Source organism: Deinococcus sp. AJ005, from assembly GCF_009017495.1.
GTDB lineage: Bacteria > Deinococcota > Deinococci > Deinococcales > Deinococcaceae > Deinococcus.
Genome location: NZ_CP044990.1, coordinates 370,140 through 427,295 on the forward strand (window position 1 = coordinate 370,140; position 57,156 = coordinate 427,295).

At 63.9% G+C, this 57,156-nt stretch carries 52 protein-coding genes and 3 tRNA genes (2 of these 55 running past the window's edge); 36 read left to right on the forward strand and 19 right to left on the reverse strand.

Annotated elements, in window-relative coordinates; translation table 11 throughout:
• Positions 1-579: the 5' portion of a glycoside hydrolase family 38 C-terminal domain-containing protein gene (locus tag DAAJ005_RS03865; protein ID WP_151845961.1), read on the reverse strand. It extends 2,559 nt beyond the left edge of the window; the window shows 579 of its 3,138 coding nt (coding positions 1-579); its start codon is at positions 577-579; its stop codon lies beyond the left edge, outside the window.
• A 577-nt stretch (positions 580-1,156) separates the two neighbouring features.
• Between DAAJ005_RS03865 and DAAJ005_RS03870 the strand changes: the two genes are divergently transcribed.
• The 5 genes from DAAJ005_RS03870 to nagZ all read left to right on the forward strand — a co-directional run bounded on the left by DAAJ005_RS03870 (position 1,157) and on the right by nagZ (position 6,966).
• On the forward strand, positions 1,157-2,062 hold the full coding sequence (locus DAAJ005_RS03870) for a MurR/RpiR family transcriptional regulator (RefSeq protein WP_226342558.1): 906 nt from the start codon (positions 1,157-1,159) through the stop codon (positions 2,060-2,062).
• Positions 2,063-2,104: 42 nt separating this feature from the next.
• Entirely contained in the window at positions 2,105-3,376 is a 1,272-nt protein-coding gene (locus tag DAAJ005_RS03875; RefSeq protein ID WP_151845962.1) for a sugar ABC transporter substrate-binding protein, read from the forward strand.
• A gap of 224 nt (positions 3,377-3,600) precedes the next feature.
• On the forward strand, positions 3,601-4,560 hold the full coding sequence (locus tag DAAJ005_RS03880; protein WP_151845963.1) for a carbohydrate ABC transporter permease: 960 nt from the start codon (positions 3,601-3,603) through the stop codon (positions 4,558-4,560).
• Complete coding sequence (locus DAAJ005_RS03885; protein WP_151845964.1) at positions 4,557-5,435, forward strand: carbohydrate ABC transporter permease; 879 nt, start codon at positions 4,557-4,559, stop codon at positions 5,433-5,435. The genes DAAJ005_RS03880 and DAAJ005_RS03885 overlap by 4 nt, the downstream gene beginning before the upstream one ends.
• A gap of 67 nt (positions 5,436-5,502) precedes the next feature.
• On the forward strand, positions 5,503-6,966 hold the full coding sequence (gene nagZ / locus DAAJ005_RS03890; RefSeq protein ID WP_151845965.1) for a beta-N-acetylhexosaminidase: 1,464 nt from the start codon (positions 5,503-5,505) through the stop codon (positions 6,964-6,966).
• A 222-nt stretch (positions 6,967-7,188) separates the two neighbouring features.
• On the opposite strand, the gene DAAJ005_RS03895 is transcribed toward nagZ, so the two are convergent.
• Positions 7,189-7,485, reverse strand: coding sequence for a hypothetical protein (locus tag DAAJ005_RS03895; protein WP_151845966.1), 297 nt, complete (start codon positions 7,483-7,485; stop codon positions 7,189-7,191).
• Between the two features lie 444 nt (positions 7,486-7,929).
• On the opposite strand from DAAJ005_RS03895, the gene DAAJ005_RS03900 reads away from it, so the two are divergent.
• Positions 7,930-8,766 carry a DUF1206 domain-containing protein gene (locus tag DAAJ005_RS03900; RefSeq protein WP_151845967.1) on the forward strand — a complete coding sequence of 279 codons (837 nt, stop codon included), beginning with the start codon at positions 7,930-7,932 and terminating at the stop codon, positions 8,764-8,766.
• Positions 8,767-8,825: 59 nt separating this feature from the next.
• On the opposite strand, the gene DAAJ005_RS03905 is transcribed toward DAAJ005_RS03900, so the two are convergent.
• Positions 8,826-10,334 carry an ATP-dependent helicase gene (locus tag DAAJ005_RS03905; protein ID WP_226342673.1) on the reverse strand — a complete coding sequence of 503 codons (1,509 nt, stop codon included), beginning with the start codon at positions 10,332-10,334 and terminating at the stop codon, positions 8,826-8,828.
• Positions 10,335-10,397: 63 nt separating this feature from the next.
• Here DAAJ005_RS03905 and DAAJ005_RS19415 point away from each other — a divergent pair, with 63 nt between their 5' ends.
• The 13 genes from DAAJ005_RS19415 to DAAJ005_RS03970 all read left to right on the forward strand — a co-directional run bounded on the left by DAAJ005_RS19415 (position 10,398) and on the right by DAAJ005_RS03970 (position 25,713).
• Complete coding sequence (locus tag DAAJ005_RS19415; RefSeq protein ID WP_370519760.1) at positions 10,398-10,553, forward strand: transposase; 156 nt, start codon at positions 10,398-10,400, stop codon at positions 10,551-10,553.
• A gap of 166 nt (positions 10,554-10,719) precedes the next feature.
• Positions 10,720-13,170, forward strand: coding sequence for a bifunctional diguanylate cyclase/phosphodiesterase (locus DAAJ005_RS03915; RefSeq protein ID WP_192930853.1), 2,451 nt, complete (start codon positions 10,720-10,722; stop codon positions 13,168-13,170).
• Positions 13,171-13,703: 533 nt separating this feature from the next.
• A complete protein-coding gene (locus DAAJ005_RS03920) occupies positions 13,704-14,480 on the forward strand; it encodes a DeoR/GlpR family DNA-binding transcription regulator (protein ID WP_151845970.1) in 777 nt (258 codons plus the stop codon).
• Positions 14,480-15,970, forward strand: coding sequence for an endo alpha-1,4 polygalactosaminidase (locus DAAJ005_RS03925; RefSeq protein WP_192930854.1), 1,491 nt, complete (start codon positions 14,480-14,482; stop codon positions 15,968-15,970). Before DAAJ005_RS03920 ends, DAAJ005_RS03925 begins: the two co-directional genes overlap by 1 nt.
• 70 nt (positions 15,971-16,040) lie before the next feature.
• The gene (locus DAAJ005_RS03930) at positions 16,041-16,976 is read left to right on the forward strand and encodes a carbohydrate ABC transporter permease (RefSeq protein ID WP_151845972.1); all 936 of its coding nucleotides are present in this window, start codon (positions 16,041-16,043) and stop codon (positions 16,974-16,976) included.
• Positions 16,963-17,841: a carbohydrate ABC transporter permease gene (locus DAAJ005_RS03935; RefSeq protein ID WP_151845973.1), complete on the forward strand. Its 879-nt coding sequence runs from the start codon at positions 16,963-16,965 to the stop codon at positions 17,839-17,841. The genes DAAJ005_RS03930 and DAAJ005_RS03935 overlap by 14 nt, the downstream gene beginning before the upstream one ends.
• 88 nt (positions 17,842-17,929) lie before the next feature.
• On the forward strand, positions 17,930-19,174 hold the full coding sequence (locus tag DAAJ005_RS03940) for a sugar ABC transporter substrate-binding protein (protein ID WP_192930855.1): 1,245 nt from the start codon (positions 17,930-17,932) through the stop codon (positions 19,172-19,174).
• Complete coding sequence (locus tag DAAJ005_RS03945; protein ID WP_151845975.1) at positions 19,174-20,199, forward strand: N-acetylglucosamine kinase; 1,026 nt, start codon at positions 19,174-19,176, stop codon at positions 20,197-20,199. Before DAAJ005_RS03940 ends, DAAJ005_RS03945 begins: the two co-directional genes overlap by 1 nt.
• Complete coding sequence (locus DAAJ005_RS03950; protein ID WP_151845976.1) at positions 20,196-21,152, forward strand: SIS domain-containing protein; 957 nt, start codon at positions 20,196-20,198, stop codon at positions 21,150-21,152. The genes DAAJ005_RS03945 and DAAJ005_RS03950 overlap by 4 nt, the downstream gene beginning before the upstream one ends.
• Positions 21,149-21,970: a class II fructose-bisphosphate aldolase gene (locus DAAJ005_RS03955; protein ID WP_192930856.1), complete on the forward strand. Its 822-nt coding sequence runs from the start codon at positions 21,149-21,151 to the stop codon at positions 21,968-21,970. The genes DAAJ005_RS03950 and DAAJ005_RS03955 overlap by 4 nt, the downstream gene beginning before the upstream one ends.
• A 13-nt stretch (positions 21,971-21,983) precedes the next feature.
• Positions 21,984-22,898: a 1-phosphofructokinase family hexose kinase gene (locus tag DAAJ005_RS03960; RefSeq protein WP_151845978.1), complete on the forward strand. Its 915-nt coding sequence runs from the start codon at positions 21,984-21,986 to the stop codon at positions 22,896-22,898.
• Positions 22,899-23,005: 107 nt separating this feature from the next.
• A complete protein-coding gene (locus tag DAAJ005_RS03965; RefSeq protein WP_151845979.1) occupies positions 23,006-24,382 on the forward strand; it encodes an alpha-glucosidase/alpha-galactosidase in 1,377 nt (458 codons plus the stop codon).
• Entirely contained in the window at positions 24,379-25,713 is a 1,335-nt protein-coding gene (locus DAAJ005_RS03970; protein WP_226342559.1) for a Gfo/Idh/MocA family protein, read from the forward strand. The genes DAAJ005_RS03965 and DAAJ005_RS03970 overlap by 4 nt, the downstream gene beginning before the upstream one ends.
• Before the next feature lie 194 nt (positions 25,714-25,907).
• Here the strand turns inward: DAAJ005_RS03970 and DAAJ005_RS03975 are convergent, their stop codons facing one another.
• The gene (locus tag DAAJ005_RS03975; protein ID WP_192930857.1) at positions 25,908-26,984 is read right to left on the reverse strand and encodes a PD-(D/E)XK motif protein; all 1,077 of its coding nucleotides are present in this window, start codon (positions 26,982-26,984) and stop codon (positions 25,908-25,910) included.
• Between the two features lie 203 nt (positions 26,985-27,187).
• Between DAAJ005_RS03975 and DAAJ005_RS03980 the strand changes: the two genes are divergently transcribed.
• From DAAJ005_RS03980 to DAAJ005_RS03995, 4 genes are all read left to right on the forward strand, one after another.
• The gene (locus DAAJ005_RS03980) at positions 27,188-27,382 is read left to right on the forward strand and encodes a hypothetical protein (RefSeq protein ID WP_151845981.1); all 195 of its coding nucleotides are present in this window, start codon (positions 27,188-27,190) and stop codon (positions 27,380-27,382) included.
• Positions 27,383-27,504: 122 nt separating this feature from the next.
• Positions 27,505-27,807: a hypothetical protein gene (locus tag DAAJ005_RS03985; RefSeq protein ID WP_151845982.1), complete on the forward strand. Its 303-nt coding sequence runs from the start codon at positions 27,505-27,507 to the stop codon at positions 27,805-27,807.
• A 482-nt stretch (positions 27,808-28,289) separates the two neighbouring features.
• Positions 28,290-30,254, forward strand: coding sequence for an HD domain-containing phosphohydrolase (locus tag DAAJ005_RS03990; RefSeq protein WP_192930858.1), 1,965 nt, complete (start codon positions 28,290-28,292; stop codon positions 30,252-30,254).
• Positions 30,255-30,947: 693 nt separating this feature from the next.
• Entirely contained in the window at positions 30,948-32,186 is a 1,239-nt protein-coding gene (locus DAAJ005_RS03995; protein WP_151845984.1) for a hypothetical protein, read from the forward strand.
• Positions 32,187-32,349: 163 nt separating this feature from the next.
• Here DAAJ005_RS03995 and DAAJ005_RS18860 read toward each other — a convergent pair whose 3' ends face one another.
• Positions 32,350-32,520: a hypothetical protein gene (locus DAAJ005_RS18860; RefSeq protein ID WP_192930859.1), complete on the reverse strand. Its 171-nt coding sequence runs from the start codon at positions 32,518-32,520 to the stop codon at positions 32,350-32,352.
• The gene (locus DAAJ005_RS04000) at positions 32,517-32,786 is read right to left on the reverse strand and encodes a hypothetical protein (RefSeq protein ID WP_151845985.1); all 270 of its coding nucleotides are present in this window, start codon (positions 32,784-32,786) and stop codon (positions 32,517-32,519) included. The genes DAAJ005_RS18860 and DAAJ005_RS04000 overlap by 4 nt, the downstream gene beginning before the upstream one ends.
• 376 nt (positions 32,787-33,162) lie before the next feature.
• Between DAAJ005_RS04000 and solA the strand changes: the two genes are divergently transcribed.
• From solA to DAAJ005_RS04020, 4 genes are all read left to right on the forward strand, one after another.
• Positions 33,163-34,308: an N-methyl-L-tryptophan oxidase gene (solA, locus tag DAAJ005_RS04005; RefSeq protein ID WP_151845986.1), complete on the forward strand. Its 1,146-nt coding sequence runs from the start codon at positions 33,163-33,165 to the stop codon at positions 34,306-34,308.
• A gap of 258 nt (positions 34,309-34,566) precedes the next feature.
• Positions 34,567-35,058 (forward strand): hypothetical protein, encoded by a 492-nt coding sequence (locus DAAJ005_RS04010; protein ID WP_151845987.1) that lies wholly within the window; start codon positions 34,567-34,569, stop codon positions 35,056-35,058.
• A gap of 453 nt (positions 35,059-35,511) precedes the next feature.
• Positions 35,512-35,889: a hypothetical protein gene (locus DAAJ005_RS04015; RefSeq protein ID WP_151845988.1), complete on the forward strand. Its 378-nt coding sequence runs from the start codon at positions 35,512-35,514 to the stop codon at positions 35,887-35,889.
• A 27-nt stretch (positions 35,890-35,916) separates the two neighbouring features.
• On the forward strand, positions 35,917-36,450 hold the full coding sequence (locus DAAJ005_RS04020; RefSeq protein ID WP_151845989.1) for a hypothetical protein: 534 nt from the start codon (positions 35,917-35,919) through the stop codon (positions 36,448-36,450).
• A 343-nt stretch (positions 36,451-36,793) separates the two neighbouring features.
• Here DAAJ005_RS04020 and DAAJ005_RS04025 read toward each other — a convergent pair.
• The 13 genes from DAAJ005_RS04025 to DAAJ005_RS04080 form a co-directional block, all read right to left on the reverse strand.
• Positions 36,794-36,870 (reverse strand) — tRNA-Arg (locus DAAJ005_RS04025).
• Between the two features lie 24 nt (positions 36,871-36,894).
• Positions 36,895-36,982: transfer RNA gene (locus DAAJ005_RS04030), tRNA-Ser, on the reverse strand.
• 25 nt (positions 36,983-37,007) lie between these two features.
• A tRNA-Ser gene (locus tag DAAJ005_RS04035) sits at positions 37,008-37,095 on the reverse strand.
• Positions 37,096-37,753: 658 nt separating this feature from the next.
• Positions 37,754-38,257, reverse strand: a complete 504-nt coding sequence (locus DAAJ005_RS04040; RefSeq protein ID WP_151845990.1) for a heme-binding protein — start codon at positions 38,255-38,257, stop codon at positions 37,754-37,756.
• Positions 38,258-38,342: 85 nt separating this feature from the next.
• The gene (locus tag DAAJ005_RS04045) at positions 38,343-39,158 is read right to left on the reverse strand and encodes an aminoglycoside N(3)-acetyltransferase (RefSeq protein ID WP_151845991.1); all 816 of its coding nucleotides are present in this window, start codon (positions 39,156-39,158) and stop codon (positions 38,343-38,345) included.
• 118 nt (positions 39,159-39,276) lie between these two features.
• Positions 39,277-39,855: a dihydrofolate reductase family protein gene (locus DAAJ005_RS04050; RefSeq protein ID WP_226342560.1), complete on the reverse strand. Its 579-nt coding sequence runs from the start codon at positions 39,853-39,855 to the stop codon at positions 39,277-39,279.
• A complete protein-coding gene (locus DAAJ005_RS04055) occupies positions 39,848-40,495 on the reverse strand; it encodes a response regulator transcription factor (RefSeq protein WP_226342561.1) in 648 nt (215 codons plus the stop codon). Before DAAJ005_RS04055 ends, DAAJ005_RS04050 begins: the two co-directional genes overlap by 8 nt.
• Positions 40,488-42,359: an ATP-binding protein gene (locus DAAJ005_RS04060; RefSeq protein WP_151845992.1), complete on the reverse strand. Its 1,872-nt coding sequence runs from the start codon at positions 42,357-42,359 to the stop codon at positions 40,488-40,490. Before DAAJ005_RS04060 ends, DAAJ005_RS04055 begins: the two co-directional genes overlap by 8 nt.
• 18 nt (positions 42,360-42,377) lie before the next feature.
• Positions 42,378-42,539, reverse strand: coding sequence for a hypothetical protein (locus DAAJ005_RS18865; protein ID WP_192930860.1), 162 nt, complete (start codon positions 42,537-42,539; stop codon positions 42,378-42,380).
• A gap of 161 nt (positions 42,540-42,700) precedes the next feature.
• Positions 42,701-43,678 (reverse strand): Gfo/Idh/MocA family protein, encoded by a 978-nt coding sequence (locus tag DAAJ005_RS04065; RefSeq protein WP_151845993.1) that lies wholly within the window; start codon positions 43,676-43,678, stop codon positions 42,701-42,703.
• Positions 43,675-44,901: a Xaa-Pro peptidase family protein gene (locus DAAJ005_RS04070; protein ID WP_151845994.1), complete on the reverse strand. Its 1,227-nt coding sequence runs from the start codon at positions 44,899-44,901 to the stop codon at positions 43,675-43,677. Before DAAJ005_RS04070 ends, DAAJ005_RS04065 begins: the two co-directional genes overlap by 4 nt.
• 38 nt (positions 44,902-44,939) lie before the next feature.
• Positions 44,940-45,722, reverse strand: coding sequence for an IclR family transcriptional regulator (locus tag DAAJ005_RS04075; protein ID WP_151845995.1), 783 nt, complete (start codon positions 45,720-45,722; stop codon positions 44,940-44,942).
• Between the two features lie 8 nt (positions 45,723-45,730).
• Entirely contained in the window at positions 45,731-46,933 is a 1,203-nt protein-coding gene (locus DAAJ005_RS04080) for a hypothetical protein (RefSeq protein ID WP_151845996.1), read from the reverse strand.
• A 212-nt stretch (positions 46,934-47,145) separates the two neighbouring features.
• On the opposite strand from DAAJ005_RS04080, the gene DAAJ005_RS04085 reads away from it, so the two are divergent.
• The 9 genes from DAAJ005_RS04085 to DAAJ005_RS04125 all read left to right on the forward strand — a co-directional run.
• Complete coding sequence (locus DAAJ005_RS04085; protein WP_226342562.1) at positions 47,146-48,765, forward strand: peptide ABC transporter substrate-binding protein; 1,620 nt, start codon at positions 47,146-47,148, stop codon at positions 48,763-48,765.
• 136 nt (positions 48,766-48,901) lie between these two features.
• Positions 48,902-49,855: an ABC transporter permease gene (locus DAAJ005_RS04090; RefSeq protein ID WP_151845997.1), complete on the forward strand. Its 954-nt coding sequence runs from the start codon at positions 48,902-48,904 to the stop codon at positions 49,853-49,855.
• On the forward strand, positions 49,848-50,738 hold the full coding sequence (gene opp4C, locus DAAJ005_RS04095) for an oligopeptide ABC transporter permease (RefSeq protein WP_151845998.1): 891 nt from the start codon (positions 49,848-49,850) through the stop codon (positions 50,736-50,738). Before DAAJ005_RS04090 ends, opp4C begins: the two co-directional genes overlap by 8 nt.
• Before the next feature lie 28 nt (positions 50,739-50,766).
• Positions 50,767-51,846 (forward strand): ketopantoate reductase family protein, encoded by a 1,080-nt coding sequence (locus DAAJ005_RS04100; protein ID WP_151845999.1) that lies wholly within the window; start codon positions 50,767-50,769, stop codon positions 51,844-51,846.
• The gene (locus DAAJ005_RS04105) at positions 51,843-52,967 is read left to right on the forward strand and encodes a Gfo/Idh/MocA family protein (RefSeq protein WP_151846000.1); all 1,125 of its coding nucleotides are present in this window, start codon (positions 51,843-51,845) and stop codon (positions 52,965-52,967) included. The genes DAAJ005_RS04100 and DAAJ005_RS04105 overlap by 4 nt, the downstream gene beginning before the upstream one ends.
• Positions 52,964-54,580, forward strand: a complete 1,617-nt coding sequence (locus DAAJ005_RS04110; RefSeq protein ID WP_226342563.1) for a DUF885 family protein — start codon at positions 52,964-52,966, stop codon at positions 54,578-54,580. Before DAAJ005_RS04105 ends, DAAJ005_RS04110 begins: the two co-directional genes overlap by 4 nt.
• The gene (locus tag DAAJ005_RS04115; RefSeq protein WP_151846001.1) at positions 54,577-55,275 is read left to right on the forward strand and encodes an RraA family protein; all 699 of its coding nucleotides are present in this window, start codon (positions 54,577-54,579) and stop codon (positions 55,273-55,275) included. The genes DAAJ005_RS04110 and DAAJ005_RS04115 overlap by 4 nt, the downstream gene beginning before the upstream one ends.
• A gap of 32 nt (positions 55,276-55,307) precedes the next feature.
• On the forward strand, positions 55,308-56,063 hold the full coding sequence (locus tag DAAJ005_RS04120; protein WP_255448050.1) for an SDR family oxidoreductase: 756 nt from the start codon (positions 55,308-55,310) through the stop codon (positions 56,061-56,063).
• Positions 56,060-57,156 carry the 5' portion of an aminopeptidase gene (locus DAAJ005_RS04125; protein WP_151846003.1) on the forward strand. The gene runs 4 nt beyond the window's last position, so 1,097 of the gene's 1,101 nt are visible here — the first part of the coding sequence; its start codon is at positions 56,060-56,062; its stop codon lies off the right edge, out of view. Before DAAJ005_RS04120 ends, DAAJ005_RS04125 begins: the two co-directional genes overlap by 4 nt.

Consider the following 57,156-nt stretch of genomic DNA (forward strand, 5'->3'; position numbering starts at 1 on the left):
CTGGATGGGAAGCTGTGTAAACAGCTCACTGAGGGCGTCGGCGAGCTGGGCGGCCAGGTCAGGCTGGCCGTGTGCCAGGAGTTGCCGGGCCGCTTCATGTGCCGTACTCAGGTCATCGTGCAGGGCGCGGACCTCCAGGTCAGGCTCTACCAGACAGGCCACCTTCAGTTGAGGATGCAGGTTTGGGCGTCCAAACAGATCCTTGGGACTGGCCTGAATCTCTATGCTGAGGCTCTGCCCGCCACAGACCCCAGCGAGCCGATACTCGTGGTGGTACGGATTGAGACCGCCTATTTGCTGACCGTTCACACTCAGCAGGCCCTCGCCGCCGACATCAAAACGCAGGAAGACAGGTCCTGTCCAATCTGTCGGCACCGTGGTTTCAAAGCGCAGCGTGACCGGGAAATCGCGGCCCGGCCAGCCCTCGCCCACCGCGATGGACTGAGCCTGATCAGAGCTGTGGGCGAAGAACTCACCGCCCATCAGCGTCTGCCGCCGGGCGTCGCGCCAGGCTCCCAGCTCGTTGAGGCGATTGTGCAGGCGAATGAGGATCTGGGCCGTCGTCAGGGCGTGTGTCATGGAAAAACCTCTCCTCGCTGCTCGACTGCATGATGGACGCCCAGACACAGCGAGGCCACCGACAGTATCAGGTCGGTTCCCAGAATCTGTGGGCCAGCCAATCGGTTTCCAGGCATGGTGCGGCCTCCTCTTCAAGTCAGAATTTGTGCCACGCGTCCACAGGGGTCCTGGAAATTATTTTACATCTGCCGCCATATTGAAACTTGTCTGGGGAACGACCTCGTCGTCAGACAGTTGAGGTCTAGAGCAGGTCTCTGAGTGAGTTGCTGGAAGCCCTTTTTTCTGGCGACTCCATTCTCTTCTTCGCAGCCTTGCAAGTTCATCCTACCCGTCAAAAATCTCTTGTGCCATGCAGTCTTGAAAATGGCCGCTCTCTGCCCACTGACCCGGGTGCAAAAGCCCACCCTGCTCTTTCTAAGGCTCTTTCCGAGGGAGCTTTTCCCAGAGTCCTTTCTGAATCATCCTGAAAATTATTCTCAACATTTTTAAAAAGTTGACAAAAATAATTTTCAAGTGTACTGTGACCACACAGCCAAATCCAAACGTTCGAGCTGAACCAGTTGCATCACACGTCGGCATGACCCGGTCAGAGGGGGCCAGCACCATGACCCAGCTTCAGTCTCCATTGCCCAGTCCCCCGTCCAGTGGGGCCATCGGGCGCATTCGCCTCCAGGCCCATAGCCTCTCGCCCAGCCTGCGCCGCGTGGCGGAACACGTCGTTCAACACGCCGACAGCGCCGTTCATCAGACCATCACCGAGGTGGCCGCCAGCGTGGGCGTGTCCGAGGCGACGATCACCCGGCTGTGCCGCAAGCTGGATTACGCTGGATTTCACGCCTTCAAGATTGCCCTGGCTGCCGATCTGGGCGGACGTGAACAGCGTGGGCGCATGGCGCAGGAACAGGTGGGCGCAGACATGCCCACGGCCACCCAGCGGTTGTTTCAGCAGGCGGCACGCACGCTGGACGACACCGCTCGCCTGCTCGATCCCGTGACGCTGGAGGACGTGGCCCGGCTGCTGGCCCGCGCCCCCAGGGTGGACCTGACGGGGCAGGGCAACAGCGGCCTGATCGCGCAGTTCTTCGCCCACCGCCTGATGCGGATCGGCATTACCGCCAGCGCGTACACCGACCCACATCTGGCTGCCGTGAGCATCAGCACGCTGCCGCATGGGGGGGTGGTGATCGGCCTGAGCAGTTCAGGCAGCACCATCGACACCGTTCAGCACCTGAAACTGGCGCAGTCGTGCGGGGTGTCCACCGTGGCGATCACCCACCGTGCCAGCAGCCCGATCACGCGCCACGCCAGCATGGTGCTGTTCACTGCCGCCCAGGAAGATCCCCTCACCGACGCCGTGCTGGACACCCTGACCAGTCAGGTGATGTTGCTGGAAGTGCTGTACGCCGCTGTGCTGGGCCACCGTCCCGAATCCAACGCCATGCTGCGCGTCACTGCCGAAAGTGTCGTGGAAAAAAAGTACTGAACCCCGTCCATTCGCCCCCTCACTTTCCCAGGAGGAATGCCCATGAAACAGTTCCACAAAAATGCACTGCTCGCCCTGACCCTCGGCCTTGGCCTGACCGCCGTTTCCGCCCCTGCCGCCGCGCAGGCCTCCACTGAGATCACCTTCTGGACGTGGTACCTCAGCCCCAAGTTTGACCCGTACATCAAAGACACCATCGCCGCCTTCGAGAAGGCCAACCCCACCATTAAAGTCAAGTGGTTCGACAAGCAGGACAGCATGGTGCAGGACTTTATCGCCAGCGTGAACCTGGGAAGCGCCCCGGACGTGGTGAACCTCAACATTGACGAGACCGGCAAGGCTGCCCAGAACGGCTTCCTGCGCAACGTGGACGCGCTGACGCCGCTGGCCAACCTGAAATCCACCTTCTATCCGCAGACTCTGGCCAACTTCACCATCGGCGGCAAGGTCTACGGCTACCCGTGGTACGGCTCGCTGAACGAGGGCGTGCTGCTCTACAACCCGGAGCTGATGGCAAAAGCGGGCGTCAAGGCCCCCAAGAACATGACCGAACTGCTGAACATGGTCAAGACCGTCAAGGACAAGACCGGGGCCTATGCCTGGGTCCCGGCCCTGAAAGATCCGGGTGGCGCGTCGTTCCTGGGGTACTTCTCCTCCGACGGTCTGCCCATCTATGACGCCAAGGGCAACGCGGCGTTCAACAGCCCGGCGCATGTGGCAATTCTTCAGAAGTACGTTGATCTGTTCAAGGGCGGCTATTTCCCCGAGGACGCACTGCGTAAGGAAGCCTTCCAGCTCGCCACCGAACTGTACGCCCAGAACCGGGTCGCCATGATCGTCGGCGGACCGCAGGCCCTGAACCGCATCAAGGACACCAACCCCGGTCTGTACGCCAAGACGGTGGTGACATCCGCGCCACTGGGCAAAGCGAATACCCAGACTGGCACCAGCATGGGTATGGTTATTCCGCAGGCCAGCAAGCACCCCGCCGAGGCCGCCAAACTGGCTGCATACTTCACCAACAACACCAATCAGATTGCCTTCGCCAAGATCGTGCCAATCGTCCCCACGACGGCAGCCGCGCAGAACGATCCCCTCTTTAAGGGCACGTCCAGCGATCCGATTGCCAAGGCCACTGCCCTGGTGGGCGCGTCGGGCCGCTTTATCAACCCAGGCTTCAAGGCTCCGGGCAACAGCGATGACCTGTACAAGAACTTCAGCGACAACATCGAGGCCGCGCTGCTGGGCAAGAAGACCCCCAAGGCCGCGCTGGACGACTCCGTGAAGTTCTGGAACGCCAACATGAAGAAGTGAGTTTGGGGGGAGCTGGGGCTGAGGCAGGCCCTGGAGACCCCTGACTTGCTCAGTCCCCGCCCTGAAATCGACGGGCGGGTTCTTGCTTTTCTGGACAGGACCTTGTGCGGTCCTCGTTGCTGAATTTGCCGCCAACCCCGGCCCCGGCTCCGCAGCTCTGCGGGTGACCCACGATGGGAGAGGGAGCGAAGCCCTCGATACTTTTCACCGAAGGAGGTGATGACATGGCCCGTTCACAGCCACTTGGCATCAAGCCGCTGAAGCCCAATGCCCCGCGTGCCAGATACTCGCTGCGGGACACGCTGTTGTCCTACGGCTTTCTGGCCCCGGCGCTGATTCTGCTGACCCTGTTCACCTTTTATCCGCTGGCCTACGGCTCGTATCTGGGCTTTACCGAGTACGGCGGGGCGCGCTTTGCCCAGGGGCTGGCCCCCAGATGGATCGGGCTGGAGAATTTCCGCACGCTGGCCGCCGACCCACTGTTCCTGACCGCGCTGGGCAACAGCGTCAAATATCTGGTGATCGTGCCCGTGCTGCAACTGGCCTCGCTGTCGGTGGCCGTGCTGGTCAACAAGAACCTGCCCGGCATGGCCTTTTTCCGGGCCGCGTATTACATCCCGGTGGTCACCAGCATCTCGCTGGCTGCCGTGATGTGGGACTGGGTCTACAACAAGGAAGGCACGCTGAACTGGGCGCTGGGGGCGGTGCATCTGATCCCGGAAGGCGGCGCGTTCGGCTGGCTGAACAACGAGCAGACCGCCTTCTGGGCCGTCATGTTGGTGACCTTCTGGCGTGGCTTCGGCTACTACATGGTGCTGTATCTGGCCGGGTTGCAGGGCATTCCCGCTGAGCTGGAGGAAGCGGCAGTGCTGGACGGTGCGAATTCCTGGAAACGTTTCTGGAGCATCACAGTGCCGCTGATGAAACCCACCATCCTGCTGTGCAGCCTGCTGTCCACCATCGCTGCGCTGAGGGTGCTGGAGGAAGTGCTGGTGCTGACCAACGGTGGACCGCTGAACAGCACGTACACAGCGCTGATGTACGTGTATTCCAAGGCGTTCCAGGGCTTCAACTTCGATTATGGTTTGGCGAGCGCCGCTGGACTGGTGGTGGCTGTGGTGGCCCTGCTGCTCTCCGTGGTGAACTTCCGCCTGTTCCGCGAGAGCGACGGGGGGGAATCATGAGCCTCGTCGCCCGCGCCCCTGCCCAGACTGCCGCGCCGCGTCGCCGCAACCTCAAGCTGGGCCGCATCATCCTGCGCTACGTCTTTCTGATCGCGGTGCTGATCTTCGCGGTCTTTCCCTTTCTGTGGACTCTTGCCATTGCCCTGACCGATAAGACGGCGGGCGGCAGCATCTACAACTTCCCGGCCAGCCTGTTCCCGAAGGCCATCACGTTTCACAACTTCGCAGACGTGTACCGCACCTTCAGCCTGGGCAAATACATCTGGAACAGCGTCTCCATCACGGGCATGACCATCATCGGCACGCTGCTGGTGTCGGCGCTGGCGGCCTACCCGCTGGCCCGCTTCCGCTTTCCGGGCAAGGGCATCATCTTCGCCGTGATCATCGCCACCCTCGTGCTGCCCGGCGAGACCACCTTTATCGTCAATACGCTGACCCTCAAGAAGATGGGGCTGCTGGGCACGCACCTGGGTGTGGTGTTGCCCACCGTGGCGGCGGCCTTTGGCATCTTTTTAATGCGCCAGGCGTTCCTGAGCATTCCCCAGGCGCTGCTGGAAGCGGCCCGGCTGGACGGTGCAGGCGAGTTGACCATCCTGACCCGCATCATGCTGCCGCTGAGCGTGCCGTCGCTGGCGGCGCTGGGCATCTTCACGCTGGTGGGGACCTGGAACGCCTATTTCTGGCCCATGCTGGCGCTCTCAGGTGCACCGGACGCTGTGCCGCTGAGCGTGGCGGTGCTGAAGCTCAAGGGGCAATTCAACTACGATCCGTTCAACATCGCTGCGGGTTCGATCATCATGATGATTCCCGTACTCCTGGTCTTTCTGGCCGCACAGAAGCTGTTTATGCGTGGGATGGAGGGAGCAGTCAAATGAGGAGATCTGAGGTTTTCAAGGTCCGGGAGTCCAGGATTGGGGGGCTGTCCTCCATCAGCCAACCCCAGTGAAGCCTGCCCGCACCCTGATCGTGGACCTGCCCGGGCCAGACCTGACGCCAGAGCAGGGGCGTTTCCTCGCCCAACACAGTTTCGGCGGCGTGTGCCTGTTTGCACGCAACATCACGACTCCAGCGCGCACGGCCCGTCTGGTCGCCGATATCCGTGACGCACTGGGCCACGACGCCCTTATTGCCACCGATCAGGAGGGTGGAGCGGTGCTGCGGCGATTGGACGTGCCACATGCGCCCACCCCGCAGGCGCTGGGGCGACTGAATGACGTCGAGGCGGCGCGTGAAGCTGGACGGGTTGCCGCCCGGGGACTGATCGAACTGGGCATCAACTGGAATTACGCGCCGAGCCTGGACGTGAACGTGGACCCGCTCAACCCGGTGATCGGTGAGCGGTCCTTCGGCGCAGATCCGCGAGTGGTGGCCGAACTGGGCGTCGCCTGGGCGCAGGGCAGCGAGGAGATGGGTGTCCTGAGCGCCGTCAAACATTTCCCCGGCCACGGCGATACGCGCACCGACAGCCATCTGGCGCTGCCTGTGGTGGACAAGTCTGCCGCCGAGCTGGAGGCCGTGGAATGGCTCCCCTTCCGCGCGGCAGTCCAGGCGAATCTGGGCAGCATCATGACCGCCCATATTCTCTACCCGCAAATCGACGCCAAATATCCCGCCACCCTTTCTAAGAAGCTGCTGCATGGGCTGTTGCGCGAACGGTGGGGGTACGGCGGCGTGATCGTCACCGACGCGATGGACATGCGGGCGGTGGCAGACCGTTACCCGGACGGACACGGCGCAGCGCTCGCTTTGGGTGCTGGGGCGGACGCCGTGCTGGTTTGCGGTCACGGCGATCTGGACATTCATGTCCGGCACCTGGAAGCGGTCCAGCGTGCCGTTCAGTCGAGCGAGCTCTCATCAGCGCGGGTGGGGGAAGCGGTGGGACGGCTGGAGGGGGCCGCGCGGCGCTTTCCCGGACGCTCCAGGCCGTACACGGCGGGTCAGCAGAAAACGGATGACGCCTGGGCCGATATGATTGCCCGGCGTAGCCTGGAAAGTCTGGGCCGCCTGCCCAGGCTTGATCCTCAGGGGACGGTGGTGCTGATTGCCCACCAGCAACCTGGACTGGGCGGACCATACGGCGACAGCCTGGGTGGCGAGGAGCTGGCACAGGCTCTGCGGGCCACTTTTCCGGGGTTACGGCTGGCGATGCACGATGGGCAGGACCTGTCTACCGTGACCGCTCTGCTCTCCGACTTGCCGGACGCTGCCGTTCTTCTGGCCACCACCGAACGCTGGGATGTGGGCGAGGCCGTCCGGCAACTGGCACGGACCCTGGGGGGACGCCGGGTTGTGCATGTGGCGCTGTGGAACTCCAGCGCAGCGGTGGAACTGGAATTACCTGCACTGGTGACATACGGCTTTCGTCCGGCACAGTTGCGGGCACTGGCATCTCGTCTGGGTGAGTGACAGAGGGGAATGGGAGTGCTGGGCAGCTACCATATTCATCTGACCCACCACCATGTCAAGCAGCGAACAGTCCATCTGCTGCTTCAAGACGTACTGCTAGACGCCTACAGATACATCAACTTCTGCAAACTGTGGTGGATGTAGGCTGCTGCACTGCTTTCATGTGCCACATGGGGTCTGTCTTGTCAGGCTCTTGAGCTTCCTGGGTATCCTGATGCGGCGTCACACGACGATGCGCTTGAAGTCGCCCTGATCGTCGCGTGCGGCGAGTTGGCCGTACATCAGTTCACGCTGGACCACCTCGGCCACCTCCTGCCCCAGTTGCTCGGCGCTGCGGTGTTCGCTGGGCAGGGGTTCGGCCACCACGTCGAAGCCGCGCTGGGTGTCCACATCCTGAAAGCGGACGCGGACCTGAAACGCGCCACCGTTCACTTCCGGCCTGACGTCCAGTCCCTTCCTGCCCTCCTGATGGGCGTTGTAGGCAGATTCAAATGCGGTCTGTGCTGCTTGAAGGTCCATGTCCGCAGTCTCGCGTAATCAGCCCGTCCCGGTCTGCTCGGCAGCCTTCACATCGGGTTGAGCTTCGAGACTGGTTCTCAGCGGCGTAAGGCAGGACTCGTCGGCCCGGCCCGGCAGCTTCGGGGCTGTTGCTCCACCGCCTTCCCAAAGCGTTACGCCCGCTGGCTCTGCCGCCTGACCGCCGGGAATAAACTCTGTCTGTTCCTTGAGAGCCGACAGCAACGGAAACAGCCTGACTCACTGAAGGGTCCGTATGGCACCTACCCTTGGCGACGACGGCAGGCCATTCCAAACCTCTCGCGTCTCCAGCAGTTTCAGTTTCTTTGGTGACTTACCTGCCGAGACATCCCCCGAATACTGTTTGCAATGCTCCTCCAGACACCTTAAGAAACGCAGGCAGGCCCCGCGCATCCGGTGTGATGGTCGCAGCGGCATAGTGGACTGATGTCTACTGCCAGATCACAGGTCGAGCGGGCCAGCCGCCGGGTTGCTCCGGGCCTGGAGGCCCTGGCCCGGTTCGGCTATGCCAGCAAGGGCGTGGTGTACGGGACCATAGGTGTACTCGCCCTCAGTCTTGCGCTGGGGGGCGGAGGTGCCACCACCGACACCAAGGGGGCGCTCCTGCGGCTGCAAGATCTCCCGGCGGGCAGCGCCTTGCTCTGGCTGCTGGTGGTGGGTCTGGGCGGATATGCATTGTGGCAGTTGCTGCGGGCGGTCCTGGATCCAGAACATCAGGGCACCGAGGCCAAGGGGCTGGTGAAACGCGCGGGCTACCTGATCAGCGGCGTCGTTTACCTGACCCTGGCCGTGTTCAGCGCCCGCGTCGCGGCTCCGGGCAGCGCTTCCCGTGCCCAGAACAGCGAGGCCCAGACCGCCTCGCAAGTTCTGGAACTTCCCGGCGGTCAAGTGCTCCTGGGTCTCGCGGGCGTGGTTTTGTTGGCCGTCGCGTTCAGGCAGTTTTACAACGCCTACGGAGCCAGATTCATGAAGCACATGGCCTTTACCGATGTGGGGGCACAGTACCAGGGCACTCTGAAACGCGTCGGACAGGTGGGAGTTTCCGCGCGCGGCCTGCTGCTGGCCATTGTGGGCGTCTTCTTGCTGGCAGCGGCCTGGCGGAATCAAGCCAGCATTGTGATCGGTACCTCCGAGGCGCTGGCCTGGCTACGCGAACAGCCTGCAGGCCAGTTTCTGCTGGGCGCGGTGGCGCTGGGGACGCTGTGCTACGGGCTGTGGTGCGTGATCCAGGCGCTGTACCGCCGCATCAAGGTGATGGACTGAAAGAAACTGGGCAGGACCCGGATCAGCCCGCGCTGCTCGAATTTCGTCAGAAGGAGATTTCACTCACGGAGCGGTTCTTCGATGTCGAAGGTGGGCAGGACGTGGTGGTGGTGCGTTGCGGTGCCCACGTACCCGGCGCGGTCATACCATTCGTCGTCACGCTCACAGCGGAGGATGGTGGCTCCCTGGGCGCGGACGGTGCCCTGGGCCTGCACGCGGCCCAGGCGGGCGGCAAGGGTGCCCTTGCTGCCGAGACGGCTGACACCCTGGGAGGTGCTCAGGCGCAGGTGATTGCGGGTCAGGTCCGGCCAATGGTGCGCGTAGCGGTTCACAGCGGCGCGGCCCTGCTCGCCAAGAAGTTCCGGGGCGCTGATGTACAGGTCCGCCGGGTCACCGTCGATGCGGTAGCGGATGCGCGGCGGGAGGGGTTCGTCGGTGGGCAGCGCGAAAGCCTGGATGCCGATGGCCTGCAGCGCCGTCTGGTAGGGGCGGCTCAGCAGGCCGTGGCGGCACATCCCCTCGTTGAGGACGAAGACGTGATCGAACTCGCTGCCCTTGGCGCTGTGATACGTGCTGAGAACCACGCCGTCCTGCGCCAAGGGCCGCGCCGCGTCGATGCGCAGCGCCAGCGCCCCCCAGGTTGTGTTGTGGAGGTCCTGTGTGGCGTGCAGTATGGCGGCCCACGCGCGGTCCCGCTCACTCAGTCCCAAGCCCTCGCGCAGGCTGTTCAAGGTGGCGTGGGCGTCTGCGGCGGGCATGTCGGGCTGGGCGGTCAGGGCTTCCCGCAGGGCCGAGCCGATCAGGCTGGCAGCAGGCCGCAGTTGCTCGCGGACGTTCAGCAGCTGATAGGGGACCCCCTGTTCCCGCAGAGCGTGCTGCACCTCGTGCAGATGCGTCCACTCCCGCGCCAGAACCGCGAGCTGGTGTGCCGGGGCGCCGCCGTGAATCAGAGTCGCGGCTCGGCAGGCCACGCCGAGCGCGGCGTGATAGCGGTGACGGTAGCGGCCGATCTGGACCTCGCCCCCCTCGGTGGTTTCAGCCGTGCGGACACTGACCACCCGGTCCGAGTCGCCTTTCAGACGGGCCTGTGCGGGCAGGGCCGCCTCGATAAAGGCGTTGGCGGCCTCCACCAGACGCGGCAGACTGCGGTAGTTCGAGAGCAGCGGCACCACCCCGTCCCCCGGGATGTCGTAGTCCTGCTGAAAGCGGCGGATGAACTCGATGTCCGCGCCCTGGAAGGAATACAGGTTCTGATCGTCGTCCCCGACAGCGACGAGGTAGCCGGGCTGCTCGCGGTCATCCTCGTCTGCGCCGGGTGTGGGCTTGCTGGGAGTGCGGTCAAAGGCGGCCAGCCGCGTGATCAGCTCGTACTGGGCGGGATTGACGTCCTGGTACTCGTCCACCAGCACGTACTGGTAGGGGGCAGGCTGCTCACGCAGTTGCTCGCTGGCCAGCCGGATCAGCCAGTCGAAGCGGTCCTCGGGGTTCACCTCGCGCGGGGCGTCGCGCTCGCTCTGGCCTGTCAGCGAGCGGGCCAGGCCGTGGAAGGTCAGGACCGGGACGTGCAGCGCCGCTGATAGCGGCGCGCAGGCATTGAGGGCACCCTTTCACAGGGGGTTCGGGCCTTTGGGTTGAGAAATTGCCGATATCGAGGGCTGCAAAAAGCGCGTCTCCAGCATGTGTTCACTGCCCTGGCGATCAATGTTATTCGTCTCTGCACCTGGCTGGATGGTGGTCGCCCCAAAGGAACCAGGGTCTCGCGCTTTGCCCAACTGCGTGCTGCCTGAATTCGCCAGCAGAATCAGACCGTTTGTAAAAACGGGGGAAATCCAAGTGAAGTGAGCAGGAAAGAATACGGATTGCGCTTAAGTCATAGTTGTAAGGACAGTGCCAGTAGGGTCCCCGTACCCTGGATTCAGCAAGTGACGCCCATGGTCACGCTGCATGGAGGTCATGATGGTCAAGCTCAACCGCGTTGTCCCCTTCGGACTGCTGACGCTGCTTGGCCTGATACACATCTCATGGATGGTGTTCAGGTGGGGCCCGCCGAATCTCCAACCGTTTCTGGCGGGCCTGCTGTATGTGCCAGCTTTTCTGATCGCGGCCGGATACGCAGCGCGTACAGCCCGTCAGGTCCAGTCCACCCGTGAGTCGGTCGCCTGGGTGTGTATTAGCGTCGGGCTGCTCGCCTTCGGACTGGCCCAGGTGATCTTCACCTACCTTCAGGTGGTTCGCCAGGTGGACCCATTCCCCAGTCTGGCCGACGCCCTGTTCCTGCTGTTCCCACCGCTAGTCGGCGCGGCTCTGCTGCTTTTTCCCCGCCCTCACCTGAGTCGGGCAGGCTGGCTGCGCCTGGGACTGGATGTGGGCATCATGACGGCGGCCGCCGGAGTGTTCTCGTGGCGGTTTTTGCTGGCCGATCTCGTCGTGGCTTACCGTGCACAGGCGCTGGCGGGAAGCATCGCGCTGGCGTATCCCACATCTGACCTGCTGCTGCTGTGCCTGGTGCTGTTGCTGTTGGCACGCCACCAGCACCTCCCGCGTCAGGTCACCGTGCTGATGGCCCTGGCATTGACCTCGTTCATTGTGGCCGACACGGGCTTCGCTGCTCTGACGGCCAGACAAGCGTACGTCCCCGGAAGCATCATTGATCTGTTTTGGGGCTTCGGGGGCCTGATGTTCGGCATGGCAGCGGTCCTCCGGGGCAGTAACACACGGATCACCATCACTGCGCCCGCACTGAACTGGACGGTGCTGACGGCCAGCCCCTACCTGGCTGTGGCGGCAACCGCGATCCTCTTGCTCAATACCTTGATGGGTGGGACCGTGGACTTCACAGGGCGTGGCGTCCTGTGGAGCACGATGCTGGTCGCCACCCTGGTGCTGGTCAGGCAGGCCGTGGTATTTGCAGAAAACGCCGCATTAACCCGTGACCTGTATCGGGCAACCCAGCACCTGGAAAGCCGCGTGGCCGCCCGCACCGCCGAACTGCATACTGCCAACACGCAGCTGCACGCCTTTTCTCTGGACCTTGAAGAGAAGGTACAGGCCCGCACGGCGGAACTGGAGCTTAGCCGCGCCCACCTCGCCCATCAGGCCCACCACGACGCCCTGACCAGCCTCCCCAACCGGGTGCTGTTCAGCGATCGGCTCAGCCAGGCCGTGACGGCTGCGGCGCGTTATAACCGCAAGCTGGCCGTGCTGTACCTAGACCTGGACGGGTTTAAACAGATCAACGATACCTGTGGGCATGAGGCAGGAGATGAGGTGCTGCGGGTCACGGCCCGCCGTTTGCAGGAGGCGACACGGCCGAGCGACACCGTCGCCCGTCTCGGCGGCGATGAGTTCATCGTGCTGCTGACCGAGGTGGGGGAAGTCTTTGACGTGGCCAGCGTCGCCCGCCAAATCCTGGACAGCGTCAGTAGAGACATCGTGTTGGACGCTCAGACCACGCGGGTGACCACGTCCATCGGCATCGCCCTGTACCCAGATACCGCGCTGGATGCTGCCCCCCTCCACAAGCAGGCCGACGCGGCCATGTACCGGGCCAAACACGGAGGCAAGAACACCATCTGCTACTTCGCGCCTGAGATGAACAGCGTCATCCAGATGCGCGCCGACCTGGTGGCAGGCCTGCGCTGCGCCCTGACCAATCAGGAAATGTACATGGTATATCAACCGCTTTTCGCGCCCAGCACGCGCGCGTTCGCGTCTCTCGAGGCGTTATTGCGGTGGGCGTCGCCCTCACTGGGTGAGATCTCGCCCGGAGAGTTTATTCCGATCGCGGAGGACAACGGCCAGATCATAGAGCTTGGTGCCTGGGTCCTCAACGAAGTCTGCCGTCAGCAGGCCCTGTGGCAGCGTCAGGGGCTCGCACCCACACGAGTTGCCGTCAATGTCTCGCCGCTGCAGTTCGCCCGCCCGGGATTTGTGGAGGACTTGCGTCATCTTCTTGGTCGCCATGGCCTGGACGGGCGCTGGCTGGAATTAGAATTGACAGAGCGAATCATGCTGCATGACTTGGCGTCGATCGCCCATAAGATGCGGGAATTGCGCGCCCTGGGCGTGGGTATTTCAATTGATGACTTCGGGGCCGGAAACACCGCGCTCAGTTACTTCTTCCAACTGCCCATTACCACCGTCAAGATCGACCGATCCCTGATCCAGGGGCTGGGGCAGGCCCACGGATCAGACCGGGTGGTGCAGGCTATCGTGGCCCTGGCACATTCGCTGGATCTGAATGTTGTCGCCGAGGGCATCGAAACCTGGGCACAGATGACCAGTGTGACCGATCTGGGCTGTGAACGGGTACAGGGGTATCTGCTGGCAAGGCCAGAACGGGCCGATGTGGTGCAGGCTCGACTGTTCCTTGAATCACCAACTAGAGAAACCAGTAAAGGCTGAAGGTAAGCGGCTGGTGTGAGGCGGTAGAGCCGCTAAAGTCCGGTTAGGATCATCCATTTTTTGGCGACAAATCAAGTTGGGCGTCTTTAACTCCCATCGGCGCTGAACCCAGTGACCTCAGTCCCAGCGCTCTCACCCGCCCATTCCTCTGGAAGCGTCTTGGGCGTTTCGGTGTTGTTGCTTTCCAGTGTCCAGGATTCCCGTCCTGAAAAAGCTCCACTGCTAAACCTGCCGTAGACCGGCTCGCTCATGGGGTGGTTTCCATCGAAAAACGTGTACCGCAGGGTGACGGTCCGCCGTGGGTCATCGGTGCTGTTGGGGGCCGCCCACATAAGGGTATGACGGCAGTTTAGAACAAAGTTTTCCGGCGAGTCCTGCTCGGCGTGTGCCCCGATCCGCGAAGGCATGATCAGATACGATCACATAGATGGTTGCTTATGATCGAATCAGATGCTAAAGTTTTCGCAACCGATCAGTTCAAGCATTCAAATCCTTCCTCTTTGAATGGCCTTCTCCCTGGCCAGGGGTGCCCTATGCAGTCAGACCGCATCAACAAAATCCAACATCACCTTTACAGCGCGGGCTTTGCCAACGTGCAGGAACTGGCCGAGGCGACAGGTGCGTCCATCGTGACCATCCGGCGCGATCTCCAGCGGCTGGAAGAAAACGGCATCGTCACGCGCACCCACGGCGGCGCGCGGCTGGCCGAGGCAGCAGGACCGGAAATGGCCTTCCAGTCCCGTGTACAGGAAAATCTGGAAGCCAAGAGGGCCATCGGCGAGGTGGCCTACGGGCTGCTCAAGCCGCACACCACCGTTTTCCTGGACGCAGGCACCACCGTCTTGCAGCTCGCGCGGCGGCTGCGGGTCGAGCCACTCCCGCTGACCATCTTCACCAACGGGCTGGCCGTCGCGCAGGACCTCGTGAACGTGGAGGGCCTGAGCGTCAACCTGCTGGGCGGCCAACTGCGCAACGAGAACCTGAGCATGGTGGGTCCCTACGCCGAGCGGCTGCTGGGCGAGTTCTGGTTCGATCAACTGTACCTCGGCACCAGCGCCGTGCGCGGCGACGCCCAGATGTACACCCTGAATCCCGCCGAGGCCAGCCTGAACCGGGCCATGATCGCCCGCACCTCGCAGACCATCCTGCTGGCCGATGCCAGCAAGTTCGAGAGCAGCGCGCCCTACGCGGTGGCCCCCATTTCCGACATTCAGACCGTCATCACCGACACCGGGCTGGACGCAGCCTGGAAGGCCCGTCTGGCCAAACTCAAGATCGACACCACCCTCGTTTCCCTTGGGAGAAAATGATGAAAAATACAGTGAAAGCCGCCGCCAAACGCACTGCCATGACCCTGGCCCTCACCCTCCTGACCGTCGGGCTGGCCCAGAGCGCCAGCAAGGGCGGCGTGCCCGAAACCAGCGTGGCGCAGGCGGTCAAGCGCACCATCACGCTGGGCGGTGACCTGAAGCAGTGGGACGGTCTGCCGCAGTACAAGGTGATCCTCAGCAACGGCGTGCCCAGCGTGCCCGTCAGCAACAGCGGCTATTACAGCGTGGCTTACGACGCCCAGAACCTGTACGTGCTGGGCGTCTTCGATCAGCCCAAGGACACGGTGAAGGCTGTTCTGAAAACCGATGCGGGCGAGTGGTGGAACGACGACGTGATGGAACTGTTCATCCGCACGCAGCCCTTCGTGAGCGCGCCGCAGGAGGCCCACTTTTCCATCAACCCGGCAGGGACGCGCTTTAAGGCGTACAACGCCACCACCGACTACAAGAGCGTGGGCCGCATCGAGGACAAGCGCTGGGTGCTGGAGCTGGCCATTCCGCTGAACACCGCCATTCTGCCCGCTGTGAAAGCGGGGGATGTCTGGGCGCTGAAGGTGGGCCGCGAACACCAGAAGGCCGCCGAATACCCGATCTGGCCAGTGGGCGGCGATTTCAACTCGCCCAACAATTACGGCTATCTGGCCTTTACCGAGAAGCCCGCCGAACCCAGCGCCCTGGCCACCGCCGTGACCGAGAAGCTGGGCAAGTCCCCGGCGGGAACGCCACTGGAAAGCCGCCTGTCGGACATCGGCTCGTATGGGGTGTATTACGGCAAGAAGGCCGCCGACGTGCAGAAGCTGCTGAACTACGACCTGGCCATCGTGCAGCCCGGCACCGTGACTGCCGCGCAACTCAAGATGCTGCACGACAACGGCACCCGCGTCGTCGCGTACATGACCATCGGCGAACTGGACCGCAACAGCGCCGCCGCGCCCACGGTGGACCCGAGCTGGATTCTGGGCGAGAACAAGAACTGGGGGTCCAAATTCATCGACGCCTCGCAGCCCGGCTGGCAGAAGATCGTGGCGGATCAGGCCGCAAGCCTGAAGAAGCAGGGCTTCGACGGCTTCTTCCTGGACACGCTGGACACCGCCGACGTGTACCCCAAAGTCGCGCCGGGGCTGGTCAAGATCGTGCAGGATCTGCGCGCCGCCTACCCTGACGCCGTGATCGTGCAAAACCGGGGATTTGCGCTGCTCAACCAGACCGCGCCCAGCATCGACGCGGTGATGTTCGAGAATTTTTCCAGCATGTACAGCTTCGACAAGAAGACCTACGGCAGCGTCAACGGTGATCCCAGCTTCGTCGAGTCGCTGTCAAAGCGCGGCCTGACGGTGCTGACGATGGATTACGCCCTACCGGGCCAGCAGGATCTGATCACCCGTGACTACCAGCGGGCCAAGTCGTTTGGCTTCGTGCCCTTCGTATCCACCATCGGACTGGATCAGATCTACGAGGCCAACCCTTGAGGTCTGCACGTCGCCCGTCTGTCGGGCAGACCGTCGCCAAGCCCTGAGTTTTTTAAGAAAGGAGGTCTAGATGCAAAACGCCGCTCCACTCGCCACCCTGGCCGCCCGCAAGCGGCGTGCCTCGCCCATGCGGCGGCAGGAAACGCTGCTGGCCGCGCTGCTGATCCTGCCCAGCACCCTGGGAATTCTGGCCTTCGCGGTGCTGCCCATCGCGGCCTCGCTGGGCATCTCGCTCACCGACTGGGGCGGCCTGAGCAAACCCAACTTCGTGGGCCTCCAGAACTACGCCACCGCGCTGCAAGACCCCCGCGCCACCTCGGCCCTGGCGCACACGCTGATCTATGTGCTGCTGGCAGTTCCCACCGGACTGGCGATCTCGCTGACGCTGGCGGTGTGGATCAACAACCTCAAGGCGGGCTGGCTGCGAACCGTGTTCCGTACGGTGTATTACCTGCCGATGGTCACGATTGGCGTGGCGGTGGCGCTGCTGTGGCAGGTGCTGCTGGCCCCACAGGGACTGGTCAACCTGATCCTGGGCTGGCTGGGTGTCCACGGTCCCAACTGGCTGGGTTCGCCGTCCTGGGTGCTGCCCGCCGTGGCCGTGTTCAGCGTCTGGCAGGGTTCGGGGCAGGGAATCATCCTGTTTCTGGCCTCGCTGGCGAGCGTGCCGAAGGATCTCTATGAGGCGGCGCAACTGGACGGCGCGAAACCCTTTGAAGCCTTCCGCTACATCACGTTGCCCATGATCAGCCCCACCGTCTTCCTGGTGCTGGTGCTGAGCCTGATCGGGGCCTTGCAGGTGTTCGAGGCTGTGCTGGTCCTGTCCAACGGTGGCCCCGGCGACAGCAGCACCACGGTGGCGCTTTACATCTACAAGACGGCGTTTACCTTCTTCAAGATGGGCTACGCCTCCGCGCTGGCCTGGCTGCTGGCCATCATCCTGATCGGCCTGATGGTGGTCCAGTGGCGTAACCAGAGCAAGTGGGTGAACTATGACCAGGTCTGAACCACTCCCGGAAGTCATGACCCGCCGCGACGCCTCGAATAAGGCGCGGGCACGGGGATCGCAGGCGGCGTTAGTGGGTCTGTTGACGCTGGGATCTATCGCCATCCTGTTGCCCTTCGCGTGGATGATCCTGACCGCTTTCAAGACCCCCGCCGAGGCGTATACCTGGCCGCCAGTGTGGCTGCCGGCCAAATGGAGTCTGGCCAACTTCACGCAACTGTTCGACACCATTCCCTTTGCCCGGATGTTCTTTAACAGTGTCTGGACCAGCGTGCTGATCGCCAGCCTGAACATCCTGTCTGCCGCGCCTGCCGCCTACGCCTTTGCTCGGCTGCGCTTTCCGGGGCAGGGGCTGTGGTTCGGCTCGCATCTGCTGTCGCTGATGATTCCCTGGCAGGTCACGATCATCCCGGTCTTCCTGCTGGTGCGTTACCTGGGCTGGTACGACAGCTTCACAGCCCTGATCGTGCCCAGCATCGCCAGCGGCTTCACCGTATTCCTGCTGTTCCAGTTCTTCCGCTCGCTGCCCCGTTCGCTGGAAGAAAGCGTGCTGATCGACGGCGGCTCGTGGTTCACGGCGCTGCGGCATGTGGCGCTGCCTGCGGCCAAGGGCGCAATCGCGGCGGCGTGGCTGTTCTCCTTCCTGGGCAACTGGCAGTCGTTCATCTGGCCGCTGATCGTGTTGCAGAGCAGCGAGAAGATGCTGCTGCCAGTGGGGCTGCTGAGCCTGCAAAACCAGTACTCGGTGAACATCCCGGTGCTGATGGCAGGAGCCACGCTATCCACGCTGCCCACCGTCATCGCCTACATGTTCGTCCAGCGCTACCTGACCGATGCCGCGATTACCAGCGGCCTGAAAGGGTAATCCAATCATGCCAACTCCCGCCACATCAACTCCCGTTTCCAGCGTCCGAACTCTTTCCCGCCCTCTCACCCATTCTGGAGGAACCACCATGAAAAAAGCCTTTCTTCTTCTCGCTGCCCTGAGCCTGACCGGCGCAGCCTCCGCCGCCACCACCATCAACTACGCCACCTGGGACGGTACCCGCCAGAAGGCCGACGAGGCCTTGATCGCCGCCTTCAACAAGTCGCACCCTGACATCGTGGTGAAGTACAACCTTGTTCCCTGGGGCGTGTACTGGCAGAAAGCCGCCGCGATGGTGGCCGGGGGCAGCACCTACGACGTGATGTGGATGAACCTGGACAACTTCCCCTTTTACCAGTCGCAGGGCGCACTTGCACCGATCAAGCTGGACACCAAGACCACGGCGGAGTTGCCCAAGGTCCGCACCGCTCCGTATCAGGTAGACAACCAACTCTACGGCGTGCCGCTGGGGCCGCAGCCGGTCACGGTGTACATCAACCGCGCGCTGTTCAAGGAACGCGGCGTGCCGATTCCTACTGCGAGCTGGACCTTTGACCAGATGGTGGCGGCGGCCAAGAAACTAACCTTTACCAAGGACGGCAAGCAGATTTACGGCATCAACGGCGCGGACCTCCAGTCGGATCTGGAATACGGCATGAGCTTTTACTACGGCGCAGGCGGCACGGGCCTGATCAAGAAGACCGGCAACAGCTACACGGCCAGCCTGGACGCCACCTTTGCCAAGACCTCGCAGAAGCTGCTGGACCTGATCTACAAGGATAAGGTGGCCCCCGGTCCACAGGCCGCCAGCCAGCAGGGCTACCAGATGTTCCTGGCCGGACAGATGGGCATTCTGGTGCAGGGCAGTTGGATGGTCAGCACCTGGGACCAGAACAAGGACCTGGACTGGGCCTTTGCGCCGTTCCCCAGCGTGGACGGCAAGCAGCCGCGCCCGGTGGTCAGCGCCCACGCACTGGTGATCCCCACAGGCAGCAAGAACAAGGAGGCCGCCCAGACCCTGATCACCTGGATGAACACCAGCCCCCAGGCCAACCGGTTGCTGGCGCAGGACGGCCTGCTGCCCACGCTGGCCGAGAACTACAAGAGCCAATACCTCCAGGCGCTGCCTGGCCGCAACGCCCAGACCGTCTTCGCGCAGCTTCCCAACTCGGTGGTTATCAACGCCAGCCTGCGCAACGTGAAAGTGCTGCCGGAAGTGCTGACGGTGCTGAGCCAGAAGATGAACCTGGCCTGGACCGGCAACGCCAAACTGCCCGACGCGATCAAGCAGGCGACGGGCGAGATGGATACCCTGCTGAAAACGGCCAAATAATGACTGGGCGGGCCGGGACCAGTCACCCAAAGGCCAGTCATCCAGAACAGTGGGTGCTGGGCCTGGACGGCGGCGGCAGCAAGACCGCGCTGGCCTATGTCAGCGGCGCGGGGGAGGTGGTGGGGCCGTTTTACGCTCCCGGCATCAACCCCTTCGACCGCCCGGACTGGGAGGCCGTCATGCGTGCTTTTCTGAGCGCCCATCCAGCCCCCGGCCCGCTGGTCCGCGCCTCTCTGGGTCTGCCCGGTTACGGCGAGTCTCCGGCCTTCAGCGCCCGGCAGGCGGGTGTGTGCGCCGACCTGCTCGGCCCCTGCCCGCACAGCGTCATGAACGACGTGGAGGCCGCCTTCGTGGGGGCCTTCGCGGGCGGACCGGGCGCGCTGCTGCTGGCCGGAACCGGCTCGATGGTCTGGGCTGAGGACTGCTCACCACAAGGCGGCGCGCGCCAGATTCGCACCGGCGGCTGGGGTGAGGGCTTCGGCGACGAGGGCAGCGCGTACTGGATCGGGCGGCGGGCGCTGGGTCTGGCCAGTCAGTCGTTGGACGGCAGGCATACCGACGCCGATTTCGCGCAGGCGCTGCTGACCCCCGTGCTGGACGGACCCCCCACCCAGACGGACCTGCTGATGTGGTACTACGGGCAGACACATGTCCGCTCCGCCGTGGCCAAGCTGGCCCGCTCGGTGGATGAGCTGGCCGATGCGGGGCAGCCCACCGCCCGCACCATTTTGCTGGAAGCTTCAAAACTTCTCGCCCAGCACGTCATGGCCGCCCGCCGTCAGCTTGGCCAACCCGATCTACCCTGGAGCTACGCGGGCAGTGTGCTGGGCAGCCGCACCGTCCTGGGCGCGCTGACGACGCTGCTGGGCACGCCTCAACCCCCCGCGCTGCCCCCACTGGGCGGCGCACTGTTTCACGCCGCCTCCCGCGCCGGATTCACCACCGATACCGACTGGCAGACACGGGTCCGTGCGACCCTGCTTCCCACCTCAACCCCTCAACCTCTTCTTCAGGAGCAAGCATGAATCCCACCACCCGCAGCATCCAGGAACAGTTTCCCCTGTGGAGGCAGGCGGCCCAGACCGACCTGCCCGCCCTCAACCGTGAAGAGACGCATGTGCTGATCGGCTGCGGCACCTCGTACTACCTGGCCCAGAGCGTGGCCGCCGCGCTGAACGAGGCGGGCTTTCAGGCCCTGGCCGTGCCCGGCGGCGAGTGGTTGCACCGCCCGCAGTCTTACCTTCCAGCAGGAACGCGCCCGCACGTGCTGGCCTTCTCACGCAGCGGCGAGTCCACCGAAACCGTGCAGGCCGCCGTCCATAGCCGCAAGGATGGTCTGCACGTCACCGCCCTGACCTGCGAATCGGGCAGCAGTCTGGCAAAGAACGCCGACACCGTGCTGTACGCCCCCACCCACCCCGAGGAGGGCATCGTGATGACCGCTTCGGCCAGCCTGATGCTGCTGCTGGGGCTGCGGCTGGCCGGACTGGAAATGACCGGGGACAAGATCACTGCCTCCGAACACCTGCTGCACGAGGCGCGCGAAGGGTTTGCCGCCGCCATCGCCGGACGCTCGCATTTCGTCTTCCTGGGGGCGGGTTCCCTGTACGGCGTCGCGCAGGAGGGGGCACTGAAGCTTCAGGAAATGAGCCTGACCTACACCCAGGCCTACCATCCGATGGAGTACCGCCACGGCCCGATCAGTCTGGTGGACGAGCGCACCGCCGCCGTCTTGCTGTACCACTCTGGTTCGGCAGCCGAGGAAGGCAGACTGGCACGTGACCTGATGGGCAAGGGCGCGAAGGTCATCGGCTTTGGCGGACCCGGCGACGTGAGTTTTGAGCTGACAGGCGATGCCAGTACCCGCGCCCTGGGGGTGCTGCCCGCGCTCCAGATGCTGGGCGAATGCGTGGCGCAGGCCAAGGGGCTGGATACCCTGACCCCCCGCTGGCTGACCAAAGTGGTGACCCTCGCGTGACCGTGGCGGCTCCTCAAACCTCTGCCGACATCATCCGCGCCGCCCGCGCCGGGGGCTACGCGCTGGCGGCCTTCAACGCCGTGAATCTGGAAACCGCACAGGCCATCGTGCGGGCGGCTGAGGCCCAACGCGCGCCTGTGATCCTTCAGTTTTCCCAGAACGCCGCCCGGCACGGCGGGCTGGCGCAACTGGCCGCGCTGGGCCTGAGCCTCAAGGCGGAGGCACGGGTGCCCGTCGTGCTGCACTTTGACCACGCCGAGGATGAAGGTGCGGCACTCAAAGCCCTGAAACTGGGGTTTGACGGCGTGATGCTGGAGGGTGACGATCCAGCCACCCTGCAACATCTGGCTGACGCAGCCCACGACTCGGGCGGTTACTTGGAGGCCGAGTACGAGGTGGTGGTCAAGGGCGAGCGCAGCGGTGAGAGGCACGACGATCCGGCTCATCTGGCTGAATTCATCGGGGGCAGCGGCTGCGACATTCTGGCCGTGGACATCGGCAGCGCCCACAAGCAGGAGAGCAAGAACGCCCATCTGGATTTTGATCGGTTGGCCCGGCTGGCTGAACTGACGTCTCTGCCGCTGGTGCTGCATGGGGCCAGCAGCGTGCCAGTAGACGATCTGGCGCGGGCCGCTACGCTGGGCGTGGCCAAGATCAACCTCGCCACCGATCTGACGCTGGCGTTCACCACAGCCGTGAAGGAGTCGCTGAACGCCGGGGCGAAAGACCCACGCCAGTATCTGGGCGCCGGGCGCGACGCCATGCAGGCCCGCGCCGAGACGTATATCCGCGCGCTGGGCGGAGCGGGCCGGGCATGACCCGGGACCAGACATGCCGGAACCAGACATGATCGTCGCGCTGACGCCCAACCTCAGCCTGGACCGGACCATGACCCTGGACCGTTCCCTCGTTCCGGGCCAGCTTCACCGCGTCACGGGGCTGACGGTGGCAGCGGGGGGCAAGGGCGTCAACCTGGCGCGGGCGGTGCGGGCGTTTGGCGGCGCAAGCTGCGTGGCGGGCGTGGTAGGGGGCTTTAACGGGCAGCACTTCCGCGCCCTGCTGGAAGCCGAAGGTCTGGAGAACGTGCTGGAAGACGGCGAGGGGGAGACCCGTGAATGTCAGGCATTGCTGAGCGGCGGTGATCCTGGTGAGCGCGGCCACCCCACCGAGATCAACGAGGCTGGCCCCCCGTATCAACCCGGAGCCGTGGCCCGCCTGCTTTCTCACCTGCCGCAGGGTCAAGTGGTGGTCTGCGGCAGCCTCGCGCCGAACACGCCAGGAACGGCATTTCTGGACATGCTGCGCGGCCTGGACAGGCCAGTGGTGGACAGCAGCGGCGCGGGTCTGGAAGCCGCCGTGCAGGCCGGGGCCAGCCTGATCAAGCCCAACGAACATGAACTGGAAGCGCTCACGGGTAGCGCCGCGCTGGATTCCGCCCGTGAGCTGTACCGCCGCAGCGGCGTTCAGGTGTTGCTGACACGGGGGGCACACGGCGCGGCGTTCGTCGGTGAAGAAGTCTGGGAAGTCGAGGCCCCCCAGATCGAGGTCAAGAATCCAGTCGGCAGCGGCGACACCCTGCTGGGCACCTTCCTGTGGGCACGGCAGGGTGGCCAGTCCATCCCCGACGCCCTGCGGCTGGCCGTCGCGGCAGGCAGTGCCAACGCGATGCTGGGCGGCCCCCTCAAATTCCGCGCGGACGTGGCGCGCGAGTTGATGATGCGGACCCGGCTGCTGACTCCAGCCTGAACCCGAATGTCATGCTGTCCGGCCAGAGAACGCCGCTTCCCCTGAACCCATCGCCCGCCTTGGCCTGTGGTGAGCCGGGCTGATTTTCCCTCCTGGAGTTGTGCTGCATGACCAAGATCGCCATTATCGGTGCCGGAAGCGCCGTCTTTGCCCAGCAGATGATCACCGACGTCCTCTCCATCGACGGCCTGGAGGCAGGCGAATTCGGCCTGATCGACATCGACCCGCTGCGACTCGCTCAGGCCCATGAACTTGCTGAACTGACCGTGGCCCGCAGCGGTAAGCCGTTCACGGTCACGTCCTCCACAGACCGCCTGACCACGCTGCCCGGCACCGATTTCGTGATCAACACCATCGAGGTCTCGGGACTGGGCAACGTCCGGCACGACTACGACATTCCCATGAAGTACGGCGTGGACCAGTGTATCGGCGACACCACCGGCCCCGGCGGCGTGATGAAGTTCCTGCGGACGGCCCCCGCGTGGCTGGACATTCTGCGCGACATCGAGCGGCTGGCTTCCGGAGCTGTGGTGATGAACTACACCAACCCGATGAGCGCCCTGGTGCTGCTGTCGGCGCGGGGGTCAAACCTCAAGGTATACGGCCTGTGCCACTCCATCCAGAACACCCTGGCCGAGCTGGCCGGGTACCTGGACCTGCCCATGAGCGAACTCACCTACCGCTGCGCTGGGGTCAACCATCTGTCCTGGTTCACCGAGCTGAGTTGGAAGGGAAAGGACCTGATGCTCAAATTGCGTGCGGCGATGCTGAAACCTGCAATCTATGAACAGGACATCATCCGTTTCGAGATGCTCAGGCATTTCGGGGCCTTCCCCACAGAGTCCAGTGGGCATTTCTCGGAGTACGTGCCGTATTTTCGCAAGCGCCCCGATCTGCTGGCGCAGTTCACCCGGCCAGCCTACAAGGGCGAGAGCGGCTTTTACGCCCACAACTGGCCGCAGTGGCGGCAAGAACACGCCGCGCGGGTCGCCGATCTGATCGCCCGCGAGAAGGCTGGGGAGGCCGCCATTGACATGACACGCAGCCCGGAGTTCGCCTCCAACATCATCGAGGGTATGGTACTGAACCGGCCCCAGCAGATCACCTGCAACCTGCCCAACATGGCGGACGGAGCTGTGCTGAACGGGACTGTGCTGAATGGGACTGTGCTGATCGACAACCTGCCGCCCGACGGCGTGGTGGAGGTGGGCTGCACGGTGGACGGCGGCGGTATTCACCCGCAGCCCTACGGACGGCTGCCCGAGGCGCTGGCCGCGCTGGACCGCTCCCACATGGCGGTTCACAGCCTGCTGGCCGATTCTGTGCTGTACCGGGACCGCGAACTGGCGGTGCAGGCGCTGATGCTGGATCCGCTGACCGCCGCCGTCTGCTCGTTGGACGAGATCCGGGCCATGTTTGCCGAACTGGTGGAGGCCGAACACGCCGATCTGCCCGAATACCTGCGCGAGACGGTGAACGCGTGAGTGGTCCAGTGATAGGTGGGCCAGTCAGGGGAGAGCCAGTCACCCTGCTGATCTTGGGCGCGGGCAGCCGGGGGCAGACCTATGCCGACTACGCCTTACACCATCCGGCAGAGGGCGTGGTGGTGGCGGTGGCCGAGCCGGATCCGGTGCGCCGCGCCGCCTTCGCCGAACGTCATCACTTACCGCCCGAACAGGTTTTTACCGACTGGCGCACGGCTTTAAAGCATCCAAAACTAGCTGACGTGGCTGTGATCGCCACCCAGGACGCCGATCATGTCGCCCCAGTGGAGGCCGCCGCCGCCCTCGGCTATCACCTGCTGCTGGAAAAGCCGATGGCCCCCGACGAGGAAGGTTGCCGCCGGATCGTCACGGCAGCCGAACATCACGGCGTCATGCTGGGCGTCTGCCACGTCCTGCGTTACACCGCCTACACCCAGGCCCTGAAAGCTGTGCTGGACGCTGGAACCATCGGCGAGATCGTCAGCGTGGAGCATCTGGAGCCGGTGGGGTACTGGCATCAGGCGCATTCGTTTGTGCGCGGCCACTGGCGCAACTCGCAGGAAAGCAGCCCGATGCTGCTGGCCAAGTCGTGCCACGATCTGGACTGGCTGCGGTACATCGTCGGCCTGCCGTGTCAGCGCGTTTCGTCTTTCGGCAGCCTGAAGCACTTCCGCCGCGAGGCCCAGCCGCCCGGTGCGGCGGACCGTTGTCTGGACTGCCCGCCTGAGATCGAAAACGCCTGTCCGTACTCGGCCAAACGCTACTACCTGGGGCAACTGGAGGCTGGAAATACCGACTGGCCGCTGAATGTCATCACCGCCGACCTCACCCTTGGGGGCGTGACGGCGGCGCTGCGGGACGGTCCCTATGGGCTTTGCGTCTACGCCTGCGACAACGATGTGGTGGACCATCAGGTCGTGGGCTTCGAGTTCCCCGGCGGCGTGACAGCCAGCTTCACCATGACCGCTTTCACCCGCGCGCGTGGCCGCGAGACCCGGATCTTCGGCACGCGTGGCGAACTGTACGGCGACAGTCAGAGTATCGAGGTCTACGACTTTCTGACGGGCAAGACTGCTGTGCTGGACACCGCCATCGCCTCGGACGGCAGTATCCTGTCGGGGCATGGCGGCGGGGACGACGGGCTGATGGCGGCGTTTCTGGCCGCAGTGGGCCAGCACGATCCTGGCCTGATCCTGAGTGGTCCACAGGAAACGTTGGAAAGTCACCTGATGGTCTTTGCGGCGGAGCGGGCGCGGCAGTCGGGGCAGGTGGTCAATGTGAACGCGGCGGAACACCGTGGCGGGCCGCTTCACGCCATCATCCCGGACTGACCGCAGACTCGGGGACGAAGTCGAGGAAGAAGAGAGGTCCGCGCGCCCGCCCGCTCTGAAGCCGTTGAGCTGGCCGGGCAGACGGCGATGCTCTAAGAGTTCTGGGTGACGGCCAGCCAGCGTGTAAGGCCGGCCGACAAACGCTCCCTTGACCCAGGCTGGGCACGGCTTTGAAGTCAGTCCACACCACGTGACTACGAACGTGGGATATTCAACGCCACATGGAGACTGTCCTGTGGAGTCACTTTGCTGGCGGGCACCGACGCGACATCTACCGTGAACCGCAGGTCCGAAATGCCCTCCGGCAGTGCAGTAGAGAGGCAGGGGACATCTTCCGGCGCCATCAGCCGCAGGTTCCTGGCGGCCAGCCGCGTGTCAAACCCGGTCGACAGCGCACGGACCAGGGTTTTCCCCAGGGCCATCGCAACGTTGCAGTCAAACCTCTTCAGCATCTCCCGGTCATGGAGCAGTCTGGCCCGCACATCCTGAATCAGTTCGCCCAGGGTTACCTCCGTCCTGGACGGCTGCAGCTTCAGCGAGAGGATGGTGACGTCGCCGCCGTCAAAGGGCAAGCGCAACTGTTTCAGGGAGAAATTGTGTTGCCGGCCCTTTCCCACGGTGCACTTCACTTCGGCGTGCTTGCCGTCGACACCGAAGCTGTATGTGTTTTCCGGGTGGTCTCGCCAGACCTGGACCGCCTGGGCAGTGTCAGTCGCGCGCGCGATGATAAAAACCTCCGCCCACAGCTCTGGGGACGCGAGGCGGGGTTCCCGGTTCAGGTAGGCCAATACATAGGCGATGTGCCGGGTCATCTCTGCGACGTCATGTGTTGTGGCGTCATCAGGCAGGGCCAGTACCGCTCCCCCGACAACGTTCAGAAAGTACGCGTGGATTCCAGCGTCGTCTCCGCGGCAGCGCACCACCAGAAACTTGTGCTGGTCGCGTGTGCCATCTGCGTGGGTGATGTTGCACAGGACGTCATGTTCAACGCCCAGATGCGGCACTCCGAAGTGAAATATCGGATTGCCCGTGGCCTGCAGCAGGACTGCGGGTGCTCCCTGTCCGTCGATGGCCAGATGGTGCTGGGGGCGTCCGGGGAAAGGACGCACGCTGAAGGCCCGCAGCCCCTCTGGCTGCGGGCCTTCTTTCTGGAGCTGGGTGAACGTTTCGAGGATGGGGGTGAACGGGTTGCCCACGGGCTTGCGCACGCGGGTCTTCGCTGGCGTGGCGTTGTGCTGGAAGGTGGTACTGGGGTTGGATGGGGGCTTCACAAGTTTAATCCTGGCACGGGTCTTTTCAAGGCAATATTTTGATGTTGCCGCGCATAAAGGTGGACCCGGGGCCCGTTGCTGGCGGGTGGTGATCCTGATAGGCCCCGTTATGGTGCCTAGACCTCGCCCGCCCGGACGTGACGCAGCCTCAATTCAACTGGACGTAGCGGCTCTGAGCCACAATGGGCCATGAAGCGCCACTTTTGACCGACGCCACGCTGCTGAGCCGGGCGCTGGGCTGGCTCAGGAAACAGTCCGGCTGGGACGCGAGACTGGATGGAGTGTTCAGCGGACAGGCAGTGGTGGGGCGTCGCGGCTGGAACTGCTCGGCCCACTGGAGGTGCATCACGCTGCGGGTCACCTGCGATTTCCGCTACGCCGGTCTGCCGAACTGCTGACCTATCTCGCCCTGTATGGTCCCGCCACGCGTCAGCAGTTGCTGGCGGCGCTGTGGGAGGGCGCCCCAGATTCAAAGATGGTGGACCTGTTCAAAAAAACTCTCCGGGGTCTGTGTGAAACCTTGCGGCTTCTGCTCCCCGCTGGCACAGCCCCAGTGTTGATCGAGAACGGGAAACATACGCTGCACCCCCTGCTGGATGTCACCGCTGCGTGGCTGCCCAGCGATCTGTTCCCGGCGCCAGCGGTGCGGCGTGGCGGGCCTGTTGAGGTACGCGGGGCTTTTCTAGCCGACGCCCAGGGACCGTGGGTAGATGACGTGCGGGCGGGTGTCCAGCAGCGTCTGTGCGCTGAACTCGAGCGGCGCGCGGCGGACCACGATGCGTCAGTCCTGAACGCGTTGCGGGTTGCGCGCGGTCTGAACTGAAGCTGGCCACCATGGCGGCGCGGTGCATCAGCCTGAGAACGAACAGCGATGTCTGGGGCAGACGTTGCGGGTATAAGAGCCGCGCGCTTATGCTGACGCCAGCCGGGTGTCCCGGGGACCGACGGACAAGATCCAGTGCAGTTTACCGTTGACCAGGAGCGGATACCTGGCGGCAGCCCCGTGTTCCTCGCTCAGCGCCACGACCTCCCGCGCTGCGTCTTGGGCGTCGGCGATCATGGCCGCCAGATCCGGGCGCATGTCCAGGCCATCTTCCTGTTCAGAGTGGGGGGGTGGTCATCCCCGGAAAATTGCCAGGGCGGCCAACACGTGCTGGAAACGCGCTTTTTGCAGACCTCGACACCGGCAGTTCCTTAATCCGAAGGCCCGGACTCTCTGTGACCCAGCCTGAAGGCAGATCGGCCTTATCCCAAATGTTTGGATGCCGTGAACCTTCTGTCATTGCCCAGGGACTACCCTGCCCTATGTCTCCTAGCGTCCCGCACGCCACCGTGCACCCGTTTGACCGGGTGGAGGACATCATGTTCAGCCTTGACGCGAACGAGCGTCTGACCTTCGTGAACGCCTTTGCCCTGAAGGCGTGGGGAAAAGAGCGTCACGAACTGCTGGGACGGACCTACGAGGACGCCCTGCCGACGAAGGCCATGCCTGAAGTCATGACTGCTTTCAGGCACGTCCTGAACACCCAGCAACGGACAGAACTGGAAGTGTTCGGTGATCGCCACCAGGGGTGGATCGGCCTCATCGTCTACCCGGACGACGGCGGTCTGACCGTTCATGTCCGGCGGCTGCCCAGAAGCGCCGGGAATCCCACGTCCACTGACTTCGATGCGCTGACCGGTTGCCTGACCCGCACCGCTTTCATGCAGGCGCAGCGCACCCTGAGCTTTCCAAACATTCTGGCTGTCATCGACCTCAACCTGCTGAAGAGCGTCAACACCCTGCGCGGACACAGCGGAGGAGACGCGTACATTCGGGCCGTTGCGCACGCCCTGCGCGAGGCTCTGCCCGCAGAGGCCCTGATCTGCCGCTGGGGCGGGGACGAGTTCGTGATCCTCACTCCCGGCCCTAACCAGCAGGCGCTTCGGGATCTGCTGGGTGAGACGAACAGAGCGCTCCCTGGTCCGATGCAAGGCGTAGAAGCGTTCACCGCCGGCATGGCCGTCTGGGAAGTCAAAACGGCTTATGAGCGCGCCTTCGCCATCGCTGACGAACACCTGCAACTCCAGAAAGAACAGTTCAGGGAGGCCACCCCTGGAGAACACGAAATCGACGCCCTCGTGACCTTCTCCCAGGAACTCGAGGCCTTCCGAGACCCGGGTGATCTGATCCAGCATGCCTTGAACCGACTGCTGGGCGTGTTCGACGTTGATCAGGCTGCCTACGCCACCATAGATGGAAACGAAGCCTTCTTCTCCCATCAGGCCCGCAGAGAGGGCGTCCCACTTGCCCAACCGGGCCTGAATGTCCGCATGGCCCTCGCCGGGACCGGCATGATCGACACGGCTCACCGCACGCGGACCACGGTGTGGAGTACCGACTACCCGAGCATCTCGAACAGCATGTCGGTCATGGTTGAACAGGGTGTCAAGAGTGCCATTGTCACGCCTGTTCTCAGTCAGGGGCAGGTGACCGCCGCCATTGTCCTGCGCACTGTGAACCGCTGGCAGACGATCACGCCGCAGATGCGCAAGATCATGGAACTCACCGCGCTGCGTCTGGAACACGCCCTTGAACTCCGCCGCGCAGTGGGTGAAGTCCGCTCCACCCTGGAAGCGGGCATGCTGACCCTCGGCATCGTCCTTGAAGCCAGGGATTTCGAAACCAGTGGCCATACCCACCGCGTTGCCACCATGGCCGAGCGGCTTGGCGAGGACCTCGGCCTGAACACCGCTGATCTCCACCATCTGCGGCAAGGTGCCTACCTGCATGACCTCGGCAAACTCTGCGTCCCGGATGAGATCCTCAGGAAACCGGGCCGTCTCACGCCGCAGGAATGGAGCGTCATGCAGAGCCATGTGGTCAAGGGGCACGAGCTTGCCACACGGATCGCTGGACTCGCTGTGGAAACGCTTCAGGTCATCCGTTCACACCATGAACGCTGGGACGGCGGCGGATACCCGGACGGTCTGGTGGGGACCGCTATTCCCCTGAATGCGCGGATCTTTGCCGTCTGTGACGTGTACGACGCGCTGATTAGTGAACGTCCATATAAGCATGCCTGGAGTCACGAGGACGCCCTGTCAGAGATCAGGGGGCAGTCTGGGCGGCAGTTTGATCCAGCTATCACCCGTGCGTTTCTGAGCCTGATGCAGCGGTCCGGAGACCATGGATCGCCACCGGGAGACGGCCAGATCAAGCTCTTCCGTTCATCCCCGCCTTTTCCCCAACCAGATACTGACTATGCTGACCGGCCTGAAGCTCTCTGACGCGCAGCCCCGGCTTCGCAGCAGCCGCGCCAGCAAGTCGAACCTAGGGGTCTCCTCGTCCGTGTCGCGCACCTGACCGGTACATCTCCACGTCAACGGGGCTGAATCAGTCGCCCAGGGACCGTGGGCAGATAATGTGCGGGCGGGTGTGCAGGAGCGGCTGTACGCTGAACTCGAGCGACGCGTGGCAGACCACGATCCGTCGGTCCTGAACGCACTGCGCGGCGCGCGCGATCTGAACTGAAGCCAACCTGTCAGGTTGCGCCTCAGTTGGAAAACCAGGAAGGATCAGCGGTCACTTGGCGCAGGCCATGCGCGCTTCAGCGCACTGGCAAATCTGCAACCCGTGGCGCCGGACGCCGTCTACCCGGCGGTGGGTGCTCTGGGGTGTGGTGCCCGTGATTTCTAAGACCTTTTATTCGACGTCTGCGCGCCAGGGCCAGACACTTTGGGCAATGCCCAACACGCATCGCGGTGGGCACCGTCAGTGACTACATCCTGCCCCTGATCGTTGCTCAGCCCCGATCATGGATTATGGTTGGCATCTGTGGCGGACGAGATCAATGGTGTTGAAAGTCCCGAAGCTTTCTTGCACCTGGGCGGGCGTGCCAGTCCTGAAATGGTTCCCGCAGAGGCGTAGCCAGAAGAGTCTGAAGGCACAACGGTGCCGCAGCGGTGCTGAGAGGAAGAGGTATGGACCCTGAAACAATGGCCCCCATCACCATGAGGGAAGAAGCCACTCCAGACAGCAAGCCGGCCATCCGATTGCGGGTGTGGGCCTGGGCCACAGCGGTGATCACCGGCATGCTGATGCCTGTGGCCCTGACGTCCTGGCCCTTTGCCGCCGGCATGCTGGCCCTGGGGACTCTGGCCCTGGCGGTCTACCTTCTCGCCGAGGCTCCGCTCAGGCACTGGCGTCCCGAGACAGACAACGTCCCAGGCTGGAAACTCAGGCCGCTGCTCCCCCGGATGAATGGCCTGATCGCCGCAGCCCTGATGCTGGTGGCGGCGCCCGTGATTCTCCCGTGGGTTGGCCCATTTGAGTGGCTCAGGAACGTGGTCCTGACGGCAGTGATCGCCGTGATCCTGATGCGTCCCTGCAACGAGATGAACGCCGCACTGGCACTCACGGGGGCCGCGCTCGCCGGCGTCACGATGAGCGGGCTGTTACCCGTTGCGGTGATCTATCTGGGGTACGTGGCCGTGGCGCTGGGCCTGATCACGAGCGGCGCGTTTTATCTCTTCAGAGGGTACCCCCTCCCCGGGTGGCTGAGGCCGCTGAGTTTCCCCCTGGTCCAGGGCTTGATCGCAGTGACCGGACTGGGACTGGTCTTTGGTGGCCTGGGTGCCCCACAGTCGGTGGATGCAGGGACGCTGCAGACGCTGCGGGGAAGTTTTCCGCTGTTTGCCCTCCTGGTCCTGATCAGAACCGCCCTGGCCTGGTCTGGCATCAGCCGGGCATCGCTGGGACGGCCTTTGGAGCGGCCCCCCGAAGGCGCGTCCGCTCCCATCACCACCCAGGCTGCGGCGCGGGTCTGGAGCCTGAACCGGCAGAGGCAGCGCCTGAAACAGACCATCAAACAGATCGAGAACAGCCCGGCTTCAAAGCTCGTGCCAAGCGAAAGCGGGCACCTGAGTGAGCGCGCCCGCGCGGCGCTGGCCGAGGTGGGCCGCCGCGAAGACGAGGCCCGGCTCAGGCAGGCCCATGAGGAGATGGAGACGCTTGGACGGGCCATTCAGGATGAATACCACCTGCTCGGCCTGCCCAGCGAGGCGCAGACTGTGACCCGGTGGCCAACCTCTGTGCCGCCGGAACCACATCCCCTGGTCACCGCACCGCTAGAAACTGTGCCGGACCCCAGGGGGCAGCCAGTGGACGCCGAGCAACACCTCCGCGCAGATCCAGGCGACCCGCCCAGCCGCGACACTTGAATTCCCGGACAGGCCCGTACACCTGCGCGGTACGTCCTCATGTCATCACAGCGTTGAGCACCGTCACTCCTCAGCGGTAGGTGAACGTCCGCGTCGTTGCCTTTCTGGAAAACGGGTCGCCGTCCATAGTCCGGGTCTCCTTGCGCGTCCGCCAGTTGCCGTACTAGTCCAGATCACCGTAGGTCAAGTCTGTCCGGGAGGTGACGTTCAGATCGAAATTCTTCTTGAAAATCTTCGCCGTGATGGTGCAGATCGTTCCCTGGCATTCGCGCACAGTCACGGCGCTCTGCTCCTCGCCACGGGCATTCGGTGCGTTGAATTCCTCGGTGGTCATGCTGGTCCCGCACTGTCATAGATGAGCGCCTCAAGAACCTGGCAGTCGGGGCCGAGCTGATGCACCAGGCTCCCCGCATTTTTCAGTCCTGACCGCGACCAATTCCAGTCTTGCTGCTTGACGAAGCAACTGCCCTTGTACTGATACTCGGTCTCGTCGTCGGACTGGGAGATGATGCGCGTGACCTGGCCGGCAGCGTTGAAAGTGAATTTCTGGGTGTCGGTGCCTTCTTCATCCACGGGGTCCTCGCCCGTCTCCATGGTCATGGTCTGGACCAAGAACCTTCAGGTGACGGAAGGGAGCGTTGGGATCGGTGGTCTGGTCGATCTCTGTGGAGGCGGCGCCACACAGGGCAAGCAGGACAAGGGAGGAGCGCAGGATTCGGGGCGAGCTGGGCATCACGGCGCAATATTATTTGAAGGCGTCTGTCCTTAACCTGACCGAAGGGCTGCTCAGCAGGCGTGTGCTCGTGTCATTCACGCCCCGGCTGATGGCACTGTGCGCTACGATCAGATTGATTGGCTTTCTGCTCTTGGGTATCGCCTCACCCATGTGGGTTGCACGGCAACATCGGCGTCAGCGCCCGGACGGCAAAGTGTTGTGCTGAGACTGTCTGGCCTGCTCTGGAGGAAATCTAAGCACATGAACACCAGCTACGACACCATCATCATCGGCGGGGGAATGGCCGGGATCGCCGGGGCACATGAGCTGGCGCGGCGCGGTCAACAGGTGCTGTTGCTCGAGCAGTTCGCGTTCGGCCACGAGCGCGGCGGCAGCGCCGGGCCGTCGCGCATTTTCCGGCTGTCTCAAACCGTGCGTGAGTACGCCCCCATGGCGGCCCGCGCCCTGACGCTCTGGAAGCAGTTTCAGACCGACTACGCCACCCAACTGTACTGGCCTGCGGGCCTGCTCGATCTGGGAGACGCCCAGACCCCCATGCTGGCGGAGATCCAGACCCACCTGCGCGAGGGCGGGCAGGATTTCGAGGTTCTTGATGCCCTGGAACTGGCCCGGCGTTATCCACAGTGGCGGCCCGGCGACGACTGGCAGGCGGTGTACAGCCCGGAGGCAGGCATCCTGAATCCCAGCCTGACCCTGGAACTGCTCACCGCCATGGCGGGTGTGCTGGGAGCGACGTTGCTGGACCGAACCCCCGTGCTGGGCGTTGACCTGAGCGATCCCGCCGCGCCCACCGTTCACACCGCGCGCGGAACCTTCAGCGCCGGGCGGCTGGTGGTGGCCGCCGGCGCCTGGCTTCCAGGGCTGGTGCCTGACCTGGCCCCGTCGCTTCGGGTCACCCAGGAACAGGTGGTCTACTTCCGCCCCACGCAGCCAGAGGCATTTGTGTTGGGCCGCTTTCCGCTGTTCATTCACCACCAGCTTCCTGAGGCCTACGGCTTTCCGCTGTTTCACCTGCCCGGCGTTAAGGTCGGCCTGCACACCAGCGGCCCGCAGGTGGACCCCGACACCCGTGATGGGCTGCCGCAGCCCGAACTCACCGAGGTGATGCGGGCCTTTCTCGAAGACCACCTGCCCGGCGCGGCGGGGCCGGTCATGCAGGTCAAGACGTGCCTGTACACCACCACCCGCTCCGGCGACTTCATCTACGACACCCATCCCGACTCTGCACGGGTGCTGCTGGTGTCGGCGTGTTCGGGCGTGGGTTTCAAGTTCCTGCCAGTTCACGGCGAGATCATCGCCGACTGGGCGGCTGGGCAGCGTCACCCGCTGCTGACCCGGCGTTTCGGGCTGACAGAGGCGGCGCCGCCCTTCGCTTCTTCGGGCTGATTCTGACTGACTTCCTCAGGTCTTTAAAAAGGCTGTCGAGTCGAAGGGCGCCGCCGTGTTGGCATGACGCCACCAGATCACCTCGATCAGCTTCTGGCGTTGGCATTCAGTGCATCCAACCAGTGCTGGGCTTCGGCGCTCAGCGTGGGTAAGGTGGGCGGCATGCCACAGTCCAGGCCAGCCATTTCTCGCAGTCGGCCTGATCTTTTCATAGGCTTCGCCGCCAGTGAGGAAGAACCCGGCCTAGGCTGAAGCGCGGTGATCAGGCCGGACTGGGTTTCCCTGGGGACGCAGAACAACGTGTTCGTGTTCTCTGAGCAGATTGCGTATGGCCTGTTCCTGGCGGAGATAGTTTTCCAGGACCAGTTTGCGGCGGTGGGGATCTTCGGTCACTTCCAACTGGCGCGTATTGTCAATTTTGAGGACTTTGTACGGCTGGCCGAGGCGTTGCAGAACGCGGATGGCGCAGCGGAACCGGTACACGCTCTGCTCGTCGGCCGGAGAGCTGACCAGAAGCTCGGCGAAATCGACGACGCGTCCAAGCAGGCCAAAGCGGCGGTGGCAGACGGTGCCAACAGCACTGACGTGGTGAATCACACGGGTCTGTTTGCCGCAGCCGGCGCAGCGAAAGTCCAATTTCATTTCAGGTTGCACGTCAATACCCCTCTATTTGTGGTTTTTTCCGATGCTGGGCGTCGTTCTTCCGACTTCCTGCACGTGAAGCACAGGTCCCTCAAGTTGCCACGGTAACACCAGATTCTGGTGTGGGAGGAAGAGGTGATTCCGACTGTGGAGTCTCTCCGATTCAGCCCCGCAAATAGCCGCCGCTGACCTGGTGGATATGGCGCTGTGGCGTGGACAAAGGCGCGACGAGGTTTAGTCCGCCTTCTGCTGCCTGTATTCAGCGCCCTACAAAACACAGTGGCGCGGTCCCCTGCTGAACTACCCCCGACTGGATGGTGGTGGGATCTGGCGCCAGTTATTTGCTCCTGGCACCAGACCCCACCACTGGTTGCCCACCGCTGTTTTTCAGGGATTACTTCTGTCCTGGTGTTCCGCAACACGGTTATTTATCGGCAAGATAAGAGCGCTGGAGCTGATGCGAGACGCGACGATGGCCCGGAAGTGTCCACCACTCATTTTCTGCACATAATCCGCGCAGCGCTGCGATGCTGGTCTTAACGCTCACGGAGGTGCGCCCCCATGCCCAAGCAAAAACTCACCATCTGGGTCGAAGAAGACGTGGCCCAGCGCCTGAAAAATCTGGCAGCCGTTCAAGACCTTACGCTCAGCGAGTACGGCGCCACCCTGCTCGCCCGCGGCGTCGCACAGCGCAGCGACGAACTCATCTTGGACCTCGCTGGCGTCCGCATTGAGCGCGCTGTCAAGCGGGAAGTCGGGGTGATGTCCGATCGCCTGGCAAAGCTCACCGTCCAGGCGGCCATGGAGGCCGGCACGTCGCGCCTTCTGCACGTCAACCAGATCGCTCAGCAGGCTGGCCCCGAGGTGGCCCAGGCGCTCAACCGGACGGCCGCCGCCGAAACGCGCGAGCGCCTGCGGAACCCCCAGCGCCGCCGTTAAAGATCTGCTCGGTCTGGAGGACGCACCGTGACCATCATGCGCGCGCGGTTCACCGTCGGTGCCGGTGGTCCTGCGGCCTCGCGCGCCGCCCTACGGTACGCGGTCCTGCGCCCGGACCACGACGGTCAGCGCGTTGAGCGCGCGGTGTTCGGCCCTGACGGGCTGGACGTCGCCAGCATCCGCGCACAGCTGGACGCGGCCAGGGGAGACCACCACTACCGCTTGGTGCTCAACCCCGGCGCTGGCCAGCACCCGGTGGATCAGCGTGACTGGACGCGCGACGTGATGGCCGCCGTCGCCGAAGGGCAGGCAAAAGAGGTGCCCTGGCTCGCTGTCGAACACCGCAACCAGAGCCAGCACGATCACGTTCACATCGTAGCCGCCACCGAGCGCCGCCTGACCCGCGTGGACCTGCCCACCCTGCGCGAGGTTGCAGATAGCAGTTGGGAACGGCACGCTGACTGGGCGCGAGCGCTCGATCTCGATGCTGTGCAGGAGCCGCATCAGCAACAGCCTGAGCGCTTGCGCGCGCTGAGTCACACCGGGGGCTGGGACCAGTGAACTGGCTCGATCTAATCACTGTGGGACTGCTGGCCGCAGGCATTCAGTTCCTGCGCGGCGGCCACCCACAGTCTCAGCAGGCGCTTGCTGACGCAGGCTTTGCCTCATCTGACGAAATGCGTGAGCTGCGCGTTCAACTCGAGGAGGCCAACACCGGGGAACGTCTGCTGGTCGCCACCGCGCCGGACGCCCATCACCTGGGTCTGCGCGCCCTGCCAGAGCTGGGGCACATGTTGGTGGTCGGGCCGAGCCGATCAGGAAAAGGCCTGCACACAAAACTGCACACAGCCTCTTGGGCAAAAAAGCCAAAAAAGAAAAACCTCGTCCTAGGACGAGGTTTTGTTGGTGTACCCGAAGGGATTCGAACCCCTGGCCTTCTGATCCGTAGTCAGACGCTCTATCCAGCTGAGCTACGGGTACACGGTATGAACTGGGGCAGCGTTGTGGCGAAGAGGGAGGGATTCGAACCCTCGGTACCTTGCGGTACACATCCTTAGCAGGGATGCGGTTTCAACCACTCACCCACCTCTCCTCAACTGTGCTGGGCCGCTGTGCTGTGGCGAGGGGTGAGGGATTCGAACCCCCGGTGGGTTGCCCCACAGTAGTTTTCAAGACTACCGCCATCAACCACTCGGCCAACCCCCCAGTCACGGCGGGTGCGTTTCTGGGACTGATCCCAAAAGCGCGAAGGGAAGTATAGGGAGGCCCCCCCGACTTGTCAATGTCAGCGTGTCTACATGGCTACTGTAAAGTCAGGAGACTCTGAAGGCAGCGGGCTTCCAATACCGCCCGAAAGCGTTTTGATGCGACGCTGCCCGGTCCTTTCCCTGATGGTCGCAAGATGCCCAGCGTCAACTGACCTGAAGACATTCAATTCTGGTGTGCCACGCGTGACTTGACTTTAGAACCGTCATGTTGAGCAGCCAGTACCGTCTATTTCCGAAGCCCCAGTGCAGGCGTGATTCACTGGCCTCACATACAGACTGGTGAGAGAGAGAGCTGCGCTTCTCTTCCGCTTCTCTTCCGCTTCGCTCACCCCCCGTTCCGGTTGCGCAAACGCGCACCAGCGCGTTCAAATCCTTCCGCTGATGCGCGCCTTCCACTGCACTCAACTCCCGAATGAGCCAGCATTCACGAATTTCCTTTCGGCCATGACCCACATTCCGCTGCCTGGGAACGGACTGCCTTGCCCGCATCCGCTTGGCGCGGCCTGCTGAAAACTCCAGGACCAGGGATGGCGAGAAGCTGCCCGGTCAGGCCATTTCTTAAATAACCTCCGGACAGCCTCAACACGCCCTGAACTTTATTTGCCCAGCACTGTGGCCACGGCGTCGGTGCCGCACTTCTCATCCACCAGACCGCTGGGCGCGCCGCCGACGCCCACCGCCCCCACGACTGCGCCGTCTACACGGATCGGTGCGCCGCCGGCCAGCACCAGATAGCCGGGGATGTCCGCCAGGCCAGGGTTGCTGGACAGGTTCTTGGCGATGTCACTGGTCAGCGCCCGGGCGCTAGCACTGGTGAAAGCTTTGCCGGAGCTGGCCCCCAGAGTGTGTGGCCCGGCATTCTCGGAGCGGGCCGCAGCCAGCGTCACGCCGCTGCGGTCCACCACGGTGGCGCTGACGTTGTAGCCCAGTTGGGCGCAGTTGTTCACGGCCAGCGTGGCAATCCGGCTGGCGGCGCTCAGGCTCAGGCTGGCGGACGAAACGGTGGTGGTGGTGGCCAGCTTGATCGGCGTGGGGGTGGTCTGGGCGGCGGCCAGAGAGATGGCAGAGACGGTCAGCAGGGCGGTCAGAATCTTCTTCATGCCAGATATTTTGCGCCCCACACGGCAAAAACGGTATCCGGGCAATTCGCGCGAGGACTGCGTAGTTTTACGGAGGATGGCCCGCTCAGACCCGTGAATCGGCAGGGGAATTCGCCGTCCACCACTGCACGGCGAAATCCACCAACGCCCGCTGGGACATGAGTTTTGCGGTGGCCGAGCCGACTCTTCCCACCGTGACTGCGCCACTCGCCTCAAAGGCGGCCTTGACGGGCGGGAAGGCGTCCTCGTCGTAATCGCACTCGTCAAACGTCACCCACTGCGGCTGCCCGTTCACCCGAATGGGGCCGCTGAAAGGCACAGTCGCCCCCTTGCCAGACCGGACTTCCGCGAGGTGCAGGCTGGAGTTGTTCTCGGTCCCCAGCAGCAATACCCGGCCATTCAGGTCATAGACGCGGGACAGTGGCGAGCCTTCTCCCAGCGAAAATGTCAGGGGGTGGTCTGCCGTGATGACATCGGCGTGCCTGCCCCACGCGGCGAAGGAACTGTGCGGGTGATCGCTGCGCCTCGCGTCCGGCCACGTTCTGAACAGTTCGGCGGTGCGGCCCATCCCGCGCGTGGGCGTCAGCGCCGGGTCAAAGTCGGGCATCTCGGCGCGGATGGTGGCCCACCAGGATGGTGGAACGGCGGGTCTGCGCCAGTCTGCCGGATCGGTCAGATTCAGGGTGAAGGTGGGCATCACCAGTGTTCCCGCAGGTGTCACGGCATCCTGAAGGGCCTGGATCACCGCCACCGGGCCGCCTGCCACCCAGCCCAGGCTGCTCAGACTGACGTGAGCCATCAGTACGTCGCCCGCCCCCACGCCCAGCGCACGGAGGTCAGCGGCGAGGCTGGCGCGGGTGCGGGGGGCATCTGCCCGCGCAATGGCTTCTGTTTCGGTCATGTTCCGTCCTTTGGCTGCTCAGCGAGAGCGGCAAGTGCGTTGATTCATGCAGAGGCTACCGTCAGGCAGGGTGCGCCGGATGGGCCAGGTGGCTTACCGCCCGGCGTGGGCATTGGAATCAGCTTCCCGCCACAGGTCCGTAGGTCAGCAGCAGCATGCCTGAGCCGAGGTCTCTTGAGGAGGTCAGATTCAGCGCCAAACGATCCCCATCCGCAAACAGGCGCTTGCCGCTTCCCAGAACCAGTGGGTAGACCATCAGCCGGAGTTCGTCCACGAGGCCAAGCCGCAGCAGCGTCTGGACCAGGGTGCCGCTGCCGTAGACAAGGAGGTTCTGACCATCCTGCTGCCTCAAGGCCCGCACTGCCGCGCCGATATCTCCCTCCGGAGCAGTGGCGTTCCATTCCAGGGATCCCAGGGTGGTGGTGACGACAAACTTTGGCAGGCTGTTCATGCGTTCGCCGAATGCCCCGGTGCCGCTGGCGGTGGGCCAGTACGCGGCGAAGCCCTGGTAGGTCACACGGCCCAGCAGCGGGCCGCCGCTCTCAAACAGTTCGTCGTGCTTGAACGGGCCGTCCTCTGGGCTGTAACCCTGCTGCCAAGGGGTGGAATCCTCGTACACGCCGTCCAGGGTCAGAAACTCGGTCACGATGACCTTACGTATTGGGTCTCCTCTGGCCGCCCAATCGCGGTCAAACATCTTCTCCTTCCAGCGCGATGCGGATCACCCCAGCGAGTGAATCGGCCTCCAGCTTGGCAAACAGGCTGGCGCGGTGGGTTTCCACGGTGCGGGCAGAAATCTCCAGCGTGCGGGCGGTCTGCTTGCTGGTCTGGCCGTCCAGAATGCCGCGCAGAACGTCGTGTTCGCGGGCGGACAGGCGCGAGAGGCGCATCCGGGCCTGTCCGCTGGCCGCCCGCCGCTGACGCCCCCGCAGATGCTGGCGCACGGCCCGCTGCACGGCCTCCAGCAACTCAGTCTCGTCCACGGGTTTGCTCAGAAAATCCGCCGCGCCCTGACGAAAGGCCCGGCGGCACAGTTCCACGTCGGCATGTCCGGTCAGCAGGATCACGGGGAGGTCTACGCCACGCTCTTGCAAACGCAATTGCAATTGTAGGCCGCTGATGTGCGGCATCCGAATGTCCAGCAGCAGGCAGCCGATGGCGGGCGGCCCCTCGGCGTCCAGGGCGCGTTCCAGCTCCAGCCCGTCGGCAAAGGGGCGTACGTTCAGGCCCACCGTTCCCAGCAAAAAGCCCAGCGCGTCGCGCACCGCGTCGTCGTCATCTACCAGATAGACGGTGGGTTCCAGCGGCAGGCCAACATTGATGACTGGCTCAGTCACTGGCAGCCTCCAGTTGCAGACGCGGCAGGCTGAGGGTGAAGACCGCGCCTCCCGCATCAGCATTCGCGCCGCTCAGGTCACCGCCCATCCCCTGCGCCAGCGTCTGCGACAGACTCAGGCCCAGGCCCAGGCCACCCGATTTGCTGGTGGTAAACGGCGTGAACAGGCGCGGCGCAACCTCGGCAGCAATTCCGGGGCCGTTGTCGCTCACACTCAGACTCCAGCCACCTTTCTCCAGCACGATGCTCAGCTCAATGACAGGATCAGGGGTGTCCTGTACAGCGTCCAGCGCGTTTCTGAGCAAGTTCAGGACGATCTGTTCCAGTTGCACCGGATCGGCCTGAACCAATGGCGCGTCGGCATAATCTGTGACCACCCGCACGCCCAGGCGGTTCAGGTCCGCGCGGCATAGGGTCAGCACGTTCTGCACGGCCTGAACCAGATCGGTAGGCCGGGTCTGGCTGGGCGAACGGCGCACCCACTGCCGCAGCCGGACGATGATCTGCGCTGCCCGCACCGCCTGCGTGACCGACGCGCCTACAGCATGCCGTACCCGCGCCAGATCGGGTTCGGGATCGTCCAGCAGCCGCGCCGCCGCCTGCCCGTAGCTGACGATGGCGGTCAGCGGCTGGTTCAGCTCGTGCGCCAGACCCGCGCCCATCTCGCCCAGGGTGGACAGGCGCGAGACGTGGGCCAGCATGTCCTCGTGTTCGCGCACGCGCCGCTCACCGTCTTCCAGATGTTCCAGCATCCGGCGCTGGAGCGGCCCCACCTCGCGCACGATCAACACGCGTCCGCGCAAGGTTCTGTCCGCGCCGGGCAGGGGAGATAAAGAACCTTCCACCTGCACCGCTTCGCCGTTCCGCAACAGGGTCAGACCTTCGGGCAGGGCGACGGGCTTGGCGCTGTCCCAGAAGGACGCGGGGTCAAATGGAGCCTGCGACAGCGTGGCCTGAAAGGTAGTCACGTCGCGCAGATCGGTGCCGGGCGGCAGCAGGTGGGCCAGCGCCGCCCGTGCCGCCGGATTTGCCAGCGTGACCTGGTGCAGGGCGTCCAGCGCCACGATGGCCTCTGAGGCGGCCTCCACCACGCCCCCGGCCCGCGCCCGTTCGTCCAGCAGGGCGTGTTGCGCGGTCCTCCGGGCTTCCAGCAGTCGCCAGACCAGTACGGTCAGGCCCGCCGTCAGCAAAGTCCACAACAGACCCCCTATCCATGGCCAGACCTCCCATGGCACCGGGCGCGAGATGACGATGGGCAAGGGTTGCAGGGCCGTCCCCAGTACCTTTTCCACCCGCAATGTGGTGGAGGCTGCCCTGGTCCCACCCTCTTGCGTATGATTCACGATCACCGCGCCCGTGGCGGGTTGAAACAGTGTGTAGGTCAGCGGCGCGGCCCCACTGTCCAGCGCCCCGGCCAAGCGCCGCGCGTCCACCCACACCCGCACATCACCGCGCGACAGTGCGTACAGCGGACCGCCACCTTCCGGCCAGCGCACGGCGGGATCTGGGGACAGGGGGGGAGCCAGTTTTGGCGGCGTCTCGGCGGGCGTTCCCAGCACCCGACAGCCCCCTGCCGCGCAACGTTCCACCGCCACCACCTGTGGGTAGGGGCGCAGCAAAGTGTCCAGATAGCGGCCCAGCGCCGCTGTGTCCATCCCCTGCCCCAACACATCCATGCCCAGTGCGTCCACGGCGTTCAGCACGGCTTCCTGCTGCTCCATGCGCTGCGACAGGACGCGGTGCAGGATGCGGGCGTCGGTGTTAAACGTCTCCGTGAATTGCCCGCGCGCCCCGGTGAAAAGCGCCGCCATACCCGCCCCAACCAGCAGCAGCCAGATCAGGACGGCGAGCGACAGGCGTTTCATGGCCCTATTCTGGCCTGCTCAGATGGGGATGACCAACTGCTCGCCGCGCCTGTTGATCTGCGGCACCGGGCCGCCACGCGGCAGAATGGCAACCCTATTGATCTCGTGTCGAATCGGCAACACTTCCAGATTGTCCGGGAGCCGATCGGGAAGCTGGCGGTCTGCGCCTTTTGTCGGCAAAGCACCAGCGCACTTTGAATCGCTGAAGGTGTTGAGGGAAGAGGGCGGCGCGGCTGTTGTAGGCGGACATCCAAACCTGGCGGTGTGTCAATGGTGTGTCAGACATCGACTTAAGCGGATTTTGCTATTCGGAATTTGAGTGCGGAGGTTTTGAGTCCAGATCACAGCGTGATCCGGCGGCCCTCGCGCGCCGATTGCAGCAGCGCGTCCAGCACCCTGGCCTGCTGCACCGCGTCTTCAGGCGGATACAGCACGGTTTCCTCGCCCCGCACCACCCGCTGAAAGTGGGCGGCCATCAGGGCGTAGCCGTTGCCGGGAGCCAGCGTCTGCCGCTCACTGTCACGGGTCAGAACGAACTCTGGCTCATCGCTGAAAAATGCCCGGTCCAGTTCCATCACCCCGCCTGTCCCCAGCACCTGCGAGCGGCCAATCCGGCCTCCCGACAGCCAGTCGAAGCCGCAGTCGATGCTCGCCAGCGCCCCATGTCCGACGTGGCTGTAGTCCAGCACGGCGGACATGGACACGTCCACACCGTCTGGCGTCCAGCGGGCCTGGGCCGTCACCGCCAGCGGTTCGCCCAGCAGCATCCGGGCCTCGTTGACCGGATAGCAGCCGATGTCGTAGAGCGCGCCGCCCCCCAGTCCGGGTTGCAGGCGAATGTCCTCGGCATTCCGCACAGTGAAGCCGAAAGCCCCCCGGTACGCCCGGACCTCGCCGAGTTGACCACCACGAACCGCGTCCAGCAGGGCGCGGTGCTGCGGCGTGAAACGGTAGGCGAAACCTTCCAGCAGCACCCGCCCGCTGGCCTCAGCCACGTCGGCCAGTTCGCGCGCCTCGTGGGCATTCAGGGTCAGCGGCTTCTCGGCCAGGACATGCTTGCCGGCCTGAAGGGCGGCGGTACTCCAGGGCAGATGCAGGGCGTTGGGGAGAGCAATGTAGACGGCGTCCAGATCGGCGTCGATGACGTCCTGATAGCTTCCAGTGATTGGAATAGCCCAGTCGTGGGCGAAGGTCTGCACGCGGGTGGACTGTGGCTCGCGCGCGCCAAGCATCGTGACCTCGCCTCCAGCGGCCCGGATGGCAGGAATGAAGGCGCGGGCGATGCGGGCCGCGCCGAGAACGCCCCAGCGAAAGGTCATCCTGTTACCACCAGATCATCCAGTTCACGCGAATACAGGCTGAGACGCTCCATTCCTGAGTCGGTGATGACCACGGTGTCGGAATGCCGGAACCCGGCGAACTCTGGCACGTACAGCCCAGGCTCCACCGAGAACACCATGCCCGCCTGGATCACCGTGTGGTCGTCCAGATCCAGGAAGGGATGTTCGTGCCCTTCCAGTCCGAAGCCGTGTCCGGTGTGGTGGCGAACCAGATCGTCCATCTCCAGTTCCTCACGAATAAAACGGCGAACGTCGGTTTCAACTTCCGCGCAGGTCCGTCCGGGGCGCAGGGCGTCGAGGCCACATTGCTGGGCGGCCAGCATCGCCGCAAAATACCGCTGAAACTCGGCATTCGGCTTTCCGACGATCATGGTGCGTTCCAGTTCGGATTCGTAGCCCCCCACCACGCCGTATGCGCCCGTCACCAGCACATCCCCCGCCGCCACCGCGCCCGCCTCGTGCAGGCCGTGTGGGTGGGCGGTGTTGCTGCCGCGAATGAACATGGCGTTGGCAGGCAGGCCCTCGCGGGCTTTGGGCACGTAACGTCCGCCCAGCTCGGCCAGCAGATCGCGGGTGGCCTGCAAACTGGCCCCATGCGAGACGAGCAATTCTTCACTTCCGACACGGATACTGTCCTGCATCAATCGGTGCGCATGGTCTCCCCAGCGGCACGCCTCGGTCATCAGGGCGATCTCGGCGGCGCTCTTGACCATCCGCAGATCGTCGATCAGGGCCACATCTGCCTGAATGGATTGTTCCAGCACGGCGCTGAGCGCTGGCCCCCGGTAGCCCCAGCGGTGTTCGTAGCCGTTCACGTCTGCCGCGATCACCTTGCCCAGCACACCCAGCCTGGAGAGGAGGTCGCGCAGGAACAGCAGGGGATGCTGCCCGGAGCCGCCGCCCGGGTATTCAGGATAGATGGCGCTGTCATCCAGACTCGGCCCCTGCTGCTGAAAGTGACTGAGTTCGAGGTTCGGCAGCAGGGCGGCCACCTTGCCGTCTGCCGTCAGGACCAGAGCGATAGGCCGCTCGGTAGGGGAGAAGAAAAAGCCGCTTAGGTAGGCCACGCGTGTGGGTCCGAACACGCACAGGGCGTCGATTTCCCGCTCTGCAAGAAGGTGGAGAACCCGTTCACGGCGCAGTCTGTATTCATCCGCGCCGATCTCCAGCCTGTCGGACTCAGAAAAAACGATGTCGGTCATGGGCAAACCTCCGTGATCCTGGTATTGAACGGCGGCGCTCAGTCGCCCACAAGTTCGGCCATCGGCTGGCGGATCAGTTCGTCGGCGCAGCGCCGGGCCATGCCGATGACCGCCTCGCTGACTTCCTCGATGCGGCCACGGCTCATGCGGCTGGTGGGACCCGCCACACCGATGGCGGCAATGACCTTGCGCGCTCCGTTGAGAATTCCTGCTGAAAGGCACCGCACGCCCACCTCGCGCTCCTCATCGTCCAGCGCGTAGCCCTGGCTGCGGACGCACAGCAGTTCGGCCAGTAGCGCGGGTTCGTCCGTAATGGTGTGGGGAGTGCGTGCGGGCAGGCCCGTTTTGCGGACGATTTCATCCACGCGGGCGGTGGGCAGATCGGCGAGAAAGACCTTGCCCACGTCGCTGCAATGTAGCGGGGCAATGCTGCCGGGGGTGGTGAACATCCTGACCATGCTGAACGGCTCCACCTGACTGAGATACATGGCCGTGGTGCCGTAGAGCTGCGCGATGTGGGCGGTTTCCCCCGTCACCTCCACCAGTTCCTGAAGGTAGGGACGCACCCGGCGCACCAGGTCGTAGCGCAGATACAGCGCGCTGCTGATGTCCACGATCTCGGGGCCGATGTCGTAGCGTTTGGTCTGGGGATCCTGAAACACGTAGTTCTTGACGGTCAGGGTCTGAAGGATGCGGTGGATGGTGCTGGGAGCCAGACCCATGGCCTGGGACAGCTCCCCCACACTGAGCGAACGGTTGGCCGCCACGATGGTATTGATGATGTCGAGGGCGCGCTCGACACTCTGGACGTTTTCGCTCATAGGCTAGCCTAGCCTAAGGTGCCAAACATCCGCAGGCTGCGCGGAGAGTGCATCTGGCCGTACAGTGTCTCGATGAACGCGGGCCATTGCCCCTCGCTCAGGCCCTCGCGGACCTCGCGGACTGCCTCGTTGCCGAACCAGTATGACGCGATGAACGGCCCCCGGAAACTGTAGCTGGCAAAGCGGATACGCCCCTCAATCCAGGCCCGCTGTCCAAAGGAATACCTTTCCAGGAAATCCATCACGCGGTCCTCGGACCAGTTCTCGCCCATCTGGTACCACGCGGCGCTCGTGGCGCTGGCGCTGCGAACCCGCCGGAGCTGGGCATGCACCGCGTCGTCCTCGTGATCAAGCCAGTCGAGCAGTTCCACGCCCTGGTCCCCGATGCCCTCCTGCACGCAGCCGGTCACGGCATTGGTGGTGCAGAGCAGCACGTCCGCCGTACTCTCGCCGCTGGCCGCCTTGTCGCGGGTGTACAGCAGTTGGGTGGAGTGGCCCGGAAAGACCTCGTGGCAGACCAGATGTTTAAGGGCCGCCCGCGTGAACTTGAGGTCCATATTCAGGTCCATCTGCCCCTGATTGAAGTTGCAACGCGCGGTGAAGGGCACGTCGCGCAGGGGATTCAGGCGCATGGTGTAATCGCCCGTCGGGTAGATCCGCGCGTCGGTGCGGCGCTGCGCTTCGGCCATCAATTCAACGAAAATGGGTTCCAGTTGGTCAGCAGCCAGCGCCCGCTCCTCTTCCCAGCGCCCGATGCGCTCGGCCAGCGTGCCGTGACGCATTCCGGCCTGATCCAGCATCCCTTCCAGTTGCCCATGCATTTCCAGCAGTTGCTCATCGCTGATCGGCTGGGCAGGCACACCCACCAGACCCTCCAGCTTCTCGCGGAAGCTCAGGACCTCGCCCTCGAACAGCCGGGTGGCGGTGCGTAGGGAGCGCAGCATGTCGTCCAGAAAGGCGTGGCGTGCGCCCGCCGGGTACTGCGCCACCTGCCGCTCCAGATCATCGAGTTCGGTGTGTACCGCGTCCCAGTCACTCAGGGCCAGCGGCGGCACCAGTTTGTCGCCCAGATAGATCGGCACCAGGCCCTCGCTGTCCAGCACGCCGTGCCCGCGCGAGAGCTGGCGTTCGAGGTGGTCCATCCCGATGGTCAGGGCCGTGAGCTGACGGCCCAGCGAAGCGTCGTTTGGGGCTGCGTTCTGATTCTCCATGTTGTTCCTCCTGAATGTGCCCCATCATTCCGTCAAGTGGAACTCAAAGTCAAGTCTTCATTCCATATCCCGGAATCTGAGCTGTTTTCCAGACTACAGTCTGGCCTTGACTTCACCGCATAAGTATGCATACACTATTGTGCAAACCTTAAATTCTGTTCAGGTTTTATCCGCTCTAGCCGCACTTTTCTCTCTCAACGGAGGTCAGGAATATGGGTAATCAGATTCAGACGGCGAATTCCACCATGCAGAAGCGTTTGGCACTCGGACTCAGCGCAGCAATTCTGCTGAGTGGAATGGGAATGGCGCAGCAGCGCGGCGGCACCCTGACCGTCGGACTCGGCTACGACATCGACACGCTCAATGTCTATTCGACGGGCTTTCTGGGCGATGTGCAGGCCACTGTGGCCGAGGGGCTGGTGGCCCCCAACGAGAAGGCGGAATACGTGCCCGTGCTGGCAACGCGCGTGCCCACCATTCAGAACGGCGGCATCAAGGTGGCCGCCGACAACAAGAGCATGGTGGTCACGTACCAGCTCCGGCCCGGCGTCAAGTGGTCCGACGGCAAGCCGTTTACCTCCGCCGACGTGAAATTCACCTGGGAGACGGTCAAGGATCCCAAGTTCATTGCCGAATCCAAGGACGGCACCGAGGACATCTCGTCCATCAGCACGCCCAACGATCTGACCGTGGTGGTCAACTACAAGCGGGTTGCCCCTGACTTCAAGAGCACCCTGTTTACCTTCGGCATCCTGCCTAAGCACACGCTGGAAGGCAAGGACCTCAACACCGACAACTACAACCAGATGCCGCTGGGCACCGGTCCCTTCAAGGTCACGCAGTACGTCAAGGGGCAGTTCGTGGTGCTGGACCGCAACCCCTTCTACTGGCGCAAGGACAAGGCGGGCGTGCAGCTTCCGTATCTGGACAAGATGATCTTTAAGATCATTCCCGACAGCAACACGCTGGTCACCCAGCTCAAGTCCGGCGAGATCCAGATGGCCACCAGCGTGCCGTACTCCCAGATTCCTCAGCTCAGCGCTCAGGCTGGCCTGAAGGTCATCAAGAACCCGGTGCTGTCCTGGCAACATCTGGACTTCAACCTGAAAGGTCCCGCCGCGCTGCGCGACATCAACGTTCGCAAGGCCGTGGCCCATGGCCTGGACAGGGCCACCATCTCCAAGGCGCTGGGCGGCTATCCCATTCCCATCGACACGGTGGTGGTGCCCGTCTTCTCGTACAGCAGCAAGGACGTGCCGAAATACCCCTACGATCCGGCCAAGGCCAAGCAACTGCTGGAAGCCGCCGGGTACAAGGCGGGAAGCGACGGCATCCGCGCCAAGAACGGTCAGCGCCTGAGCTTCAAGATCATGGCGCAGGCGGGCCGCTCCACCGACGAGGACGCCCAGCAGGTGATGATCGCCCAGATGAAGGCCATCGGCATCGAACTCAAGCCCGACAACAAGGCCGGGGTGGCCCTGCGCGACGCCCGCTACAAGGGCGACTATGACCTCTACTACGCCGGTTGGATCACTTCCGCCGATCCCTCGTACGGTGTGTTCTACAGCACCAAGGGCGTGAACAACGGCCAGGGCTACAGCAATCCCAAGGTTGACGCGTTGCTGGCGACGGCAGACAGCAGTCTGGACCCGGCGGTCAGGAACAAGGCCCTGCGCGACTTCCAGACGGTGCTGATGCAGGATCTGCCCACCATCCCCGTGACCTCCAACCCGTCCATGATCGTGTTGACCGACAAGCTCGGCGGCTTCGTCTCCAACCCCACCAACATGACCAACTTCATCAATACCAGCGGCTGGTACATGAAGAAATAAGACCAGCCGCGCAGGCCCCGCAACTGGCCCGTTTCCACCCGGCCTGCGGGGCCTGCGCGCTTGATCTCTGTGCTTGATTCCTGTGTTTGATCTTTGCGCCTGATGTCAACGCCACCCCACCTGCGAAGGGAGCTTCATGAGTCTGTCGTACATCTTTAAACGCCTGCTGGGCATGATCCCGCTGCTGCTGGGCGTCTCGCTGATTCTGTTCGGGGTGCTGCATCTGGCCCCTGGCGGTCCACTAGACGTCTACGCTGACAACCCTTCTGTGACGCAGGAAGCGCTGGAGCAGATGAAACGCGCCTTCGGGCTGGATCAGCCGTTGCCCGTGCAGTATTTCAGGTGGGTCACGGCCTTCTTCCAGGGCGAGTGGGGCTTTTCCATCCGTACCGCGCAGCCCGTGATGGAGGAAGTGCTGTCGCGCGTGCCCGCCACGCTGATGCTGAGCGGCAGCGCCTTTTTCCTTGCCCTGATCGTGGCCCTGCCCCTGGGCATCCTGAGCGCCACCCGCCGCTATACCGGGGTGGACTACTTCATTACCCTGATGTCCTTTCTGGGCATCAGCATGCCCGTGTTCTGGCTGGCGCTGATGCTGCAACTGCTGTTCGCGGTGCAGTGGAGACTGCTGCCCTCGGCAGGCATGCAGACCATCGGGGACGGTTCGCTGCTCGACATCCTTCGTCATCTGGCCCTGCCGGTGTTCATCCTGGCCTTCGCCTCGGTGGCGGGCTGGAGCCGCTACATGCGCTCCAGCATGGTGGAAATCCTGAATCAGGACTACATCCGCACCGCCCGCGCCAAGGGCGTCTCGGCCCGGCGGGTCACGTATTCCCACGCCTTCAGGAACGCCCTGATTCCGGTGGTCACGGTGGTGGCCCTGGACTCGGCGGCAATCCTCTCTGGCGCGGTGATTACCGAGACGATCTTCGCCTGGCCGGGCCTGGGCCGCCTGTTTATCGACTCGATGAACGGACGCGATTACCCGGTGCTGATGGCCCTGCTGATGGTCGGCTCCTTCGCGCTGGTGGTCAGCAACCTCGTCGCAGATCTGGCCTACAGCCTGATTGATCCCAGGATTCGCTATGACTGAGACCCTTGAGAACCGCGCCGCACCGGGCAAGCGTCAACGGCGCGAGGGCTTCTGGCCCACGTTGATTGCCCGCTTCCTGAAACACAAACTGGCCGTGCTGGGTCTGGTGGTGCTGATCCTGCTGGGCCTGCTGGCCATCTTCGCGCCGCTTCTCGCGCCGTATACCTTCGACGGCCAGGACGCCAGCATCATCGGCCAGCCGCAACCGCCCAGCGCCGCACACTGGATGGGCACCGATCAACTGGGCCGCGACGCCTTCACGCGGGTGCTGTACGGCGCGCGCATCTCGCTGATGGTGGGGCTGTTCAGCGCGCTGCTGGCCACCTTCCTGGGCACCCTGGTGGGCGCGCTCTCGGGCTATTACCGGGGCTGGACCGACACCGTGCTGATGCGCATCACCGACGTGGTGCTGTGCATTCCGTTGTTGCCGCTGATCATTTTGCTCTCGGGCATCCTGCGGCCCAGCGTGGCCCTGCTGATCGCCATCGTGGGCAGCCTGAGCTGGATGGGCACGGCCCGGCTGGTACGCAGCCAGTTCCTGAGCCTGCGCGAGCGCGAGTTCGTGGAAGCGTCGCGCGCGCTGGGCGGCGGCGACAACCGCGTGATGTTCCGCCACATCCTGCCCAACGCCCTCGGCCCGATCATCGTGTCCACCACGCTGTCGGTGGGCGGCACCATCATGCTCGAAAGTGCGCTGTCGTTCCTGGGCTTGGGCGTGCAACCGCCGACGCCCACCTGGGGCAACCTGCTGAACTACGCCAGCCAGTGGCTGACCGCCGCGCCGTGGCTGGCCGTTTTTCCCGGCCTGATGATCCTGATCACCGTCCTGGCCGTCAACTTCCTGGGCGACGGTTTGCGTGACGCCTTCGATCCACGCAACTGAAACCCGCCACTCAAAACAAGGAGAGAACATGAAGATCACCATTCTGGGCGCAGGAGCCATCGGCGGCCTCGCCGGAGCCTATATGGCAGGAGCTGGACACGACGTGACGCTGGTGGACCGCTGGGCCGAGCATATCGACGCCATCAAGGCAAATGGAATCACGGTAGACGGTGTGCGCGGAGACTTGCACTTCGACGTGAAAGCCTTGCACCCCAGTGAGCTGGAAGGCCCATTGGAGGCCGTGCTGATCGCCACCAAGAGCCAGCACACCATCGAGGCTCTGGAAAGCGTGCTGCCCCTGTTCGGCCCCGAGACGTTCGTGGTGTCGTACCAGAACGGTTTCAACGAACATGACATCGCCGCCCGGCTGACCGAGGCAGGACTGGGCGGCCTGGAACGCGTGATCGGTTCCATCCCCAATTACGGCGGCGCGCTGGTGGACCCCGGCTACCTGGAATTCGTCCACGAGGGGGCCATTCAACTGGGCGAGATGACGGGTGAGCGCACCCCGCGCCTGCTGGAACTGGCAGAAATGCTCTCGGCACTGACCGAGGTGCAACTCTCAGACAACATCTGGGGGCAGATCTGGGCCAAGGAGGTCTACAGCGCCCAGGTAGTCTTCAGCGCCCTGGTCAACGCACCGATCCGCGAGACGCTGGGTGTGGAGCGGTACGCCAAAATCGCGGGCGCGGTGGTGCGTGAGGCGCTGGAAATCGCTGAGGCCAACGGCATTACGGTGGAGGCCTTTGATTTCTTTGATCCGGCCAACTACAAGCCGCAGACGCCTGCCGACACGCAAAAGCTGATCGACAACATCAACCATGCGGTCTGGCTGCTCAAGAAGGACCAGAAACCCGACGCCCATCAGTTCAAGAAAAAGGGCAGCGGCATCTGGTGGGACATTGTCTACCGCAACCGCCCCTCCGAGGTGCGCTCCAGCAACGGCAAGCTGGTGGACTACGCCGCGCAGGTGGGGGCCGACTCGCGCCTGAATGCCAAGCTGTGCGAGATGATCTACGAGATCGAGGGCGGTCAGCGGCAACTCGGCTTTGAAAATTATGACGAGCTGGAAGCGTATATCGCCTCTATCGGCAAGGCGCTGCCATGAGCGCGCAAAAGAAGCTGGGCGTCGGCGTGATCGGCGCACATGCCTGGGCCGAGCAAGCACACCTGCCGGGCTACCACGCCTATGACCGGGCTGATCTGGTGGCGATCTGCGACACCGTACCAGAGCGTGCCGAGGCGCTGGCAAAGCAATTCGGCATCCGCAAGATCTACACTGACGCCCACGAGCTGATCAACGATCCCGAGGTGCAGATGGTGGATGTCTGCACGCCCACCGACACGCACCTGCCGCTGAGTCTGGCCGCCATCAACGCGGGCAAGCACGTCATTTCTGAGAAACCGCTGGCGCACGACGCCAAGGATGCTTTTGCTGCCGCCGCACTGGCCAAAGAGAAAGGCGTCCGCACCAAGCTGGGCTTTACCTTCCGCTACTCGCCAGCCATCCGCCAGATCAAAACCTGGGTGGACGATGGCACGCTGGGCGAGATCTTCCACGTTCACGGCCTGGAGCAGAACTCGCAGTTCCTGGACCCCAACTACCCACTCCGGCAGGTGCCGCAGGGGGCCGACTGGACGCAACTCATTCCCTCGTCCATTGTGGGCTACGGCTCGCACCTGCTGGACCTCGTGCGCTGGTGCGCAGGTGAATACCAGAGCGTGATCGGCAGCCTGCACAATTACGTCCCCGAACGCATCGTGCGCGGCTACGAAGGCATGCAGCGCATTCCGGTGGAGGACGGCGCGGTGGCCCTGGCCGAGTTTGCCAGCGGGGCGCAGGGCATCCTCCAGACCTCGTATATCGCGGTGGGCAACTATCCCGGCGTGGAACTGCGGATCTACGGCAGCAAGGGCGCGGCGGTGGCCCGGCTGGTGGAGGAAAACGGCATCGCGGAGACGCTGCATTTCGCCACACCCGACGCGGTGGAGTTCCGCAAGATTGACCTGCCCGACACGGCCTATCCGCCCGGCACCACGCTGCACACGCCCTGGCCGGAGCTGTACTACCGCAACCTGATCCGCTTCTGGGTGGACGAGATTCTGGATGATCTGCCCGGCGAATGCACCTTCTACGACGGGGCCAAGAGCCAGGAGACGGTCAACGCCATCGTGCAGTCGTTCCGCGAGCGGCGCTGGGTGGACCTGCCGAAGGTTGAGGCGCAGTGAGCCAGCTTGGAGGGTGGGTAGAGCAATATCTCGCCCTGCACGCTCAGTTTCGCCCGGTGGACGCGTCGTTCATGGGTTTGCCGGGTCACGATGACCAGTTGCCCCCAGTGGGCGCAGAGGCGCTGGAACACGAGCGGCATACCCTCGCCAACTTCTTGCAGAAGATAGAAGCCGGAGCGAGTGATCCTGAGACGGCAGGCGAACGGTTGGACCTCTGGCTGCTGCGCTCCCAGTTGCGCGTCACGTTGCGTGAAGCGCGGGAGCGGCCCCGTCAGCACAATCCGGCCTTCTACACGGGCGAGGCGGCCTTCAGCATCATTAGTCTGCTGTTGCCGAATGAACGCCCGACAAATATGGACGCCGTCCTAGCGCGGCTGAAGGCCATGCCTGAATTTCTGGCCACAGGAACGAAAACGCTGGAACCGCTCAACCTGCCCGCCGACTGGGTGGAGCGTGCCCGGAAGGAGGCGGAAGCGCTGGAAGCTCTACTCCTGCGTGGTCTGTCCAAACACCCCGATTATCAGGTGGAGTGGCAGGAACCCGCCGCCCAGGCTGCCGCCGCCCTTCAGGCATTCGCCTCAGCCTTGAAGGCGGGTGACGCTGACCCGGCTTGTGGACGCGATTACCTGGAATTCCTGATGCGCGAGGCCCACGCTCTGCCTTTTTCAGCGGCGGAAGCTGAACAAAAGGCGCAGGCTGCGTTTGAAGCACTGGGTTCAGAACTTGTGGAAATGGCCCACAAGCTCAACCCAGCGAAAAGCTGGCAGGAGCAATTGGTCACGCTCGAACAGCAGCATCCCGCCTTGAACGACGTGCAGTCCACCTATCAGCAATGGAACGCTCACGCCCTGAAGGCCGCCGAGGGACTCGTGACGCCTGCCCGTGAATATGATCTGGCCTTCGAGTTCTTGCCGGAGTGGGCCAGGGAAGCCGCCGGAGCGCTGTATTTCCTGTTCTACCGCTCGCCACCTGCTGAGCATCCCGGCGACGGCAGTATCTACTGGATCTTTCCGCCGGGTGAGGACACGGCAGCGTACCTGCGCGGCCAGAACATTCCGTTCATCAAAGCCGTCCATGCTGTCCACCACGGCAGCATCGGCCACCACACCCAGAACGCACGGGCGCGTAAAGCAGAATCGCGCCTCGCACAACTGGGCGGCACGGACTGCGCCAGCGGCATCGCCTTTCTGAGCGCGGGCACGCTGGTGGAAGGCTGGGCCTGCTACGCCGAGGACCTGCTGCTAGAAGCGCCCGGCTTCTACACGCTGGAAGAACAGTTGCTGCTCAAGCAGTTCGAGTTCCGCAACGCCGCCTGTTGCCTGGCCGACATCCGCCTGCACACCGGGAAGTGGACGCTGGAGCAAATGCGGGCCTTTTACCGGGATGAAGTGGGCTTCGCGCCGGGCCGCGTCTGGGCCGAAACGACACGTAACAGCATCTACCCGGCCACCCGGCTGATGTACTGGCTGGGGACACAGGTGATCAGGGAACTGCGCGCCGAGCTTGACCTCGCGCCGCAGGTCTTCCATGATCGGCTTCTCTCCTATGGCTGCGCCCCGATCACCCTGATCGCGGACGAGATGCGCCGCCAGCACCCACAAGGAACCGTATGACTGCAACACACGAACCCCTGTCCAAAGAGCGCAAGGCCGAACTGCGCGAACGTTACCTCAAGGTAGACACGGCCAACGTCGCCGACGTGCTGGACGAGCTGGGCCACTTCGATTACGGCCTCGCCAGCAGCTTCTGGCCGATCCACGAGTCGCAGAACAAGATGGCGGGCTGGGCCTACACCATTCGCGGTCAGATGACGCCTTATCCCGGCACGGGCGATCCCGAAAAGATGAAGGCCGTATCTGGTTTGCAAGACGGCGAAATCAGCGTCTGGAGCGGCGGTGGGGCATCAGGCATCTGCTTCTTCGGTGAGCTGATTGCCCTGGGGATGCAGCACCGGGGCAGTGTCGGCTCGCTGATCGACGGCGGTATCCGCGATATCGAGTGGATTGTCAAGATGAATTTCCCGGTCTTCACGCAGTACCGCAGCCCGGTGCAGTCCATCGGACGCTGGGGGGTCAACGCCTGGCAGGTGCCCGTGTACCTGCCGGGAGCCACCACCGAGCGCGTCAGGGTCCGCCCCGGCGACTTTATTCTGGCGGACGTGGACGGCGTGATCCTGGTGCCGCAGGAACTGGCCGAGACGGTGCTGGAACGGGCCGAGGAATTAACCCGCAAGGAGGTTTCCATCCGTGAGGATCTGAACCGGGGCCTGAGTCTGCCGGAAGTGCTGGAAAAGTACGGGCACGTCTGATGGATCTTGGACTGAAAGGAAAAACAGCCCTGGTGACAGCGGCCAGCGCGGGCCTGGGCTACGCGACAGCGGCGGCTTTATCGGCAGAGGGCGCGCGGGTGGCGATCTGCTCGCGCGATCTGGGCCGCGCTCAGGCCTCGGCAACGCGCATTCACGCGGAAACGGGAAACGAGGTGCTGGCCTTCGAGGCCGACGTGGCCAGCGCAACCGATCTGACCCGGCTGTTCGGTGAGGTACAAACTGCGTTTGGCTCGCTGGACATTCTGGTCTGCAACGCTGGAGGGCCGCCTCCCGGCAATTTCTCCGCACTCAGCGAGGAACAGTGGGCCACCGGGGTTCAACTGACGCTGATGAGCGTGGTTCGCAGCATCTGGCTGGCCCTGCCTTTGATGCGGCAGGCGGGCGGGGGGCGCATTCTGACCCTGCTCAGCAGCAGCGTCAAGAAACCCATCGACAACCTGACCCTCTCGAATACCTTCCGGCCCGCCGTGTACGGTCTTTGCAAGAGCCTGTCGCTGGAGCTGGCGGGAGACAACATTCAGGTGAACGGGCTGGCTCCGGGCCGCATCGAGACCGAGCGTATCAACCAGCTTGATGATGCCCAGGCCCAGAAGCGCGGAATCAGCCGCGCCGAGATCCGCACCGCCTCCGAGGCGCAGATCCCGATGGGCCGTCTGGGGCAGCCGCCAGAATTCGGGCGGGTGGCCGCGTTCCTGTGTTCGCCTGCCGCCATCTACGTCAACGGCAGCGTGCTGCTCGTAGACGGGGGAGCCGTGACCAGTCTATGAGTGATCAGACCAAAAATAACCACAGCAGCTACGATCCGAAAGCCCACGCCCGTCTGCTGACTGACTACTGTATTGCCGCCCAGCCGGGCGAGCGAGTGCTGGTCCAGACCACCACGCTGGCCCTGCCGCTGGTGGAAGAACTGCACCGCCTGCTGCTGGAGCGCGGCGCGACGCCGCTGATCCGGCTGGAGTACCCGGAGCAACTGGAGGATTTTCACCGTCTGGCCCCGGACGCTCTGCTGGACGCCACTGAGCCTTTGCTGCTCGCGGAGGTGGAAAGCATAGCTGCTTCCATCCGCATCCTGACACCATCGGCTCCAGCAGAGGGGCTTGATCCACAGCGGGCGGCCCGTCACCGAAAGGCCATGAATCCGGTGGCCCGTGCGCGCGCCCAGCGGCGCTGGAATCTGAGCCTTTATCCGACAGCCTACGGCGCATTAGCCGCACAGATGACCGTGCCCGAATACGAGGCCTTCGTCTCCAGCGCCATGTTTCTGGACACGCCCGATCCAGTGGCAAAGTGGGGCGAGATCCGCGACTTGCAGGCGCATCTGATCGAGCGCCTGGCCCGCGCCAGCGAGGTCCGCATCGTGGGCGAGGACACCGATCTGACGCTGAATATCCAGGGCAGAACCTGGGTCAACAGTGACGGCAAGCGCAACATGCCGTCGGGCGAGGTCTTCACCGGCCCCATCGAGACCAGTGCCAACGGGCACATTCTGTTCGATCTGCCCACGGTCTACGGTGGGGCGGCGGTGCGGAATGTGCGCCTGACCTTCAAGGACGGTCTGGTCGTGGACGCCCGTGCCGAGCAGGGCGAGGCGGCGCTGCTGGCCGCGCTGGAAACCGATGACGGCGCAAAGTGGCTGGGAGAGCTGGGCATCGGCAGCAACGCCGGAATCCAGGCCCCCAGCCAGAACATCCTGTTCGACGAGAAGATCGGCGGCACGGTGCATCTGGCGCTGGGCAACGGCTATCCCGAAACCGGCGGCACCAACATCTCGGCACTGCACTGGGACCTGATCAAGGATTTGCGTCAGGGTGGGCAGATCATGCTGGACGGCGAGGTCTTTCAGGACGGCGGAAAATTCAT

What these genes read in the sequence shown, in the direction of transcription:
- DAAJ005_RS04000 (WP_151845985.1), bottom strand. Translation starts at nt 32,786, where the DNA reads ATGACCATGGAGACGGGCGAGGACCCCGTGGATGAAGAAGGCACCGAC.
- DAAJ005_RS03960 (WP_151845978.1), top strand. Translation starts at nt 21,984, where the DNA reads ATGCCGGAACCAGACATGATCGTCGCGCTGACGCCCAACCTCAGCCTG.
- DAAJ005_RS04115 (WP_151846001.1), top strand. Translation starts at nt 54,577, where the DNA reads ATGACTGCAACACACGAACCCCTGTCCAAAGAGCGCAAGGCCGAACTG.
- DAAJ005_RS03895 (WP_151845966.1), bottom strand. Translation starts at nt 7,485, where the DNA reads ATGGACCTTCAAGCAGCACAGACCGCATTTGAATCTGCCTACAACGCC.
- DAAJ005_RS03940 (WP_192930855.1), top strand. Translation starts at nt 17,930, where the DNA reads ATGAAAAAAGCCTTTCTTCTTCTCGCTGCCCTGAGCCTGACCGGCGCA.
- DAAJ005_RS04050 (WP_226342560.1), bottom strand. Translation starts at nt 39,855, where the DNA reads ATGTTTGACCGCGATTGGGCGGCCAGAGGAGACCCAATACGTAAGGTC.
- DAAJ005_RS04060 (WP_151845992.1), bottom strand. Translation starts at nt 42,359, where the DNA reads ATGAAACGCCTGTCGCTCGCCGTCCTGATCTGGCTGCTGCTGGTTGGG.
- DAAJ005_RS03935 (WP_151845973.1), top strand. Translation starts at nt 16,963, where the DNA reads ATGACCAGGTCTGAACCACTCCCGGAAGTCATGACCCGCCGCGACGCC.
- DAAJ005_RS18860 (WP_192930859.1), bottom strand. Translation starts at nt 32,520, where the DNA reads ATGACCACCGAGGAATTCAACGCACCGAATGCCCGTGGCGAGGAGCAG.
- DAAJ005_RS04080 (WP_151845996.1), bottom strand. Translation starts at nt 46,933, where the DNA reads ATGGAGAATCAGAACGCAGCCCCAAACGACGCTTCGCTGGGCCGTCAG.
- opp4C (WP_151845998.1), top strand. Translation starts at nt 49,848, where the DNA reads ATGACTGAGACCCTTGAGAACCGCGCCGCACCGGGCAAGCGTCAACGG.
- DAAJ005_RS03930 (WP_151845972.1), top strand. Translation starts at nt 16,041, where the DNA reads ATGCAAAACGCCGCTCCACTCGCCACCCTGGCCGCCCGCAAGCGGCGT.
- DAAJ005_RS04085 (WP_226342562.1), top strand. Translation starts at nt 47,146, where the DNA reads ATGGGTAATCAGATTCAGACGGCGAATTCCACCATGCAGAAGCGTTTG.
- DAAJ005_RS04075 (WP_151845995.1), bottom strand. Translation starts at nt 45,722, where the DNA reads ATGAGCGAAAACGTCCAGAGTGTCGAGCGCGCCCTCGACATCATCAAT.
- DAAJ005_RS04040 (WP_151845990.1), bottom strand. Translation starts at nt 38,257, where the DNA reads ATGAAGAAGATTCTGACCGCCCTGCTGACCGTCTCTGCCATCTCTCTG.
- DAAJ005_RS03925 (WP_192930854.1), top strand. Translation starts at nt 14,480, where the DNA reads ATGAAAAATACAGTGAAAGCCGCCGCCAAACGCACTGCCATGACCCTG.
- DAAJ005_RS04100 (WP_151845999.1), top strand. Translation starts at nt 50,767, where the DNA reads ATGAAGATCACCATTCTGGGCGCAGGAGCCATCGGCGGCCTCGCCGGA.
- DAAJ005_RS03900 (WP_151845967.1), top strand. Translation starts at nt 7,930, where the DNA reads ATGTCTACTGCCAGATCACAGGTCGAGCGGGCCAGCCGCCGGGTTGCT.
- DAAJ005_RS03995 (WP_151845984.1), top strand. Translation starts at nt 30,948, where the DNA reads ATGGACCCTGAAACAATGGCCCCCATCACCATGAGGGAAGAAGCCACT.
- DAAJ005_RS03990 (WP_192930858.1), top strand. Translation starts at nt 28,290, where the DNA reads ATGTCTCCTAGCGTCCCGCACGCCACCGTGCACCCGTTTGACCGGGTG.
- DAAJ005_RS03880 (WP_151845963.1), top strand. Translation starts at nt 3,601, where the DNA reads ATGGCCCGTTCACAGCCACTTGGCATCAAGCCGCTGAAGCCCAATGCC.
- DAAJ005_RS04045 (WP_151845991.1), bottom strand. Translation starts at nt 39,158, where the DNA reads ATGACCGAAACAGAAGCCATTGCGCGGGCAGATGCCCCCCGCACCCGC.
- DAAJ005_RS03915 (WP_192930853.1), top strand. Translation starts at nt 10,720, where the DNA reads ATGATGGTCAAGCTCAACCGCGTTGTCCCCTTCGGACTGCTGACGCTG.
- DAAJ005_RS03875 (WP_151845962.1), top strand. Translation starts at nt 2,105, where the DNA reads ATGAAACAGTTCCACAAAAATGCACTGCTCGCCCTGACCCTCGGCCTT.
- DAAJ005_RS03945 (WP_151845975.1), top strand. Translation starts at nt 19,174, where the DNA reads ATGACTGGGCGGGCCGGGACCAGTCACCCAAAGGCCAGTCATCCAGAA.
- solA (WP_151845986.1), top strand. Translation starts at nt 33,163, where the DNA reads ATGAACACCAGCTACGACACCATCATCATCGGCGGGGGAATGGCCGGG.
- DAAJ005_RS03885 (WP_151845964.1), top strand. Translation starts at nt 4,557, where the DNA reads ATGAGCCTCGTCGCCCGCGCCCCTGCCCAGACTGCCGCGCCGCGTCGC.
- DAAJ005_RS04015 (WP_151845988.1), top strand. Translation starts at nt 35,512, where the DNA reads ATGCCCAAGCAAAAACTCACCATCTGGGTCGAAGAAGACGTGGCCCAG.
- DAAJ005_RS04070 (WP_151845994.1), bottom strand. Translation starts at nt 44,901, where the DNA reads ATGACCGACATCGTTTTTTCTGAGTCCGACAGGCTGGAGATCGGCGCG.
- DAAJ005_RS03965 (WP_151845979.1), top strand. Translation starts at nt 23,006, where the DNA reads ATGACCAAGATCGCCATTATCGGTGCCGGAAGCGCCGTCTTTGCCCAG.
- DAAJ005_RS03920 (WP_151845970.1), top strand. Translation starts at nt 13,704, where the DNA reads ATGCAGTCAGACCGCATCAACAAAATCCAACATCACCTTTACAGCGCG.
- DAAJ005_RS04065 (WP_151845993.1), bottom strand. Translation starts at nt 43,678, where the DNA reads ATGACCTTTCGCTGGGGCGTTCTCGGCGCGGCCCGCATCGCCCGCGCC.
- DAAJ005_RS04105 (WP_151846000.1), top strand. Translation starts at nt 51,843, where the DNA reads ATGAGCGCGCAAAAGAAGCTGGGCGTCGGCGTGATCGGCGCACATGCC.
- DAAJ005_RS03950 (WP_151845976.1), top strand. Translation starts at nt 20,196, where the DNA reads ATGAATCCCACCACCCGCAGCATCCAGGAACAGTTTCCCCTGTGGAGG.
- DAAJ005_RS04090 (WP_151845997.1), top strand. Translation starts at nt 48,902, where the DNA reads ATGAGTCTGTCGTACATCTTTAAACGCCTGCTGGGCATGATCCCGCTG.
- DAAJ005_RS03870 (WP_226342558.1), top strand. Translation starts at nt 1,157, where the DNA reads ATGACCCGGTCAGAGGGGGCCAGCACCATGACCCAGCTTCAGTCTCCA.